The following is a 53,691-nucleotide window of genomic DNA, read 5'->3' on the forward strand; positions in this document are numbered from 1 at the left end:
GCCGCGTTTAGCCACTTCGCTACCCCTCCACATATGGAATTGATAAAGAAAAAACAGTGCCGGCAAGAGGACTTGAACCCCCAACCTACTGATTACAAGTCAGTTGCTCTACCAGTTGAGCTACACCGGCATATGGTGGAGGATGACGGGCTCGAACCGCCGACCCTCTGCTTGTAAGGCAGATGCTCTCCCAGCTGAGCTAATCCTCCACATCATGGTGACCCGTACGGGATTCGAACCCGTGTTACCGCCGTGAAAGGGCGGTGTCTTAACCGCTTGACCAACGGGCCAGTTTGTCAAGTTTGTTGTTTCCGTGAAGCTGACAAAAGTTATTATATACAGGTTGTCCCCCTTTTGTAAAGGGGATTTTTATTTTTTTTATTTTCTAACTATTTACTCCCTATTCGTTCAACAATTTGACTGAAATATAATTTCAATATTCAAATATAATATTGAAATTTCATATCATACTCAATATACTGAAAATGAAGAAATAAGGAGGTATGTCACATGCAGCCATCTCAACTGCGTTCTTTGACAACAGAATCAAGAAACCCCAACACAATGGGAATTTCTCAAGCAGATCCGCTTGAAATACTCCAGATGATCAATGAAGAAGATATGAAGGTCGCTCAAGCAGTCAACCTTGTACTTCCACATGTCAAAACAGCAAGTGACTTTGCTTATGAATCCATCTCAAATGGAGGCAGACTCATTTATTTAGGCGCCGGAACAAGCGGCAGAATTGGCGTAATGGATGCTGTCGAATGTCCCCCAACCTATAGCGTCTCACCTGATGTCATTGTTGGCATCATGGCAGGCGGAGACTCAGCTTTTTCTCAAGCTGCCGAAGATGTGGAAGACAGTGAAGAAGCCGGCAAACAGGATTTAGTACACATCCACCTGACATCAAAAGATACAGTCGTCGGTATTGCCGCAAGCGGCAGGACACCTTATATCATCGGCGCTTTAAACTATGCAAAGTCGATTGGAGCTAAAACAGTAGCACTCAGCTGCAATGAACAAGCAGAAATTAGCGAGCTTGCAGATTGCGCCATTGAGGTCATTGTAGGACCAGAAGCCATCACTGGGTCAACAAGAATGAAAGCAGCATCCACTCATAAAATGATTTTAAATATGCTTTCCACGTCTGTCATGATTAGACAAGGCAAAGTATATGAAAACCTGATGGTTGATGTAAAAGTCAGCAATCATAAATTAAAAGAACGCGCCATCACCATCATTCAACATGTGACAAACGCTTCCTACGAACAAGCCGTGAAGACTCTTGAAGCAGCAGACTTAGAAGTCAAAACGGCCATCGTCATGCTCCAAACAAACACAGACAAGAAAACAGCCAAAGATTTACTCAACAAAACGAATGGCCACATCGACAAAGCGATCTCACGTTATCAATCCTAAAGGAGGCAGAGCTCATGTCAGCAGGTGGACTTACCCTACTACACACAATCAAATCAAAGCTTCCCCAATCTGAAAAAATCATTGCAGACTATATCCTTGCCCATCCTGACAAAGTCATTAAAAGTACAGTACACGAAATCAGTCAGGCAGCCGGCGCAAGCAGCTCTGCAGTCATCCGCCTTTGTAAATCTCTCGGGCTGGATGGCTATCACGATTTAAAAATGCGGATCGCTGGAGACTTGATGCATGACGATAAACAAGGCTACAGAGATATCGAACAAGATGAACCGCTTCAATCCATTATTCAAAAAACAGCAGGAAACTCGATTCAATCGATTAAGGACACCGCTTCTATTTTAAATGCAGATGCTTTAGAAAAGGCTGTTCAATTACTGCTGCATGCAAACCAAATTCATTTTATCGGTGTTGGTGCATCTGGCATCGTCGCAGCTGATGCCCAGCAGAAATTTCTCAGAATTAACTATGCAGCGACAGCCTTCACTGACATGCACATTGCATCTACGGTCATTGCAAATGCGGGAGAGAATGACATTGTGTTTGGTATCTCCTTTTCAGGAGAAACGTTAGACATCATTCAAGCCCTTCAGCTTGCAAAAGACAACCAAGTGAAAACCATTGCTTTAACACATCCAGGTCATACAAGCGTTTCTGCTTTATGTGATGTTCACCTATCGACGTCCGGTTCCAATGAAGCACCTTTTCGCAGTGCTGCCACTTCCTCTAGAATGGCACAGCTCTACTTAATTGATGTCTTGTTCCTCAGTTTAGCTTCTCGTCAATATGAAGAGACAGCCCAATATATTGACAAGACAAGGCATGCCATCCGCTCCATGAAACGAAAATCAAAGGGGGATTCAACATGAGTCATCAAAAGAAATATCAGCAGTTGGCGAAAGACATTCTTTCACTCTGTGGTGGTTCTGAAAATATCTCTTCCCATACACATTGTATGACAAGGCTCCGAATTACACCGATGGACAATGAAAAAGTTCACGTCACAGCAATCAAAGAACTCGATGGCGTCATTGGCGTCGTCGAAGCAGAAACGCTTCAAATCATTTTAGGCACTGGCGTTGTCAACCAAGTATCAAGTGCGTTTGAAGAGCTGCTAAATGCCTCTGGCTCTTATGATTTAAACAACGAAGCACAAAAAAACAAGCAAGCCATTTCACAAAAGAACCGCACACCGTTCAAGCTGTTCTTACGTCGGATTGCCAGCATTTTCATTCCAATTATTCCGGCACTAGTTGCCTCAGGTCTGATTACCGGAATAACAAAAGCAATCGTGCAAGCAGGCTGGCTTGACGAAAAATCTCAAGCTGCGATTATTTTAACGGTTATCGGTTCTGGACTTTTCGCTTATCTCGGGATATTAGTCGGAACAAATGCCGCAAAGGAATTTGGAGGCTCTCCTGCATTAGGCGCATTAGCTGGTATCCTCATTATTAACCCAGCCTCCGCAGACATTATGTTATTTGGCACAAATATTCTACCAGGCAGAGGCGGACTCATCGGTGTTCTTCTAGCCGCCATCTTTATGGCACTTGTGGAAACCCGAATTAGACGCTTCGTCCCGCAATCACTTGATATCATCGTCACACCAACCATCACACTGCTCATTACAGGTATTTTCACGTACGTTGTCTTCATGCCAGTCGGCGGATTTATATCTGATGCCATCACCTCAGGACTGACTTATCTATTGAATATGGGCGGAATTTTCGCAGGATTTGTTCTTGGTGCTACCTTCCTCCCACTTGTTGTAACAGGACTTCACCAAGGGCTGACACCGATTCATATGGAACTCATCAATTCAATTGGAGATGACCCGCTTCTGCCAATTCTCGCTATGGGCGGTGCAGGACAGGTCGGCGCTGCATTCGCCATTTATATGAAAACAAAAAAGAAAAAGCTCAAAAGAGCCATCGCTGGCGGACTTCCTTCAGGGATGCTGGGCATTGGCGAACCACTCATTTTCGGTGTCACACTCCCGCTGGGACGACCATTTCTCACCGCTTGTCTTGGTGCAGGAATCGGCGGCGCATTTCAAGCCTACTTCCAAATTGCGACGAAAGCCATCGGGGTATCCGGTCTTCCATTAACCTTTATTGTTAACACACATCAAATGCTTCTTTACTTAATTGGACTATTTATCGCATATGTTGCTGGATTTTTCTTCACATACTTATTTGGATTTCATGATGATATGGCTGTTGAATTCGAGGATCACAATCAATAAGGAGGTTTAGACCTTGAAGAAATGTTTTCTTTTGATCACATGTCTGCTCATGCTCCTTGGGTTACCAGTACAAACATTTGCAACTAGCTCCCATCCTGTATCGTCTTTGTCTAAAACAGCACCTGAAGAATATCCCGTTTTAAAAAAAGCAAAACGACCGGAACAAGTAGGTGTTTCTTCCAGGCAGCTGAGGAAGGTTGATCAAATGATTCAAAATGACATCAAAGCAGGATTTCCAGGAGCCGCTCTCATCATTATCAAGGACGGAAGAATCGTCCATCAAAAAGCCTATGGCTACCGGCAAAAATACGATGGCACAACAGAGCTCAAATCGTATAAAAAAATGAAAAAGGATACACTATTCGATCTGGCATCCAATACAAAAATGTATGCGACCAACTATGCCCTGCAAAAGCTTGTCTACGAGAAAAAACTTGATGTCAACGAAAAAATACAGACCATCCTTCCAGATTTTCAGGATGAACCTGATGCAAAAGTAACCGGTAAAGACCAGCTCAGGGTAAAAGATCTTCTCACCCATTCTGCGGGTCTCCCTTCCAGTGTCTTATTTTATAGCAAAGAAACAGCTGGCTCTTTTTATTCTCAAGACAGAAAAACAACGATGAAATGGCTGCCAAAGATACCGCTGCAATACAAGCCAGGTACCCAGCACATTTATAGTGACATTGATTACATGCTGCTAGGCATGATCATCGAGAAGAAAACAGGCATGCCTCTTGATCAATATGTCGAGTCAACGATTTATCGGCCGCTAGGTCTCAAACATACAATGTTCAATCCGCTGCAAAAAGGGTTCAAGCCGAAGCATTTTGCAGCAACTGAACGTTTAGGCAATTCACGAGACGGTGTCATCGATTTTGAAAACATCCGACGGTACACCCTGCTAGGTGAAGTACACGACGAGAAAGCATATTACTCAATGGCAGGTATCTCCGGCCACGCTGGACTTTTCTCGAATACCTCAGATATGGCCGTGCTGCTTCAGCTGATGCTTAATAAAGGAGGCTATGGAAAAACAACCATCTTTGATCAGGCTTCTATCGATCTCTTTACAGCCTCATCTGATACGAACCCAACTTACGGGCTAGGCTGGCGAAAAAACGGTCATACTGACATGGAATGGATGTTTGGAAAATATGCAAGTAACGAAGCCTATGGGCATACTGGCTGGACCGGCACCATGACGTTGATTGATCCTAAACACAATTTAGGTGTCGTGTTGCTGACGAATAAGAAACATTCACCCGTTGTTTCACCAGAAACAAATCCTAATCAATTTGAAGGCGACCTGTTCCCAACTGGTACTTATGGAAGCATCATGACCGCAATCTACGAATCTTTTCAGTAAAAGGAGGAATTCGATGTTGAAAGCTCTCTTCCCCGCTGCACTGGTTTTAGCCCTGCTAACCTCTTCCATTCCAACGGAAAAGGTTAGCTCTGCCTCTCTGCCAACCGCTAAACAAATGGTTCAAGACATGTCACTGGATGAAAAGATAGGTCAAATGCTCATGCCGGACTTTCGCAACTGGCAAACAAAAGATGAATCCGCACCTACAGGCTTCACAAAGATGAATAACGAAGTATCTCACCTTGTAGAAAAATATCATCTAGGCGGTGTCATCTTATTTGCCGAGAATGTCGTTGATACAAAACAAACCGTGAAACTCACCCATGAATTTCAAAAAGCATCACCAAACATTCCTTTACTCATTTCCATTGATCAAGAAGGCGGAATCGTCACAAGGTTACAAAAGGGAACACATTTCCCAGGAAATATGTCGATTGGTGCCTCTAGAAGCAAAAAAAATGCATATGACACAGGAAAAATCATCGGAAAAGAATTAAACGCCTTAGGCATCAATACAAACTTCTCTCCTGTGCTTGATGTGAATAATAACCCAAACAACCCCGTCATTGGTGTCCGTTCCTTTAGCTCTGATCCTGCTCTTGTCTCTATACTTGGCCTTCAAACCATGAAAGGACTTCAAAAGGAAAAGACCATTTCCACACTAAAACATTTCCCGGGACATGGTGATACTGCCGTCGATAGTCACTACGGCTTGCCGCTCGTAGAGCATGACCTAGATCGTTTAAAAAAGGTTGAGCTGTATCCGTTCCAACAAGCGATCAATGCTGGTGCAGATATGGTCATGACCGCTCATGTGCAATTTCCTGCCATTGATGACACAACGTATCGAAGCAAAAAAGATGGCGAGGACATCATGGTTCCAGCAACCTTATCAAAAAAAGTCATCACACACTTATTAAAAGAAGAGATGGGCTTTCAAGGTGTTGTTGTGACAGACGCTCTAAATATGAAAGCGATTGCAGATAATTTCGGACAGGAAGAAGCCGTCGTGATGGCCATTAAAGCAGGCGTCGACATCGCTCTCATGCCAGCACCAGTCACCTCATTAAAAACAGAGAAAAACCTAGAGAATGTATTCAATGCTGTCAAACAAGCGATTTTAAAGAAAGAGATTCCGATGTCGCAGATCAACGAATCTGTCGAAAAAAATCTTCAATTGAAAATCAAACGCGGCATTATTTCCTCCAAAAAACCAATCAATCTTGAGAAAAAAATCAAAAAAGCCACTCAAGTCGTTGGGAAAAAGTCGCACCTTAAAGCAGAACAAAAAATGGCACGTGAAGGGATCACCCTGCTTAAAAACAACAAAAAAACCTTACCTTTCAAGCCTAAAAAGAATGACAAAATCGTGGTCATGGCACCTTACGAAGATCAGACAAAAGCAATGTCTGTCACAGTCGAATCTCTCATGAAACAAAAAAAGATCAAGTCTGTAAGCATCCAGTCATATGCTTTTGCGGATAAAACGTTCACCAAAGATACAGCCAAACTGATTCAAGAAGCTGACTATGTCATCACTGGCTCTTACGTTGTCCAAAATGATCCAGCAGTGAATGATGGCGTAATTGATGACAATGTCCAGGATCCGAAAAAATGGGCAACCGCCTTCCCTCGTGCTGTCATGAAAGAAGCAGCAGCACAAAACAAAAAAATGGTCATCATGAGTCTTAGAAATCCTTATGATGCGGCAAATTTTGAAGAAGCCGATGCCTTACTAGCTGTGTACGGTTTTAAAGGCTACTCAAACGGACAATTCAATCAGCCAAATATTCCTGCTGGACTAGAAGTGATATTTGGAGCTGCATCACCTAAAGGGAAACTGCCAGTTGATATCCCATCTGTCACTCATCCAAATCAAACCCTTTACCCATTCGGCTATGGCCTCAACTTGAAAGGGAAACAGATCAAATAGGAGGGATTCTCTTGAAGAAAACAGTCAGTTTCATACTCGCAAGCTTTCTCATGATGAGCACATTGACCGCTGCCTCTCCCGCAGAAGAACGAACAGTCACAAAAGGGAAAAAAGCATCAGTCAAAACAGGGATCGAAACACTACTCTCAAGCAATCTTTCATGGCTAAAAGGGAAAAGAGTTGGTCTCATTACAAACCCGACTGGCATCGATGCAAATATGAAAAGCAGTGTCGATCTCCTATTTGAACATCCAAATATCAAGCTCACTGCTTTATATGGACCTGAACACGGCGTACGCGGCGATGCACAAGCAGGAGAAGGCGTCGAATCCTATACCGATGAAAAAACAGGGCTTCCTGTTTACTCTCTTTATGGAAAAACAAGAAAACCAACTCCTGAAATGCTGAAAAATGTAGATGTCCTGCTGTTTGATATTCAAGACGTTGGTACTCGTTATTACACCTATATTTACACGATGGCCTATGCGATGGAAGCCGCTAAAGAAAACAACATTCCCTTTGTTGTCCTAGACCGCCCAAATCCCATTGGCGGACTAAAAGTAGAAGGACCTGTTTTAGAGCCTGAACACGCCTCATTTGTAGGGCTCTATCCCATCCCATTAAGACATGGAATGACTACTGGTGAGCTTGCAAAACTGTTTAACAAAGAGTTTCATATCAATGCTGATGTAACAGTCATCAAAATGAAAAATTGGAAGCGGTCCATGACATTCGATGATACAAAGCTGCCGTTCGTCCTTCCTTCTCCTAACATGCCAACAGTGGATAGTACCTTTGTATATCCTGCCACAGGATTAATTGAAGGCACAAATGTCTCTGAAGGCAGAGGAACGACAAAACCATTCGAGCTCATTGGTGCACCATATATCAATAGCAGCGAGCTGGCAGATCATTTAAATAAGCTAAAACTAAAAGGCGTTCAATTTAGACCTGTGTCATTCACCCCCACATTTTCTAAACATGCCGGTACACTATCTCATGGTGTGCAGTTATATGTCACAGACCGCTCATCCTTCGAAGCGGTGAAAACGGGGTTATCCATCATCAAAGAAATACATGATTTATACCCTAATGACTTTGAGTTCCTTCAAACAGGCAGCTTTGACAAACTCATCGGGAATGGCTGGATGAAAGAAGAAATCAATAAAGGAACTTCCGTCAAACATATGATGAAACGCTATCATCACGACCTCAAAACATTCGAAAAGAAACGAAAAAAATATCTCATCTATTAAATCACAGAAAAAACCTCCATCTATCAAAGGATGGAGGTTTTTTCATGAGAAAGATTTGGTCACAGCAGGTGCTTTCAGCTCAAAACGATTGAGTAAGAAACCAAACAAGGCAGCAAGCACTTGCTGAAACAGCATGCCAATCACCACAGGAACAGCGACAGCAGGCGGGAAAAAGCTAATGGCAAGCACAGCCCCCGCACTAATGTTTCTCATACCGCCCGTATACACGATAGCCACAATCTCTCCTTGAGTACATTTCATCGTCTTTCCAATCAACCATGCAAACGCATATCCGCTCATCGCAATGAGAAACACAGTCGCTGCCTTGCTAAAAAATGCGGCATCCAGTTCACGCAAGTATGGCGCAACAACAGAGCTGTTGATCGACACCACTACAAACAAGCCTATTTTTGAAAAAGGTGACAGTGTCTGACTAATCATTTTTGTCACAGCAGGCTTTGCATATTGACGAACGAGCATCCCTAAAATAGATGGAAGCACCACCATCCCAAACAGCCCTTTCATGATCGCGACCATGTCCATATGAACCTGTGTACCGGCCAAAAGTGACAAACTGGCTGGCACAATCAATGGCGAAAGCAATGTATCAATTAAAATAATGGATAACGTTAACCCAACATTCCCCTTATACATTGCCGCCCATATTAAACTAGAAACTCCTGTGGGAATCACCATTGCAAGTGTCAAACCGGTGATCGTCATAGCATCACCCGCAAATATGAGATGTCCCGCTGACCAAGCATAAAGAGGCATCAACACGTGCAAAATCATAAACGATAAAATCAAAGGCAATGGGTGCATCACTGTATGCTTTAAAGCCGAAAAAGTAGAAGACAAACTCCCTGCAAAGGTCATAACAGCAAAAACCCATGGCACCAAAAACGTAAAATCCTTTAAATAGGCCGCCAATAAAACACCGAGTAACACACTAAAAGGTGTAATGAGCGGCATCATCCGGCCGAGTACTTGATTCAAACGCACAAGCATGCCGGCCACCTCCATCCCTTCACTTTCTTACCTTTTCTATTGTAACAGACAGAAAGGCCTTTTTAAGAACCACTCACCTGTTTCATAAGCTTTTGACTTGATGTATCCATTCCAACTACGTCCACCTGGACGCCATTTGCTTGATACCTTTCCTTTATACGTTCTATCGCTGATACACCTGATTCATCCCATATACGTGCTTCAGACAAATCAATCACAACAGATTGGAGTTCTTTCCCCTGATGGAAAGCTTGGATCAAGTCAGTGACAGAAGCAAAGAAAATTTGTCCTTTAACTCGATATTCCCAAGTACCTGCCTGGCTTTCTTTAGACGTAATATGAAGCTTCGATATCTTTGCGACAAAGAATACCGCACTAAGCAGTACACCTGCAAAAACGCCTTTTGATAAATCATGAGTCAACACCACCGTCACGACCGTGACAACCATCACAATAGAATCTGTTTTCGGATTCTTTTTTAGCTGCTGAAAGGAACTCCAATCAAATGTGCCAATGGAAACCATGAACATCACAGCCACAAGAGCAGCCATCGGAATTTGAACCACGACATCACCTAGTACAAAAATCAGCACCATTAAAAAAGCACCCGCTACAAAGGTAGAAAGCCGGCCTCGTCCTCCTGCCTTCGTATTAATCACAGATTGGCCAATCATCGCACAACCAGCCATACCGCCAAAGAATCCCGCAACCACATTGGCAATCCCTTGACCTCTCGCTTCCTTGTTCTTATTACTAGACGTCTCTGTCATATCATCGACAATCTGTGCGGTTAAAAGAGACTCAAGTAAACCAACCATCGCAAGTGCTAAAGAATAAGGAAAAATGATAGCAAGTGTTTCCCAGCTAAACGGAACTTGAGGAATCAGAAAAACAGGCAAAGAACTAGGAAGCTCTCCCATATCTCCAACTGTTCTAACATCAATATGTCCAAATACAGCCAATATCGTCATTACAATAATGGCAATGAGTGGGGAAGGTATCACCTTTATCACCATAGGCAATAAATAAATGATCAGCAGGGCACCACCTGTCATCATATACATGGCTAATGATTCCCCAACGAAATGTGGAAGCTGAGCCATGAAGATCATAATAGCCAACGCATTGACAAAGCCAACCATGACGGACCTCGGAATAAATTTCATCAAACGAGATACTCGGCACAATCCGAACACAATTTGAATCAAACCCGTCAAAATCGTAGCTGCAAACAAATATTGCAACCCATGATCAGCAACCAAGTGAACCATGACGAGAGCCATAGCCCCTGTTGCAGCCGAAATCATGCCTGGGCGTCCACCAACAAACGAAATCACAATCGCAATACAAAACGATGCATACAACCCGACTTTCGGATCAACGCCCGCAATAATCGAAAACGCAATGGCTTCAGGAATTAAAGCCAGTGCGACTAATATACCCGCAAGAACGTCCTGACGTACATGTCCAAACCATTCTTGCTTTACAAATAAATCTTTCAAACCATCTACTCCTTTTTATATACATTCCGTACATGGAAAAAGAAGATCAACTATACCTGGAGATGAAGAAAGGAAAAACAAACGATACTTCACTTTCGGGGGAAAAGAGGAACGTACAGAGTCTTTTGATATAGAGGATAGCACTTTAGTAAGAATAAAAGAAAGAGACTGAAGAATCAAGATCAAAAAGAAGGAGATAAGTAAAAAAGCGATGCAACAATGCTGTGCAAGCCGTTTTATTCGCTTTCCTAAAGTCATCAGTCTACTGATCATCGAGCAGTTCAATATATATGTAAACAAACAAAAAAAGCCTTCTCATCATCGAGAAACCTTGTCATATCAACATATAGAGGAAAGCTTCCAAGCGGGCTCGAACCGCTGACCTCTTCCTTACCATGGAAGTGCTCTACCTACTGAGCTATGGAAGCATGGCTCCGCAGGTAGGACTCGAACCTACGACGAATAAAAAATGCTGGTGTATATTCTATAAAAATGGTGACCCGTACGGGATTCGAACCCGTGTTACCGCCGTGAAAGGGCGGTGTCTTAACCGCTTGACCAACGGGCCCTTTATTATGTAAATTGTGGCGGAGAGCAAGGGATTCGAACCCTTGAGACGGGGTTACCGCCTACACGATTTCCAATCGTGCTCCTTCGGCCACTCGGACAGCTCTCCAAATTGGCTCCGCAGGTAGGATTCGAACCTACGACCGATCGGTTAACAGCCGATAGCTCTACCACTGAGCTACTGCGGAATGAAGAAAGCCTGGCGATGTCCTACTCTCACAGGGGGAAACCCCCAACTATAAAGTAACTTCTTCCATTGGAAGGATATAAACAAAAAGCTTGGCGGCGTCCTACTCTCACAGGGGGAAACCCCCAACTACCATCGGCGCTGAAGAGCTTAACTTCCGTGTTCGGTATGGGAACGGGTGTGACCTCTTCGCCATCATCACCAGACAATTTAGTGACAAAAGATATTATACTATGTATTGAAAATAAATCAAGAGATATTTTAAAAATGTTCTCTCAAAACTAGATAACAATGTTCAAATAAGACATGTTTCATTATATCTATGCCAGAAAAATGTGTCAAGAATTTTTAAGTGTTTCATTCCTGTCTCATTAGCGACGGCTTTTATAATTTAACATATACTAATATAACAGTCAAGCCTTTCTTCCTTCCTTTTTGTTTTCTGTTTAGACATGACAGAAAGACCCCGACCTCTAATTGAAAGACCAAGGCCTCCTTGCTGCTGCGCTCTTTATGGGTTCATGACAGCTTATACTTCCGCATCCACTTGTAAAAGGTGCTTCTTGGCACGCCTGCTGACCTCGCTGCTTCTGACACATGGCCCTTCGTTTTGTGAAGTGCGTCTATCACTGTTTGCTTTTGAATGCGTTCCCTAAGCGTGAGTTCTTTTGGATTCTCGGTATACTCTGGTAGATGCAGCTTCTGCTTTTTCTGATCCATCGCCTCTAATACCGCCGCATATTGCGATTCACCAATCCATCCTCCTTTAGGAAACAGTACCCTTATATGTTCAAACAGATTAAAAAGCTCTCGTATGTTTCCTGGCCAATGGTACGCTTCAAGCTTACGAAAAAATGATTCAGGAAATGCTGCATTCCATTGGTGTTTCTTTTGGTAGTAACGATATAAATCAACAATGTCTTCTTTTCTTTCCCTAAGCGGCGGGATGTTGATTGGATAGACATGAAGACGGTAATACAAATCTTCTCGTATTTTATCTTCCTTCAACAGTTCGTTCATATTCCGGTGTGTCGCTGTAATGATTCTAATATCCAAAGGGATTTCGTGTGTCCCGCCGAGCGGTACGACTTTCCTTTCTTCAATGACCCTAAGAAGCGCCACTTGCATCGCATAAGGGATTTCTCCAATTTCGTCTAAAAAGAGCGTTCCTTTTTGCGCCTGTTCAAACTTCCCCTTTGCTCCATGACGTTTTGCCCCTGTAAAAGCCCCTTCAGCATAACCAAATAGTTCGCTTTCTAACAGGCTTTCAGGTATGGCTCCACAATTAACGGCAATAAACGGTCCTTCATGTCTTTCACTAGCTAAGTGAATCGCTCGAGCGGCCAGTTCTTTCCCTGTACCTGTTTCTCCCCAAATATAGACATTTGCATCTGTTTGTGCTGCTCGTTTTATTTTGCTGAGCGTCTGTTGAAATACCGTACTTGTTCCAGATTCCCCGGGAAATTGAGCAAAAGAAACGGTTATATTGCTCTTCGCTGCTTCTTCAAACGAAAAAGACATCCCAAGCATCTTTCCGTCCTGCTCTGACTGAATGATCTGCTTGTCTCGTGTAACAAATGTATCGTCCATGAGCAGCTCAACATCCATTCCGTACCAGTCTGAAAATCGGTCTCTAATCGGCTTACTTGCCAAAACAATCTGCTTTTTCTCATTACAGACAACATACGGCTCGTCCGCTTCTACCTGCTGGAGACAATGACTGATCAGCTCCATCTCTTTTCTTTTTTGCTGGACCTGAATTTCTCTCTCTATGGCATATGCAACTGTTGAAGCCATTCCAAGCATAAAAGGATGCCTTTGATCCGCCATACAGGAGATATCAATGACTCCTATGATCGTGCCGTCTGCATCACGAATAGGGGCCGCTGAACAACTCCAATGGTGGGAAGCGACTGAAAAATGCTCAGTTCCGTTGATCGCTACAGCTTCCCCAATGACCAGTGCCGTTCCAATAGCGTTCGTCCCCACATCGGCTTCGGTCCAGCGCGCGCCCTCCATAAAATTTATTTTTTTCGCTTCTACCAGCGTCCTTTGGCTTCCTGTCAGACTTAGCACATAACCATCTGCATCGATGAGTAAAGCCATCATGTCAGATTCTTTTAATTGCTGACTGATTTTATTTAAGTAAGGAAGAGCGGCATTTAGAAATAGTGAGTACTTCTTTTTTTGAACACTGAATAATTCCTTTTCTAAAAACGACTGTCCTTTATCTAAATACGGGTTCACATTTGCCTGTTTACATCTGTGCCATGACTCCATCACTCTCTTATCCAGACGAGATCTATCAAGCAAACCTTCATGAACAAAACGTTTCCAAGTATTTAAATAACAAGGCGTCGGATTCATTCCATCCTCTCCTCTGGGGGCTTTTTATCCATTATAGATAATTATAAAAGCGCTTTCAATTATTGGCTGACCCAGGAAGTCAATCGGATAGAAGGTTTCTCTATCAGCAGTGCACCGCTCGTCCATTTGTTTGCAGCAAGGCTTCGTGTATCGCCTCAGAGAGTGTCGGATGTGCCGCAATAAACTGCTCTAATGTATCAGCTGTCAACTCTGTATGCATCATCACCGCCGCTTGTCCAATCAGTTCTGTGGCATTCGGTCCGATGATGGATACACCTAAAATTTCTTGATATTGCGGTTCGACAATGACCTTTACTTGACCAGCTGGCTGATTTAAAATTAGTGCTTTTCCATTTGCAGAGAATGCAAATTTCCCTATCCGAATCTCCCCATATTGTTTTCTAGCATTCTCTTCATTTAAACCGACACTAGCGATTTCTGGAGACGTGTAGATGCACCTTGGAATCACGTGTTCATTGACCTTTACATCTTCCCCTGATGCATGTGATGCCGCAATCGTTCCTTCATGAAAAGCAGCATGAGCAAGCTGAACGCCGCCTGTCACATCACCGCACGCATAGATATGCGGGAGATTGGTTTGCATATGCTCATTCACGCAGATGCCGTTCCTGTCAAATTCAATGCCGATCTGCTCAAGATTCAGCTCTTCCAGCCTCGGCTTTCTGCCAATGGCGACTAAACAATGATCGGACTGGATTTCACAGCGCTCCCCATGATCCTTCTCAACGGCCACTTTTTTTGAGCTTGCATCAAGCTGTTTGACTGCTGCTGATGTCAAAATCTCTACACCTGCTTTTTGAAGCTGATCGTGAAGACAGTTAGCTGTATCGTGATCTTCTTCAGGTAAAATGTGTGCTGCCTGTTCCACCATGACAACCTTTGATCCCATTCTGCTAAAGATGCTTGCAAACTCACAGCCGATCACCCCTCCACCAATGATACAAAGCGAATCTGGTATTGAAGGGAGCGTCATGGCATCCTTACTATCAATGATCCACTCTCTATCAAATGGGGCGAAAGGTAAAGCAGCAGGTTCTGATCCCGTAGCAATAATGAATTGTTTGGCTTGAATGATTTCAGATTTCCCTTCACTTTCTATCAATAGCTCATGAGCTGAAAGAAATGATGCTTTCCCATTTAACACGCTGATTTTGTTTTTATTCATCAAATAACGAACGCCATCAGTCAGCTGCTTGACGACTGACCGCTTCCGCTTTTGAACGGCATCCCAATGAATAACAGGCTCCTTTTCTGAAAGCTCAATTCCAAAATGTCCAGCTGATTTCACATGCTCGTACATATCGGCGCTTTGCAAAAGTGCTTTCGTTGGAATACAGCCTTCATTCAGGCAGGTACCTCCTAACTGGCCTTGGTCGATTAATACAACCTCTCTGCCAAAACGGGCGGCTGTTATTGCCGCCACATATCCTGCTGGCCCGCCTCCTATAATGACAAGCGTCATTCAATTCACCTTCTTCCTATAAAAGAATGGATACTGGTTTTTCTAAATATGCTTTGACAGTTGATAAAAATTCGGATGCCGGCGCCCCGTCCAGCACACGGTGGTCAAATGTCAGACTGAGTGGCAGGATCGTCCCTTTACATAATTCATTCCCATGATAAACAGGCATTTGATCCGCTTTGCCAACGCCAAGAATACCTGCTTCCGGCGGATTCAAAATCGGTGTAAAATGTTCCACACCATAGGCGCCTAGGTTAGTGATTGTAAAGGTAGAGCCTTCAATTTCATCGTGGAGAAGTTTGCCTTCACGTGCTTTTTTGCCATACGATTTGATGCTCTTCGCCAGCTCAATAAGTGAAAGTTTTTCCGCGTGCCGAATAACAGGCACTGCCAGACCGTGATCTAAAGCAGCAGCGATTCCAAGATGAACATACTCAAAAGTTTCGACTCTATCATGTTGATATTGACTGTTCATTGCAGGATGCTCTAGCAGGGAAAGAACCACTGCTTTGGCTACAAAATCGGTCATGGTTAATTTCATATCGTGTCGTGCTGCGGCTGTTTCGTTCAACTCAGACTGTAATGCTGTCAGCTTTGTCACATCCGCTTTCATCGTTATTGTTAATTGTGCACTTGTTTGCAGGCTCTCAATCATTCGCGAGGCAATGGTTTTCCGCATCATGCTGACTGGCTGATGCTTTGGTTCATTTTGTTGGTTTTCTTTTTCATCAGGAAGTGCCCGAAGCACATCCGCTTTCGTGATTCTCCCATCTGGACCTGTTCCCACTAGTGTATGAATATCCAGATTAGCGCTTTGAGCAATCTTACGTGCCACTGGGGAGATTTTCTTTCTCTCTTTCTTTTGTTTTGGCGGCAGGTCTTTTTCTTTCTTTTCCTCGACCTGTTCATTTCCTTCTCCGATATAGCAGATGACCGTGCCAGGCGGCACACCTTCTCCCTCAGGCACTTTTATATCCAATATGGTTCCTTCTGCAGGTGATTCGATCTCCATTTCAATTTTTTCAGAGTTGATGCTTGCAATGCTTTCCCCTTTATTTACGGTTTCTCCGACCTCTTTATTCCAGACAGATACCGTTCCTTCTTTCATTGACATGCCCAATTTCGGCATCACAACCTCGACAGCCATCTCCCTCTCTCCTTTCTTTAGTTCAAGATCTTGTCATGACTCTTTCCAACCATCTCTAATACGGTGTTCACAACCTTATCAGGTGTCGGCAAATAGATATCTTCAAGCGGTGGTGAAAACGGAACCGGTGTATGAGGAGCCGTCACTTTTTTGATTGGAGCGTCAAGTAAATCGAATCCTTTATCCGCAACCAGAGAAGAAATATCTGCGGCAATTCCGCACCTTGGATTTGCTTCATCTACAATGACAAGCCGATTTGTTTTTTCTACTGAAGTTAGAATGGCTTCTTCATCGAGCGGCGACAAGCTTCTTGGATCAATGACCTCTGCTTCAATTCCACGTGTAGCTAATTGCTCTGCCGCTTCGAGTGCTGTATGAACTTGTTTGCCTACCGCAAAAATGGTCACATCTGAGCCTTCTCTTTTCACCTCTGCTTTACCAAGCGGCAGCGTGTAGTATCGCTCTGGAACATCTCCTGTGATATTGTAAAGCGTTTTATCTTCAAAAAAGATGACAGGGTCCAGATCCTCGATGGCTGCCAGCAGCAATCCTTTGGCATCGTATGGTGAAGAAGGCACCACTACTTTCAATCCAGGGATGCTTGTAAATAGCGCATACAAGCTTTGCGAATGCTGAGCAGCTGCTCTAAAACCCGCCCCATGTGTCGTTCTGATCGTGATCGGTACCTCTGCTTTTCCGCCAAACATGTATCGGAATTTTGCTCCTTGATTCAGCACTTGGTCCAGACAGGTGCCGATAAAATCATTAAACATGAGTTCTGCAATTGGTCTTAGCCCTGTGGAAGCTGCTGCCATGGCCGCACCTACATAGCCAGCTTCACTAATCGGTGTGTCAAGAACTCGCTCACGTCCAAACTCCTGAACGATTCCTTTCGTTACACCAAGCACACCGCCCCATGCTTCATCATCCTGTAAGTGATCGACATGAGCACCTCCAGCAACATCTTCTCCCATTAAAATGACATCCTCGTCTCTTCTCATGGCAAGTTTAATCGCTTCATTTAATGCACTAGACATGCTGATTTCTCTTGTCATTTTCCTCTCCCCCTTTGATTTATTGATACGAAACATACACGTCGGTCAATAATTCGGTCTGATCTGGATATTCACTTTCTTCACTGAATGTAACGGCTTCATCTATCGCTTCTGCTACAGCCGCTTCAATCTTTGATAGCTCCCCATTCGTCAGCAGCTGCTGCTTGATTAATTCATTTTTAAAAAGAGCGATCGCATCTCTCTCTTCTTGGTGTTCTGTTTTTTCTTGATTGGTTTTGTAACGCTGGGCGTCTCCTTCGAAATGGCCATAATTCCGATATGTCATGCATTCAATCAATGTTGGACCTTCTCCATTTTTTGCTCGTTCAATTGCTTGTTCTGCGGCTTGATAAACGGCCATCACATCTTTTCCATCTACTTGAATCCCAGGAATGTCATAACCGGCCGCTCGATCCACGATTGATTTGCAGCTTGAAGCATAAGAAAATGGTGTCGCTTCCCCGTATCCATTGTTTTCTGCAATGAAAATGACGGGCAGTTTCCAGATGGCCGCGAGATTGATTCCTTCGTGGAAAGTCCCTTGATTGTTTGCACCATCTCCAAAAAAGCAAACGCTTACATTTTCTGTCTTTTTATATTTGGCTGTGAGGGCTGCCCCGCACGCAAGAGGAAAGCCGCCTCCAACAATTCCGTTGGCACCGAGCATTCCTTTATCAAAATCTGCAATGTGCATGGATCCGCCTTTGCCTTTACAGAGACCTGTGGCTTTCCCATAGATTTCTGCCATCATTCCTTTTAGATCACAGCCTTTCGCTATACAGTGGCCGTGGCCCCGGTGTGTACTTGTAATACTGTCTTTTTCATTCAGATGAGCACAGACTCCTACGGCAACAGCTTCTTCGCCAGCATAAAGATGGACAAACCCCGGCAAAATTCCTTTTGTAAAAAGCGTGTGCACCCGGTCTTCAAATTGGCGGATTTCCTGCATCTTTTGATACATCCATACGGCTTTTTCTTTACTCAATGCCATTTCCATTTAGTAAAACCTCCTATCCTTTTTTGCTTGCACTTCTATACAAGCAAAAATCGTGCCAACATGAAGACACATGAACACTTAGGTTTTGACCGAATCACACTGATGAAAAAAGAGACAAAATGAGACATGCGTCTCTTTTTGTCTCAATATGTCCACACATCAATTGGAACAAAAAAAAGCATCCCCGTAGAGGAATGCTTATCACAATGAATCGATTGTGCGCAGCCACTTTAATTTTCCTTTGCAGACGCCGCATACATAACGAGAGGTATCAAACCGTCTTTTCCTTATAAAAGACCGGCCGCATCCTGTGCAAATATATTCATGGCGTTTCCCCGCACGGCGCTTATTTTGTACGGTCTTTAGCGGTGTACAAAAACGCGGGGCTCCTACTTGCTTTAATAACGCTTTAAAATCACGGTCGCGATGCTGATAGCCCTTTCCTTCAAGATGCAGATGATAATGACACAGCTCATGCTTGATGATCCCGATTAGTTCTTCTCGTCCATGCTCCTCTAGATACCGACGGTTCAGTTCAATATTGTGAGTACCAAGTAAATATCGCCCGCCTGTCGTTTTTAACCGGTCATTAAAAACAGCCTGATGGCGGAATGTCTTGCCAAAGAACTGCTGGGAAATGTGCTCTGTTAACTGCTGTAATTCTCTCTCGTTCAATCAAGATCGTTCCTTTCTATAAAAACCTCGAACGGGACAATTTCCCCTAAGCATACATTGAAGGTACATCCACTGTTTCGATCAAAGGAGGAATGGGCGATGCCCAACTGGCTGAAAAATCAGATGCAGAAGGCATTTTATGAGAAAAATCATTATCAAATCAAATTGCTGAATCAATGCTGGTACTTCTATAGAAAAAAACATTCAGTCACATCAAGGCACACCCCATCCTAAGGTGCGCCTCGTTTTTTTGTTTACTCTGGTTTCAGCATGGTGAGGGCAACGCGGCCTTTTGCCTGGTCAACGGAGTCCACCCATACGGTCACAATGTCACCAACTGATACAACATCAAGCGGATGCTTCACAAAACGGTTGCTTAGCTTGGAAATATGCACAAGCCCATCCTGCTTTACGCCAATATCAACGAATGCACCGAAGTCTACAACGTTTCTCACCGTTCCTTGCAGCTCCATTCCTTGCTTCAAGTCTTCCAATTTCAACACATCTGTTTTGAGCAGCGGTTTTGGCACTTCATCCCGCGGATCACGCTCAGGTCTAGTCAGCTGATCAATGATATCTCGAAGTGTAATGGTCCCAATGTCAAGCTGCTGGGCTGCTTCGTCCAGTTTAACTTCAGCAATCTTCTCTTTTAACTGCTCTGTGCCAAGATCGTCTGGCGTCATGTTGATCATGCGTAAAAACTGTTTTGTTTCTTTATAGCTCTCAGGGTGAATACCTGTACGATCAAGCGGGTCTTGTCCATCTGTAATGCGAAGGAAACCGATACACTGCTCATATGTCTTAGCACCGAGCCTTGGAATATCCTTCAATTCTTTTCTGCTTGTGAATCTCCCAATCTCTTCGCGACGCTTGATGATATTCCCTGCAACGGCTTTTGAAAGGCCTGATACGTATTGCAGCAGCGCCTGTGAGGCTGTATTGACGTTCACACCGACTTGGTTGACGACTGTCTCAACAACGAAGGTTAACGAGCTGTTTAATTGCTTTTGACTCACGTCATGCTGGTATTGGCCCACACCGACAGACTTCGGATCAATTTTCACGAGCTCTGCTAAAGGATCTTGTAATCTTCTAGCGATTGAGATGGCGCTTCGTTCTTCGACTTGCAGATCTGGAAACTCTTCTCGTGCCAGCGCTGATGCGGAGTAAACACTTGCTCCTGCTTCATTCACGATCAAATAGGACACCGGCTGATCCAGCTCTTGAATCAAGTCTGCAATGAATTGTTCTGTCTCTCTTGAAGCTGTTCCGTTTCCAATCGCAATGACTTCGATGTTTGATGATTGAATGATCTCTTTCACTTTTTGTTTCGCTTCCGCTTTTTTCTGCACGGGCGGATGCGGATAAATGACGCCAATATGGTGGACTTTGCCTGTATCATCCACGACAGCTAATTTACAGCCTGTCCGAAATGCAGGGTCGACTCCAAGTACACGTTTCCCTTTCATCGGCGGCTGCAGCAGCAGTTTTCTTAAGTTTTCAGCAAAAATATGAATCGCTTGTTCCTCTGCTTTTTCTGTCAGCTCTTTTCGTATTTCTCGTTCGATGGAAGGCTGAATGAGGCGTTTATACGCATCATCGATTGCCGCTTCAATAAACGGTCTCGCAGTTGTCTGTTTGCCTTTTAGAACTTGTTTGTCGAGATAGAAGCGAATATTTTCAGCAGGTGGTTCGATGGCTGCCTTTAAAATGCCCTCTTTCTCCCCGCGGTTGACTGCTAGTACACGGTGAGGGACAATCTTTTTGATTGGCTCTTGATAATCGTAATACATTTCATAGACGTTTTTCTCATCGCTTTCGACGTCTTTTCCTGATGTGACCAGACTGCCCTTTTGGTACGTTTCACTGCGAATCCATTTTCTCATATCGGGATCATCTGCGAGCTGTTCAGCAATGATGTGCTGCGCACCCTCAAGTGCCTCTTCTACATTTGTTACTTCTTTTTCTTCGTTAATAAAAGCAGCTGCCTTCTTCTCGACCTGATCGCTTGGCAGCGTGAGTAAATATTCCGCCAGCGGCTCCAGCCCTTTTGCTTTGGCTACATTCGCCTTTGTTTTGCGCTTTTGTTTGAATGGCCTGTATAAATCTTCGACCTCTTGCAGTTTATGAGCCTGCTCAATTTTCTGTTTTAATTCATCGGTTAGTTTGTCTTGTTCAGCAATTAAGCGAATGACTTCTTCTTTTCGGTTCGTGACATTTTGGATATATGTATAGCGCTCTGAAATGGTTTGAATTTGCACCTCATCCAGTGAGCCTGTCTGCTCTTTCCGATAACGGGCAATAAACGGGACGGTGTTGCCATCCTCTAAGAGCTTGATCACACTTTCAATTTGTTTTGTTGAAAGCTTTAATTCTGTCGCAATTTGTTTCAATAAAAAGTCAGATGTCTTCATACTTTGCATCCTCTCACTGTGTCTTCTCTTTTAGTGTATCAAAAAAACCGGCAAAACAGAAAAAAGGTCAGCTATTTTACGTGAGCTGACCAAGTACATAGGTGAGATCGTCCTTTTTGTCTTGTGTGTATGTTTCAAGCTGTTTGGCGATGTCTTCAACTGAATGTCCATGCTTTAAACACATGCGCATGTTTGGCACATTCAGTCCGTCTGAATACATAATGAATATCGATCCTTTTTCGTAGGAATAGGTGTATGTTTTATATTTTCTAGGTTTCCCTGATAAGTATCCTGATGTCGGAAGTGGATAAATATAGTCGCCAGAAGGTGCATTCAAGATAAACCGAATATTGCCAACCGAACAATAGGTAAATTGCTGCTGGGAAAAATTCACCTTTAATATGGCCACAGTGGCCCCGCGTTTATTTTTCATAGCCTGATTGCATCTGTCGATGAGGGCCGCCACATCCTCATGTCCATATTCTTCGACAATTTCGCTGACTAAAGAAGATGATTCATTGGCGTACTGGCCGCTGCCTAATCCGTCTGCTACAGCACAAATTAGTTCTTCATCATCTGCTTTAATAAAAAAACTGTCCCCGCAGCATGGTTTTCCTTCTTTATTCGATTGATAGATAATGGCGTTTACATGCTCATGCTGTTCAATCTGTTTCATTACCCTAGCTCCATAGACGCATCTTCTGATAATGCATCTCGCAGTTTTTTCACTGCCTTCCGCTGAAGTCTCGATACATGCATTTGAGATATGCCAAGTAAATCGCCTGTCTCTTTCTGACTCTTATTTTGCAAGTAAGTCAGATTGATAATCTCTTTTTCTCTATCCGACAGCACATGAAGCACACTCTCAAGCATCATTTTTTGATTCACACGTTCGTAGCCCTCTTCCTGTGAGCCGACAACGTCTAAAATCGTCACAGTACTTCCTTCAGAATCAGCCTCTACGCCTTGGTCAACAGACAGCGCTTGATAGCTTTTGCCCATCTCCATGGTTTCAAGTACTTCTTCTTCTGTTACATCTAAGTATTCTGCAATTTCTTGGACTTTAGGTGATTTCTGTGTCTCTGTTGTCAAATGATCAACTGCCATTTTGATTCTTGGTCCAAGCTCTTTAATCCGCCTTGGTACATGGACACTCCATGTCTTATCTCGTAAAAAGCGTTTGATTTCCCCGATGATGGTTGGAATGGCAAAGGCTTCAAATGATTTACCGACGAGCGGGTCGTATCGTTTAATGGCGCCAAGTAAACCTATCATTCCAACTTGTCTAAGGTCCTCATGAAAGCTTTTTCCTTTAGAATATTTTTTCGCCAGCATATCAACCAAGTTTGTATAGCATTCGACCAGCGTGAGCTGCGCCTGCTCGTCTTGATTGGTTTGATAACTTTGGATGAGGCGGTCTACTTCATCTTTAGTTAGTTTCATAGTTTTGGATGGTTGTGTCATGGTCAACTCGCTCCCTGTTTAAAAACTTTGTCATCGCCACGGTAACTCCGGAGTTTGCTTGCACCTCGACTTCATCCATCAATGTTTGCATTAAGTATAAACCAAGACCTCCTTCTGCCAATTGATCCACCGTATGAGCAGATGTGTACGGTCCCAGGTCTTCCTGTTTTTGCTTAAAGTCAAAGCTACCGCCTTTGTCAGCGACAATGATTTCTAGACGATCCTCGTAGACAAGAAAGCGAACAGCCACCTCTCCATCTTCGCCGTCTTCACCTTTGTAGGCATGCTGAACTGCATTTGTACAGGCTTCACTGACGGCTATTTTTAAGTCTTCAATTTCTTCATAGACATATCCCATCCGGCTCGCTACGCCTGACAGAGTCAAACGAATGATGCCTACATATTCTGGTTTTGCCGGTATTTTCATCTCGATTCGATCTACTGATTCGTTCATTGTACCCCACCCTCTGACTTTGCAGAAATGTCAATGATGTCCTTTAATCCAGTGATTTCAAACAACCTTACAAGCCGTTCTGACAAGTTCTCAAGCTTTAATGTGCCACCTGCTTTTTGAGCCGCTTTAAACAGCCCAACGAATACACCTAAACCTGTACTATCCATATACGTAACATCCTTTAGACAGATTTCAAGATGCTCTCCCGCCTCAGCTTTAGGCATGAGCGTTTCTCTTAGCTCAGGAGCGGAGTACACATCAATTTCACCGCTGACACTGATTTTCGTTTTTTGATCTATTTGATGCTCTTTTACAGACATATTCATTATGCATTCACCTCGAAATTCTTGTTTCCTAAAGTTTTATATACCCGCATGTTCACTTTCTAAACCTTTCTTTTGAGAACAAGTAAAGTAAAGTCATCGTGCAACTGAAAATCCTGCAGTTTGAGTAAGCTGGCGTAGATGGCATCCACCATTTCTTGAGCTGAGTAGGATAGGTGCTCTGATATGAGTGTTTTGATGTCCTCCCTCTCTAAGAAACCATCCTCTGACTTGGATTCTGTGACCCCATCAGAGAATAAGATCACCATGTCTCCTGCATCCAAATGCTTCTCGTACTGTCTGTAGTCAAATTCTGGTGCGATCCCAAGGACAAGCCCTTTTGCGTCTAAATCGTAAAATGTGTTCTCTTTTTTGCAATAGAAAAAGCCCGGCTCATGACCAGCCGATGCGTATTTAAACTCATGCGTTTCTTTATTATAGCTGCCATAGAACATCGTGACAAACATACTTGGGTCTACGTTTTGCTCGACTACACGATTCAGGGTTTTCAGCACCTTTGTTGGGCCGCTCCCTGACTCTGGCAAGGAATCCATCGCATATTTAATCATCGACATACAGAGCGCAGCCGGGATTCCCTTTCCAATGACATCTGCGATCGCGATATTGATTGTATCGTGATCCGTTACAAAGTGGTAATAATCTCCACTCATCTGTTTTGCCGGTACACTAATTGCACCAATATCAAAGGTATCTCCTTCTGGAATTTTCGTTTCCAGAAGGGTTTGCTGAACATTTGCAGCAATTTCAATTTCAGATTTTATTTCTTGCTGGATGCCTCTGAGTGTTAAATGTTCTTGGTAGGCAAGTCCGTACCCAATCATGACTTCAATTAAGAAGTCTAGTGAATGAAAAACATCTTCCGGCAAATCAGGGTAAAGCTCCTGAATCACTTTTCGGTGAACACTCACTATTTCTTCAGGAGGTATTTGATGCTCAATGGTTTTACGGCTAAATTTTTGAGCTTGATAAAGCGATGTTTCAGTTAAATCACTGATATAACGACTGAGCAGCTGATGGTACCGCTGCTCCATTACCTCCTTAAAATCCATGGTTTCCCTCCTAGCGAAGCCACTTAACAGCTTGTATCTCCGTTCCTTGTTCTGGTGCAGAATCTAATTTAAATTCATCCATCAGCCGTCTGACGCCCGGAAGACCTGCTCCGAGTCCGCCTGATGTTGAAAATCCGTCTTCCATTACTTTACGTATATCCATGATACCCGGCCCCTCATCGGCTGCGATGACTTTGAGTCCACGCTTTCCGCGCTCCATCACTTCTTCTATACAAATCTGACCTTTACCAGCGTATAAATAGATGTTTCGAGCTAATTCTGAAATGGCCGTCGTAATTCTTGCTTGGTCAACTGTTCCAAATCCAAGTTCTTTTGCAACATTGCGCCCCAATTGTCTTGCTGCGACTATGTCCCATTCCGTCAATATTCTTACACAGGATTGGTCTTTCATATCTATTCCCCCAATTCCCGCTTCAGTGTCTCAAGCCCTTGTTCAAGATCTAGTGCTGTCTGAATTTCTTCAAGCGATATTCCAAGTTCAATCAGCGTCACAGCGACTGCCGGCTGTATTCCTGTTAATACAACTTTCGCCCCCATGAGCTTGGACATCGTGATCACATCACCTAATACCTTTGCAATAAAGGAATCAATCATGTCAACGGATGTGAGGTCAATGACAACACCGTTTGCTCCTGTTTCATGAATTTTATTCAGCAAGTCTTCTTGAAAGTGGAGAGCTGTTTGATCATCAAGCTCCCACTGTATCGAAATCAGAAGACAGTTATATAGTTTTAAGATTGGAATCTTCGGGTGATTTCTCACTGGGTTATCCCTCCAATGAAACAATTTTTCGATTTGTCATTTCCAAAGCAGTTTGAATTCCTTTTTGAAGGGTATTCTTTGTTGTAACTTGAGATAAATCAATTCCAAGGTTCACAATGGTTTGGGCTATTTCTGGACGAATACCGACAAGCAAGCACTTCGCACCTACTAATCTCACAGCCTCTGATGCTTGAATGATATGATGCGCTACCATTGTGTCAACGACAGGTACACCCGTAATATCAATTAAGACGACTTGTGAGCGATGTTTGACGACACCGTTGAGCAGATTCTCCATAATTTTTTTAGCACGTTCTGTGTCAATTGTTCCAACAAGCGGCATGACGGTAATGTGCTCAAATACTGGGATCAGCGGGGCAGAAAGTTCCTGCAGCGCGATTTTTTGAAGGTTGACTGTTTTCTCCCATGAGATGGAATACTGGTTTAAGATCTCGTTATGAATAGGTGTGATGAATCGATCAATTTGCCAGATGAGGTCATGACTTTCTTCTGTTGTATCTTTGTCATCGTTCATTTTGTGATATAAATGTGAACGGATTTCTGTTAGACCATTTGCCAGTAACTTAAGTGATATACCCATTTGAACAATTTTTAAAGCAAAAGTTTGCACTTTTTCTTCAAAATCTTCAGCATACCCTTCTGAAAGAGATGTAATGATTAATTGAACATATTCCGAACAGATGGTTTCATACATATTGTCGTTCAGCATCATGTCCGTTTCTTTTTCTCCGAGTCGTCTAAAAATGTCCGTCCACTCTTTTTGTAATTCCTCTCGATGCTCTCTTGCAAAAGCTAACACGATATGATTCGACATGTTTTACCCCCTACGTACATAAACAGCACTTCTTTTAGTCTTTCTTCATTATAACGTTAATAAAAATTGAACACAAAAAAAGTTGCTCCCAAGAGAGCAACCAAGTATCACCATATTAAAAATCAATAAGAGCCAAACTAACTTGTAAGGCTTCATCAACCTTCTCCATCATCTCATCATCAAGATGTGTGATTTTATCTGTCAATCTTTGTTTATCGATTGTACGAATCTGCTCCAAGAGAATGACAGAATCTCGTTCAAAGCCGTAGCGCTTTGCATCAATTTCGACGTGAGTCGGTAATTTCGCTTTTTGTATTTGGGCTGTTATGGCTGCAACGATAGCAGTCGGGCTGAAGCGATTTCCAATGTCATTTTGAATCACCAATACTGGGCGAACCCCGCCCTGCTCGGAGCCAACAACAGGAGATAAATCAGCAAAGTAAACATCACCGCGTTTAACAATCAAATGTTTAACCCCCGCTGACTAATCGCTCAACTGTATTCTCAGCCTCAAATTCTGCGTATTGTGCCTCTGAAGAGATATTCAGATTAATTTTCGCCATCTCCATGTAGCCGCGTCTCATCGATTCACGATTTTGTCGAATATTGCGTTCACGAATATACGTTTTTGTCGCTCGGTAGATCAATTCATTTCTTGTTACCTTATCCTGCTCTGCTACTCGTTCGATTTCAGACATCAAAGCCTCCGGTAGTCGAATCTTCATTTCGTTTGTTGCGCTGGATTCAGACAAAAAACATACACCTCCACAAAACTTACGGATACCGTTTCGATCCATTCCAAGACTAATCATACCATTATTCAATGCGCAAGCAAAGCTGTTTTTTCATGATTTCTTATTAGAACATGAAGCGGCTGTTCACCCGTAAATCAAAGATGATAATGGAGTTCCTCTTTCACATTATACGCTTTTTTCCGAAAATCATACGGTATTTCCAAAATCTCTAAAAAAGGGAGAATGTTTACCCCTTCTTTGTAGAATAAAAAGGAACGATGTCAGTTTGACGATCGTTCCTGTGAAAGCTGTTTAGAAAAAGCTTGCCCCGCCTTGAAGAAGCGGATTCCGCACATGCACCCTTTTGCCGTCCTCTATATAAACTCTTGGGACGCGGTGGCCAATGGAGCAAGTGACTTCATAGTTAATGGTTTCAAGCCTTTTGGCAATTTCATCGACTGATACCATTTCTTCACCTTGTCCACCAATCAAAACGACCGGCTCCCCTGCCGGAAGGTTCTCTTTCAGTTCAACCATGAATTGATCCATACATATCCTTCCGGCAATCTTCCGGCGCTTACCGCCAACAAGTACTTCCGTTCCTGCCAGCTTCCGGATCCACCCGTCTGCATAGCCGACTGGTACCGTACCGATCCATGTATCTTGATTAGCTGTATACGTCGCCCCATAGCTGACACTCTCACCCTTTTGAATGAGCTTCACATGGGCGAGTTTTGTATGAAGAGACATGGCTTCTTCCAGCTTGAAAGGAAGTTCATCTTTGATTTCCTCTGATGGTGACAGCCCGTACATACTGATGCCGAAGCGAACCATATTAAACAACACTTCTTTAAACCTCAAACCTGCTGCACTATTGGCACAATGAACGAGCAGCTTTTCCGTATGAAGCGGCTGAAGCAGGGTTTGAAAGGTGTCGACTTGCCGCTCAAAATAGTTCTCATCCTTTTCATCTGCTGTCGCAAAGTGAGTAAATACACCTTCCAGCTGTAAATAAGAATGCTCGCTGACAAGCTTCTTTACTTCATTCACTTCCTCTAACGTTTTCACACCTAAACGGTTCATTCCGCTGTCTATTTTTAAATGAAAACGAATGGGTTGTCCCATCTGCCCTTTCATCATATCGACGACTTCCCTCAGCCAGCTGGTGGAGTAAGCGGTCATGACCACATTGTATCGAACGGCGGTTTTGACATACTCCGGCGGCACAGCGCCGAGTACAAGAATCGGTGCTTTAATGCCTTGATTTCTTAAAGAAATGGCCTCATCTAAAAAGGCTACAGCTAACAAGTCTGCACCTGCTTTGAGGGCAGCTCTTGCCACTTCTATATCTCCATGTCCATATGCATTGGCTTTCACAACAGCCATCAATTGAACATTTTGACCGATATGATCTTTCATATGTGAAACATTGTGCTTGATTGCTGTTAAATTAATTTCTGCCCATGTGTCTCTATAAAAGGCATTTGTGTCCATCAGTCACACTTCCCTATTGAATGATTCAATCCCCTCATATGATACTAAAAATCAAGAATAATGTGAAACAAATCAAAGAAAATCAGCCCTTGCACAGGGCTGATATGTTGTTTTTTAAGGCTCTCGCCTATTTAGCTGACTGGCCTTCTACACTCTTTGCAACCATCAACAGCTCTTCCTTCGATAGATCACTTGAGGAAATTAAATAGTCAACTCCGTCAGATGTCCATGAGAGGGATTGATCTGTCAGAACCCCTACTGTCATGCCAAGATCGACCGGCTCGCCGTTCATCGTGACAGGCGTAGATGCTTCAGCTACTCTCGCTTTTTCCTGGATGAGTGTGAAGGATTTCTTGCCGCCGTAAGTAATCACATAACGCTTCCCAGCATCTGTCGTCATTTCTTTTTCTTCCATCTTCTTCACGCCTTCTGGCATATCAACTGGTGTTTTCACCGCAAAGCTGTCAGATGGGTCTGCACTTGTGGCAACATCCATTTGAGAGAGTGTCATGTTTTTCTTCTCATCAAATGCATCTTTGTCAAAGGATTTATTGAATTCAAAGTGAGAGAATTCCACTTTCACCATTGGCTTTTTGTCGCTATCCAGCACTTTCACACTGGCAGGCGCCATTGTTTTCTTATGAAAGGTAATCTCTTGGGTAGGCAGCATTTGGTTGTGCTGATAATTGGTCTTCGTTTCGAACACATACTTTGACTCTTTCGCTTTGAACTGAGCTGCACTGTCATTTTTAATGTCCTTCACAAGTGATTCGAATAAATAGACCTGACTGCTATTATTCGGCCAATCACTATGGAAACGGAAGCTCTTGTTCAATGAAGGTGTCAGCACAAACACACCATTGCCATTTCTTAAAATGACTTGACTCTGATCCTTTTTCGGATTTTCTAAATAGACACGGTAAAGCTCCGGCTTTTTGTACCAAATTTCTACCTGGTACTCCTGCGGGTCATTTCCTGTCTCAATGGTCATTTTTGCTTTGGCTTTGTATGATGTCATTTCCTCTGCCTTTTTGTTTAAATCTCCAACGATATCCTTCTGAGATTTTTGACCGCATGCGGAGAGAATCAGTACAAAAAGGATTCCCGTTACAAGCAAAACAAAGCTTTTTCTCACCCTTTTCAACCCCTTCGTTAATTGTGTTAAAAGGAAGAAACCGCTTGTTTGACTTTAACAGTACGCCTCAAGAGTTAACTGCGTACCGCGAACCATCAAAGCCTGTTAGCAACTCGCCCTTCCTTATCGCACTACCCAATATATGAAGGGGGGACAAACAATATGCAGACTAGCTTGACAACCTTTCAATTAAAACTTGTGCAGCAGCATATTCCTTTGTATGGGTTATCGACACATGGACCTGATCGCCCTCTGCTTTCTCGCTTTTGATGATGGGTTTCCCCTTATCGTCTTTTTGAATGTCTATGTCATGAAAGCTTAAATGCTGACCGATTCCCGTTCCGTATGCTTTAGCGAAGGCTTCCTTTGCCGCAAAGCGTCCTGCCAAAAATTCCAGCTGTCTTTTTTCACTGAGTGTAAGAAAGACGTCCTGTTCACTTAAAGTCAAAATTCGTTCCGGTAAACGGGGCTGTCTGCTGAGCACCCGCGAAAGACGGTCGATCTCTACAATATCAATGCCTATTCCTTTGATCATGAGGTACCTCCTATGATACTCGTACTAATTTGAGTGTTCGCTTCATAAACGTGTTACTATAAACTTACCATTATCTAGTCAAAAGGGGTTTGTTATGTTTATTCGAACGGAGAGCTTTCAACAATTTATTAGATCGTATCCAATCGTAACAGCGATCCTTGCTTTACAAATCGGCCTGTGGCTTATTTTTGCGGTTCCTATCCCTATTATACAGCTTGGACAGGATCATCTCGTCGGTTTCAATTATGGTGTAGCAGCTGGGGAATGGTGGCGTCTCGTCACACCTATTTTTCTGCACGGGAGTCTCACGCATATTTTATTCAATTCCATGTCCCTTTTCTTGTTCGCCCCAGCGCTTGAACATTTGCTTGGGAAGGTTCGATTTCTAATCATTTATCTCGGTGCAGGATTCATTGGCAATCTCGGAACCTATTGGGTGGAGCCTTTAGAGTATGTACATGTTGGCGCTTCTGGTGCGATCTTCGGTTTGTTTGGGGTTTATCTATACCTTGCCCTGTTTAAACCGCACATGATGGACCGCGGGAATTCACAAGTGATTTTAACGATTCTTGCTGTTTCTGTCATCATGACGTTCGTCAATTCGAACATCAATATCATGGCTCACTTATTTGGATTGATCGGCGGTATGATTCTAGCACCGATTACGCTGCTTTTCCATTCGAAAAAAAGACGCTATTAATCTCATAAAAAATGTCGATCACTCCTCAAGCAGGAGCTGATCGACATTTTTCGTTTAAGACGGTTGATTTTTTTCATACGAATACCAATCAAATACACGTGCCGCATCTTCTTCCTCAAGGTGATGCACACCAAAGGAATCAAGCAGCGCAGAGGATTTCACAAAGGTGTGAATACTGGCGACCCGGCCTTTCTTTTGGAAAAAAGATTGCGTCATCGTATAGTTTTGCATTCGTTTTCTCAAGACAATGCCAGTGGTCTTGCCAATGCCTCTTGATGTCATTTGAATCAATGAATCTTTGATTGTATATCCTGATTGTTTATAAGCTAAATAGCCAAAGAATAGAGCAAGCGGTAACGGAATGAGTCCCAAATATCCCCATGGCGGAAAGCGTACCGACAGGATGATACCTACAAGTAACGGCACAAAGCCATATGAGATCAGGTAGCGCTTGAGCGAACGTTTTGGCACTTTTTTCAGCTCTGTTTCTGGTGCTACATGATAATGATCGGTGAATTGTGACAGCAATTCATTTATTTTTTTCTTCCGAATGAGCGGAAATAAGACGGAAGAGGTTTCTTTCTCTGTAATCGAACCTCCCGCACTAACAAGCATCACCGTCGCAAAACCAAAAGGCTCACGGATCATATTCTCTTTGATTTTCACTGCTTGAATTCTCGCAAGTGGAATGGTCATTTGATGTCTCTCGATGAGCCCTCTTGTAATGATGATGTCATTCCCTTTTCGTTTTGCAGCAAAATTCGCATACTGAAGTGCTGTTACCCCGACACTCAGGATCCACGCGATCAATACGGCAAGAAATATCAAAATCGCATAGATTTCAACGCTCGCATGACTTAAAAAAGAGAACTGCTTGAAGAACCCGTCCAAAGGAAGAATTTCATCTATTTGCGTGTAGATGGCGAGACACCCGGATATAATGACTCCGATACCGCTTGAAGTGGTCGCAGCCAAAAGCAATTCTGGCACACCCATACGATAGGAGACATTGATTTCTTCCTGCACAGGTTTTTGCACAGTCAAATGGCCAGGCAGATCACCCGCTTCATCCGTCATTTCTTCTTCCTGCAAGCTTTTCTTCCGGTTGAAAATCGACTGCTTTAATTGTTCCGCTTCTGCTTTTGTAATCGCGGTCAGGCTCACTTCTGGACCATCCGTTCCGCCTGCCGTTTCGATTTGGACCCGTACTAAACCGAAAATCCGCTGAAAAATGCCTTCACTTGTATTAACCGTTTGAATTCGTTCTAACGAGATATATTTTTTCTTTTTCGTAATCACACCCGATTCCACACGAAATTCATCGTCTTCCATCCGGTAAGTGAATCGTCTCCATTCTAAAATGGTAAAAACGGCTTTCCATAAAAGAAGCACACCAAGAATGATAAATGCATAAAAGCGAATGCTCGAATTCGAGTTCACAAAAATCAACACGAAAAAAGGGATAATGAAGTTTTTGATCATGGATACAGCATCTGATATAAAATCAATGAACATCGAGATGGGATGTACACGTTTTGGTTCAGACATCATCTTCTGTCACCCTTGCTAAACGAGATATGTAATCACGAAGCTCATCTGCCTCTTCTAATTCTAGCGCCGGTATATCATGAACTGTGGCAGCAGTCGAAATTTGAACAGATGCCAAACGGTAGCGCCTTAAAAGCGGCCCTTGAGATGTATCAACATGCTGAACACGAACCATCGGCACAATTACACGTGTGACGCGAATGAGTCCATGCTGTATTTCAATTTCATTTTCGAATACTTCGTAGCGCCAGATGTGATGGCGGATTTTTGGTATGAGCCAAATGCCAAATATGACCTGTAAGACCCATAAACCAGAAAGGATCGCTCCAATCCAATATGGCCATTGAAAATAGTAGCTAGCAACAAATACCCCAATGATGATGAGTAAAAAAATCAATGAGATAATTCCATTTTGAAGACGCCATACCTTTAAACCATTTAAACTAATTTGACGTTGCGGCTGTTTTCTCACATTCTTCCCCCATTCTCATACTTTTCTATCAATATATTACGTAACAAAGCCTAAAAAGTTTCAATTTCAGCCTGTTAAAAAAAGCGAACCCTGCAAAGGATTCGCTCTTGTATGTTAGTTGTTATAAGATTTCTTTTGACGACGATCGTTAGAAGAACGATTGCGGTCATTTGAAGAACGCTTTTTATCACCATAAGATGAACGGGTGTTCTTGCCTTTTCCACGGTAGCCTCCGCCACCGCCGCCGTCTCTGCGTTTAGAAGAACTGCGGTTGTTACGATGACGTTTAGAAATCATCGGTGCTTCATCTGTTAAACGAACAGGCGTTGCATCCGGCTCTTTTGTCATCATTTTGATCGCAGCTGCAACCACTGTCACAGAATCATGATCTTCCAACAATTCAGCAGCAGCTGTCATATAGAAGTTCAAGTTGTTTTCACTGATGATCGTGCGTAGACGGTCAACTGTTACTTGCTGTTGTCCTTCAATCGCCTCATCTAGTGTAGGTTCTTTCATACGATCCATTTTACGTTTAGTCGTTTGCTCAATCGCACGAAGCATATCTTTTTCACGTGGTGTGATGAATGTCATCGCCATACCTGTACGTCCAGCACGTCCTGTACGTCCAATACGGTGCACGTAGCTTTCTGGATCTTGCGGTACGTCAAAGTTATACACGTGTGTGACGCCTGAGATATCAAGTCCACGTGCTGCAACGTCTGTTGCGACAAGCACATCGATTGAACCCTCTTTGAATTTACGAAGCGCAACCATACGTTTTGCTTGAGTCAGGTCACCATGAATTCCTTCAGCTGTATAACCTCTAAGGTTAAGTGCTTCAGTCAATTCGTCCACACGGCGTTTCGTACGGCCGAAGACAATTGAAAGCTCAGGTGATTGAATGTCAAGAAGACGAGTCAATGTATCAAACTTTTTACGTTCGTGAATATCCAAATAGAACTGTTGGATGTTAGATACAGTCATTTCTTTCGCTTTTACTTTTACGTGTTCTGGGTTTGTCATGAAACGCTCTGCAATGCGCTTAATTGGTGCAGGCATTGTCGCAGAGAATAAAAGTGTTTGGTGTTCACTTGGTACATTTGAAAGGATCGCTTCAATGTCTTCGATGAAACCCATGTTTAGCATTTCGTCTGCTTCATCTAGCACAACTGTTTCAACGTTTTGAAGACGCATTGTACGACGGTTAATGTGATCGAGTAAACGTCCTGGAGTCCCTACGATGATATGAGGATTTTTCTTGAGCGAACGGATTTGACGGCCGATATCTTGTCCACCGTAAATAGGAAGTACGCGTGCACGCTTGTCTTGGCCGATTTTATATAGCTCTTCAGATACTTGAATCGCTAATTCTCTTGTTGGCGCAATGATAATCGCTTGGATATTTGGAGACGCTGGGTCAATTTTTTCTACAAGAGGAATACCAAATGCTGCAGTTTTTCCTGTTCCTGTTTGTGCTTGTCCGATGACATCTTTATTTTGAAGACCGAGAGGAATCGTTTCTGCTTGAATCGGTGTTGCTTCTTCGAATCCCATGCGGTTAATAGCCTTCATGAGACTTTCGCTTAATTGAAAATCTTGAAACGTTATAGTCAATTTATTCAAACTCCTTCTAATTGCTGTTTCAGTAATCTCGTGAATGATCATTAAAAACTGCCCTTTTCTGAAAGGACAGGTCCATTATATACAAAGCCCGAATTACCCTACCTTATATCTTACCATTACACTATTTGTTTTTCAACAAGACAGAAATGGATATATCTACTGCTCTACAATGACAGATTCACCTTCACTTTGATCTCCGTCCATCCATTTCCACTTTTCAAACAGTTGAATTTTTCCGTTATCCAGCTGCTTTGGAGTAGAATTGCAAGTCCCGCTTCTCATGCTGCCGTCCTTGCTTACATGGTGATATCTAAAATGAAGTGTTCCATCCTCATTCACAGTTCCTACAAGTACGCCAGATATAATACTGCCGCCTTGATATGTGCCCGTTAATATATTCCCGTCCTGACGATATTGAAATATGGTTCCTGCTGATACTTCTCCGTTACTCGAATTAGACTGCGGGACAAAGGTTTTTCCGTCATATTGAAACAACCGAATCAACCACCTTTTCTTTCCTATTGTACCATATGCCTGTCACTCATTCGACAAAAATGATGCAAATTTTAACAAGTGGGATTCAATTTATATTAGTTTAGCCACATTTTAGCTTTTCTATAGATTAAATTGCTTTTTTTAGAAAATGTTCTACTTTCTCAAACAATTGCTGGGCACATGGCTCATGACAAACATGATGTTTACAATCGGGCAAATAAAACATTTCTTTCTGGCGAGACGGGACTTTATGATAAATAAATTCTGCACTTGAAGCAGGCACAATCCCGTCGCTTTCACCTTGAACAATTAACACAGGCAGATGAAGCTTCTCAAGCGAATTCTTCGTTTGCTTTACCAGCTTCACAAATTCTATCGCAGCTGACAGCGGCGTGCTTGTGAGCTTATGGCGATATCGATCATATAAAGGGTTTGTATCAATGATCCCTGACAGGGACTCCTTTACCATCTGCCTTGTGTCTTGCATTATTTGTTTTGGGTTCACATATTTAGCCGCAGCACTTAATAGGACGAGACGGGCAACTGGGTACTTCGCGGCTAAATAAGAAGCAATCATTCCGCCCATAGAAAAGCCGATCAAATACATGGTGTCACAAGTTCGATAAAGGGATAGAAGTTCGAGTTCAGCTGTCGCTATCCATTCTTGATAAAGAATGCCTTTTAACTGAAGCTCCTCTCCATGCCCCGGAAGCGTAACAGACTGCACATTCCAATCTGCCGCCTGTTTTAAATATTGCGCCAGCGGTTCTACTTCATAAGGGGCACCAGTAAAACCGTGGATACATAAACAGCCAATCATTCTGTCACCTTCTCACTTTTATAGTGCAGTAATGACTTCTTCCAATTTCATACCGCGTGAGGCTTTGACAAGCACAACATCGTCAGGCCCTGCCACTTCAGCTAGTTTTTTCTTCAGGTCCTCTTTGTCCATAAAGGAGAAGACGTGCTCAGCCCCGAATGATTTTTTCGCTCCTTCAGCAATGAATGCACCTAGACGGCCATACGTCATGACATGATCAATAAATTCTGGCTTGATGTAACGGCCTAATTCATAATGATACGTTTCTTCTTCGCTGCCCATTTCGAGCATATCTCCAAGTACAAGAATACGATTGGCGAAGCCGTCCATATCTCCCACAAGATCAATGGCTGCTTTCATAGAAGTAGGACTTGCATTATATGCATCATTGATGACAGTGATTCCTTTGTCTGTTTTAATCAGCTCAAGACGCATCCCCGTCAACTTCGTTTGCATCAGTCCCTGGGCAATTTGTCTTTCATTCAGCCCAAAATGCTGGCCTATAGCAATAGCAGCAAGTGCATTCTTCACATTATGTTTCCCTAATACAGGAATGAGAAAACCTTGGGCATACCCTTCGACCTGAAATTCTGTTCCCTCTGCAAGCTGGTTGATGTGCGTTACCTTGATATCACAGTCCTCTGCTTCTCCAAAGGTTTTCACACGCTGAGAAAGTGAACTTGCTCTTTCGCGAAGCAAAGGCTCATCACCTAAGTAATAAAAGATGCCGTCTTCTTTTAACCCTTTTACGATCTCACATTTTGCATCAGCAATGGCTTCTCTTGATCCTAAATCTTGCATATGAGATTCCCCGATATTTGTGATGACCGCTGCATCCGGCTCAGCGAGATCTGATAAAAATTCGATTTCGCCTTTTGCACTCATGCCCATCTCCAAAACCGCAATATCGGTTCCTTCAGGCATTGCAAGAATGGTGAGCGGAAGACCGATATGATTATTAAAGTTACCGTTTGTTTTATGAACTCGATACGCTGTTTGCAAGACGGAATGAATCATATCTTTCGTTGTGGTTTTCCCATTACTTCCTGTAATACCGACAACACGAGGGTTTTCTTCTTTTAAGTATGATTTCGCCAGCTGTTGAAGGGCAGCTAGTGTATCCTCTACAAGAATTACCGGAACGCCTTCTGGCGGATTGGCTTCTTTTTGATTCCAAAGAACAGCTGATGCTCCAAGCTCCACTGCTTTCGAAGCAAATGTGTGACCATTAAAATGTTCTCCGATAAGCGGGATAAACAGGGCGTCGTTTGATACTTTTCGTGTATCTGTTGTCACTCCGTGAATCTGTTCTTCGCCAAAAGCTTGATTAGATAGGGTTCCACCAGCCATTTGGGCGATTTGTTTCACTGTACGTTTGATCATGATTTTTCGCCTCTCTTTCTCATTTCACGTTTGAAGGAAAAGAGACACTACCTAAGGATAGTGTCTGCTTGCTGCTCACATTAAAAAGTTGTTTTAATGGTTTGTTTTTCTTGATGGCGTTCAATTGCAAGTGACACCAGCTTTTCAATTAACTCTGGATACTCTACACCAGTGTGCTTCCAAAGTAATGGGAACATACTAAATGGTGTGAATCCAGGCATTGTATTCACTTCATTGATCAACACTTCACCTTTTTCTGTAAGGAAGAAGTCTGCACGTACGAGACCAGATCCATCGAGGGCTTTAAATGCCTTAATCGCCATGTCATGAATCGTTTTATATTCATCCTCTGACACACTCGCCGGAATGATCAAATCTGTATCGCCATCTTCATATTTTGCTTTGTAATCATAAAAATCTGTTTTAGGCGCAATCTCACCAACGACAGAGCATTTCGGCTCATCATTGCCTAATACACCAATCTCGATTTCTCTTCCAACGACGCCTTCTTCTACGACCACACGACGATCATATTGGAAAGCGAGGTCAAATGCAGTCTGCAGTTCTTCTTTGCTGCGGCATTTGCTAATTCCAACACTTGATCCCATGTTGGCAGGTTTCACAAAGCATGGATAGCCCAGTACTTTTTCAACCTGTTCTAAGCTGTCTCGTGTCGCTTTCTCGTAGTCTTTTTTATTGAAAGAAAGGTGCTTTGCTTGTGCAAGTCCTGCTTGTGCAAAAACATCTTTCATCATGACTTTATCCATACCCGCGGCAGACGCGAGAACGCCGTTGCCGACATACGGGATATTTAACAGTTCAAGTAATCCTTGCATTGTGCCATCTTCTCCATTTGGTCCGTGCAGCAACGGGAAGACAACATCAATTTTCTCATCAGCCGATGCAGGCTGTGGAAACATGCTTTCATTTAAAGAAGTTGGTAAAAACGTCTTTGCGTTCTGTTCAAATTGAAGCATTTTGACGTTTGATACTGGTTCAGTGAGTTTTTCTCCTCTTAACCATTCACCCTCTTCTGTAATATAAATTGGATGTATATCGAACTTCTCAGTGTTAAGTGCTTTTGTAACTGCAAGGGCTGTTTGCAGTGATACATTATGTTCGGCTGACTTTCCGCCGTAAATCAATCCTAAACTTATTTTCAATGGATACTCCCCCCACTAAAATTCATCTTTACTATCTTATCACTTTCAAGCAAAAATGCTCTAATTAATTTTTGTTGTTACGTAATTGAAATGATTTGTAAAGGTTGTAAGCGCCTCCCGAGCATTTGTATGTCATTCGCCTTTATTTTATATTAAAATGACATTGAAAAGGAGTTGTGACAAATTGAAAAAAATCACAAGTACTGAACAATTCAATGAAATGATTCAATCAGACAAAGAAGTCATCGTTAAATTCTTTGCAACATGGTGTCCTGACTGTACAAGAATGGACATGTTCATTCCAGACATCCTAGAAGCTTATGCTCACCATGAATGGTTTGAAATAAATAAAGATGATTTCCCTGAATTAGCTGAAACGTATCAGGTAATGGGCATTCCAAGCCTGTTAATTTTCAAAAATGGTGAAAAAACAGGTCATTTACACAGTGCAAATGCAAAATCGCCTGAAGAAGTGACAGAATTTCTTCAAGAGCACGTTTCTTAATTGATGAAACGAAGGACATCAGCAAACTCTTGCTGATGTCTTTTTTTCTTTTTAAATCTCTTCATAAGACGAGCTGCACAGCCAAAACGTTTCAAATTGATGTTTCACTTACGACAAGTCACGACAACATTATTTCCTGGGAAAGAATGCAGCGTCGAACCAGCTTGGAATATGTCGGTTACGTGAATTTTCTGAATTGAATCTTTACTTCTGACATTTGTCTTTGTATAATGGAATTGCTAATTGAAAATGATTATCAATTTCATCTATGTGAAATCCTATAGACGTCCATTCTTATTAAGGAGCGATGAGTCACATGTCTAAGAAGAAAATTAAAACCTACCAGCAATTGATTGAAGAGAACAAAAAGGCCATCATGCGCGATCCTCAAATGATGGAAAGTATATACGAAACCATCGACAAAAAACACCAGAAGCAGCTTGCAGCTGCTGGGCGTGAATCATAACTATGAGAGAGGAGCAGTCATCACTGACTGCTCTTTTGTCTGCTTCAACAAAATAAAAAAGCCGATAAAATCTGTTATTCGATTTTATCGGCTTTTGTTTTAATGTGATTTCGCTACACGGTCCTGCTTCATACCTAAATAAATGAGCATATATGTGAGATAACCCATTGTCATCGTTAAACCACCGAAGAAAAATTGAGAAAAGACTGGTTCCTCAAATGTCGTGACGGCAGCAAGAACGATCCAGCTCGCATATAAATAGACCATGAACCATTTCATATTTCTTTTAAGTGTATACAGAAAGAAAAGACCCGCTAACGAAAAAATCCCCAGCGCTAGTCTGAAATAAACAAGATGATCAAATTGGAAGGCAAAAGACACAAACGAAAACGACAGCAGCAGCAAAATTGGTAAAGCCGTAATGAAATTTTTCACGATAGTGCCACCTCCATGACTCTTTCTTATTATAAGACAAAATCAGCAGGTTATCGTGAAATACAGACTCGTTTTCACAAAGATGTCACGAATTTTTCTTGTTATTTGACACAATTTTAACACATTTACATCACGTTTCCAAAAAAGAATCCAAGCCGATCCAATAAAGAAAACAAAATGCGCCCCTACTATAAATAGAGAAAACAAAATGCTCATCCCATGAAAAGGCGGCGGTGCTTGAAAGCTGTACTGAGTAAAGTCCGTATTCGCGAAAAGGAGGATTTTCCCCCACTGATTTTCTAAGAGAGACATGATCGGCACAAGTGATTTCGCCGCATATAAAACAAAAAACGAGGTCACAAGGGCAACAAGACTGTTTCTAAACAAACTGGAACACATAAAAGCAAAGCTTGCCATCATGATCACTTCCACCCACTGAGATCCAATGACGGCAAACGTATGCTGAAATAATTGCCCTGTTCTTTCATCAAAATCAGTACCGAAGAAAATAAGACCAAATAGAAAAGCCAAAACATAATAAAAAACAAACAAATAAATGACTGTCAGCACAAGTGTGATGTATTTTGACAGAAAAATGTGCAGTCTTGTTTTTGGCCGGATCAATAGAAACTTGATCGTCCTTTTCTGAAACTCTGTTGAGATCAAGGTCGCGCCAATAACAACAGCAAGCACCTGCAAAATAAACACGACGTTCGTGGAATAAGCAAAATAGTTCGCGACTGTGTCTTGTCCGCCAAAGCTTGATATGACTCGTTTTAAGGTTAGAGCCATGGCCAGTTGAAATACAACGATCAATAAAAGAGCAATGAGTGTGATCTTTTTCTTCATGATTTTCTTATGCTCATTCTTGATGAGGTTAAGCATCTGTCGTCCCGCCTTCCGTCCATTTCATAAATGCCTCTTCAATTGACTGCTTTTGAGGCATCAATTCAAGTACATCAAACCCCGCCAGCACAAGCTGTTTGTTCAGCTCTGGCACACGTTCTTTGTTCAGTTGAAGCAGTACACGCGCTCCATTTCGTTCATATGTATAGTCGTGTGCGTCAAGCCATGAGACGGCCTTTTCTACTGGCTGAACATTCATCAGCACCTGCTCTTTCCCCTCCATATCCCGGAGATGAGTACTAGCTTTGATCTGTCCCTTTTGAATGATAATCATGCGGTCACATAGCTCCTCTACCTCATGCAATAAATGCGTCGCAAATAACACCGAGGTTCCTTCTTCCTTTACAAGCATTTGTAAGTGCTCCCGGAATTCCTTCATTCCTGCAGGGTCCAGTCCATTTGTCGGTTCGTCTAAAATGAGCAGGCTCGGCCGATGCAAAATAGCTTGTGCAATCCCAAGCCTTTGTTTCATCCCTAGTGAATACGTCTTGACCTTCTGATGAATGGCATCCTCCAGACGAACTCTTTCCACCACTTCCTGAATGCGTTCCTCCGTCACGCCATCGTGCATCGCTGCATACATTTCAAGGTTTTCAAAGCCTGTTAAATACGAATAAAATTCTGGGTTTTCTATGATCGCACCAACAGATGACATCGCTTTAAGAAAATCGTCATCTTGTGAATATCCATTGATCATGATGTTGCCATTGTTTTTTTTCATCAAGCCAACGATCAATCGAATCAAAGTTGTTTTTCCAGACCCATTGGGACCAAGTAATCCGACAATTTCTCCTTGCCCAATGTCTATAGAAATATCCTGCAAGATCATTTTCCGGCCAATTAGTTTATCGACTTTCTCTACTTTTAAAACAGCAGACTGCAAAGTGGTTCCTCCTTCTGATGTAAAGCCTGTGGCGGCAGTTATGACCGCTCATCCTGTAAAAAGTATATCACGCGAGACAAATCAATCCATGAAAAAAAGGACTGATCCAGTCAGCCCTTCTTGCTTATTACAGTGATAAGTTAGGTGTCGGCGCTTCTTTTTCGTGCTTCTTTTCAGTTTCAGAAACAATCACCGCACATGCTGCGTCACCTGTAATATTAACTACGGTTCTTGCCATATCTAATAAGCGGTCTATGCCAAGAATCAGCGCTATTCCCTCAACAGGAAGATTCACGGAATTTAACACCATGGCCAGCATGATGAGCCCTACCCCTGGGACACCTGCTGTACCGATACTTGCTAAAACAGCTGTTAAGACAACCGTCAGCATTTGAACAAGCGTCAGTTCAACCCCATACACTTGAGCGATAAAAATGGTCGCAACACCTTGCATAATGGCTGTGCCATCCATATTAATGGTTGCACCCAGCGGCTGCACAAAGCTTGAAATCGGCTCTGGCACCTTTAAACGCTTTTGCGCTGTTTCCATTGATACCGGCAGCACTGCGTTACTGCTTGATGTACTAAATGCAACAACCATCGCTGGGGAAAATCCCTTAAAGAATGCCATTGGATTTCGTTTAGCTAAGATAGCAATGGTTGATCCATATGTCAGGAAGAAATGCAGGATAAGCGCAATTAACACGACCGAGAAGTAAAGTCCCATCGCTTTCATGGCATCCAGCCCCTGACTGCCGATTGCCGTTGCAATCAAACCGAATGTCCCGTACGGTGCAAATTTCATCACAACACCGACAAGATACATCATTAATTCATTTCCTTGTTCAAACAGTTTCAGCAAGCCTTCCGTTTTTTTACCAAGCATGGCTATGCCAAGACCTAAAAATACACAGAAGACGATAATTTGAAGCATGTCTCCTTCAACTAACGATTGGACTGGATTGGTTGGAATGATGTTGAGTAGTGTGTCTGCCATTGATGGGGCTTCCTCTGCGGAATAATCAGCCGCTTTTGTATCAAAATTGCCGAAGGCTCCCGGCTTGATCAATAAGGCTAATGAGATGCCAATGATGATGGCAAAAGTTGTAGTGAGCAGGAAATAAGTAATGGTTTTTGCGCCGATTCTGCCTAGCTTCTTCGGATCACCAAGGCCTGCTACACCGAGCGTGATCGAAAAGAATACAATGGGCACAACCAGCATTTTAATCAGGTTTAAGAAGATTTGACCTAGAGGTGTAAATAAATAAGGGTCTAACACTTTGAATACATCTGGAGCAAAAAGGTTGAGCAGCAATCCTGTGATTGCACCTACAAACAAGGCAATAATAATTTTCGTCGCCAGCTTCAATAAAATCTCCCCTTCCTCGTCAAAAAGCCCACGAGAGAGTCTTCTCGTGGGCCTGCGTGTCCATACATGTACCACTGTCTACTCTCTTCACGCTGATGAGGTTAGCTGACGGGTTAGGACGAAGAGATGTCCTTTTTTCTCAGATAAGAAAAATTCACCCCAAAAATTTGGGTCCCCCATTCCTTTAGAAGGATTAAGCGTGTGGTAATATGATATTTTCATACCATTTATACCTTATTTTTAGAAAATTGTAAACAGGTTCATATGAACTTTTTAATTACTTTCTTCCCTATTTGTCACTTCAAGAATATCTAAAATAAACACAAAGATTGGGATACCGATAATAAGTCCCCAAATGCCAATATAGTGTTCAGAGAAGATCAGCACAATAAACGTGAAGAAAATAGGGAGCTCTGTTTTAGCTGACATGAGCTTCGGATTCAAGAAGTATGCTTCAATGGCATGGATAATGACAATCACCAGCACAATATACAGGACATACATTCCGCCTCCGAGTGTATACGCAATGATGCTGAGTGGAATAAGAGAGATCACTACACCCGCTACTGGGATTAAGCCTAGCAAAAAGACCATGACCGCTAATCCAAATAACTGCGGGAAACCCATAATGCCTAACGCGATGGTCGTTAGCACACAATTAACGGTTGCAATAATAAACTGAGCTTCAAGTACTTTTCCAAACGTTCGGGAAAATTTACGTCCAAAGAAGGCAATTTCATGATAGAACACGGAGATTTTACTCGTTTTGAACTTGTTCATGAATTGAATGAGGCGTTCTTTTTCGAACAGGAAGAACATGCTTAATATTAAGGACATAATGACCTGGATACTGAATGTGCTGAAATCGGTTATGTATGTATAGAGGAAATTAAACCCTTTCTCAAAGAAAGCTGATATTTTGAAATCTCCGAATACGTTCGTGATGACGTCAAAGAAGGGTAAATCTTGTGGATGATCTGCAATTTTCTTTCCTAAATGAAATAGCTGCTCTACCTGTTTGGCGATGATTGGCACAAAAACGAATCCGCCAAATGTCAATCCGCCAGCCAGAAGAATATACAAAATGGTAATGACCGATTTCTGTCCTATTTTCAGGAAGCGATTTAAAAAGCCTCTAATGACCTCTTCCAACCGATTCATCAAAAAGGTGAAAATGAAGGTCAAAAGAATTAAATTCATCATTCCTCTTAATAGATATAATGCTGTGGCTAATACTACAAATACTGAAAACCGCTTAACACCGGGTTTTTCGAACAATTTTAAAAATGCCGTCATTACGTTACACACCTGCCAGGACTAAAGTCTATTTTTCATCGTATCTGATATACATTATATCGGATCTTTCTGTAAATTATATAATAAAAGGTCAAAGAGGTCTTACGATTTGTATTAATTTTATTGTTTTTTCTTTTTTACACAAAAAAACCGAACCCATGTAGAACATAAGGTTTCGGTTTTTGGTTGTTTTTATACTAAACAGCCTGCTTCATATTCCGCATTTCCTGAAGTGCTGTTTTGCTCTTCGCTTCGTCAAATTCACCTTCACTCTTCGCGACAACAATTGTTGCAATTCCATTTCCAATGAGGTTTGTAATCGCTCTTCCTTCACTCATGAAGCGGTCAACCCCAAGCAGCAGTGCTAGACCCTCTAACGGAATGACCTGTAGTGCCGCAAGAGTAGATGCAAGCACGATAAATCCGCTTCCTGTCACCCCAGCTGCTCCCTTTGATGTAAGCATCAGAACAAGGATAATAGTGATCTGCTGACCGATCGACAAGTCTACACCAAACACTTGTGCCAAGAAGACGACGGCCATTGATAAATAGATTGAAGTTCCGTCTAGGTTAAAGGAATAACCTGTTGGAATGACAAGACCAACAACAGACTTAGAGCACCCGTAGCGTTCCATTTTATCCATCATTCTTGGCAGCACGGATTCTGAAGAACTTGTGCCAAGAACAATCAAAATTTCATCCTTGATAAACCTTAAATAACCTAGCAGGCTGAAGCCATACATTTTACAAATGATGTTCAGCACAACGAAGATGAACAGGAACATCGTCATATAAACGGAGAGCATCAGACTTGCCAGCGGTCTAATTGATGCTAAACCAAAGTGTCCGATCGTATAAGCCATTGCCCCAAACGCACCGAGCGGCGCAGCACGCATGATATATCCAATGATTTTAAAGAAAACAAGTGACAGCTTATCAAGCCATTCGATGATGCCTTTCCCCTTCTCGCCAAGAGCAGCGAGCGCAACACCGAATAAAATAGAGAAGAATAAGACCTGTAAAATATCACCCTTTGCGAAAGCATCAACCATGTTAGATGGCACGATGTGTGTAACAAATTCCATCCAGTCGATACCCTGTCCGCCATTTTGGGTATATTGTGAGACATCCCCTTTTTCAAGCTTGCTATAGTCAAGACCTGCACCTGGCTTCATGATATTCACAACAAAAAGACCGATGACCAGAGCAAGTGTCGTGACGACTTCAAAATAAATAAATGCTTTTCCCCCAACTTTTCCAACCTTTTTCATATCCCCCATCTTGGCAATACCAAGAACAATGGTTAAGAAAATAATTGGTGCAATGACCATTTTAACGGCATTGATAAAGGTGTCACCAAGCGGCTTCATTTCTTTTCCGACGTTTGGCCAAACCATCCCGACAATGATCCCGATGATGACAGCTGCAATCACCTGAAATGTCAGGTTCTTCAAAAGCCTTTTCATAAAAAATCAACTCCCTCACCCTTTGATGTAAACGCTTAACTGTTATCTGTAGATAAATGATAGCGATTTCATCAAAGGCTGTGAAGCTTATGGACATATCGTACATTTTGGTCTTTTTGGTCTCTTAGTCAGAATGTACGATATATTTATTCACAGGACGTCCAATCCCCCCATATTGCATATCTAATTTCAGCTCGCCTTCTTTGACGAGGAAGTCTAAATACCGGCGTGCCGTGACACGGGCTATGCCAAGTGCATTAGCAACTTCCTCTGCAGACTGGGCGCCTTCCTGCAAGCCCATATAAGCTTTAATTTCGTTCATCGTATGCACATTCAGCCCTTTAGGAAGCCAAGTATCTTCCTGCTTAACAGCAGGCTTTCGTATGATATCATCGAGCATCTCCTGAGAAAATTCTGCTGCGGTTTGGATTTTTGATTTAAACGCCTTATAGCTTTCAAGTGATTCTTTCATTCGTTCAAATTTGAATGGTTTAATAATATAATCCCGCGCACCATTTTGAAGCATGATGCCGATGGTCTCTTTGTCCTTCGCTGCTGAAATGACAATCACATCCACTTTCATCTTCTGTTTTCTGATGTCTTGTAGCGTTTTGACGCCATCCTTTTTTGGCATATATACATCAAGTACCACGAGGTCTGGACGAATCTCTTTGATCAGCTGGATGCCCTGCTCCCCATTTCCAGCGACAGCTGCTACTTGAAAGCCAGGAACACTCATAATGAACTCTTTATTCACTTCTTGCACCATCGGGTCATCTTCAATTAACAGCACCTTAATCTGAGTCATCTGTCTCTCTCCTCTATGGTCATTGGGAATTCGATTGAGAAGGTGGTACCAATGCCGATGCTTGATGTGACCTCTACACTTCCCATCCCTTTGTCGATAATCGTTTTTACAATATACAGGCCATAGCCTGTTCCGCCCTCTTTGCCATGTGTGAAGCCTTTATCGAAAATAGAAGGAATCATTTCTTCTTCGATCCCGGAGCCATTGTCTTCAATTAAAATCGCGAGGACATCCTCCGTTTGATCGATACTAATGGAAATGACTTTTGTGTCTCTTTCTACAGTATCATACGAAGCAAAGGCGTTCTCAATGAGATTTCCGAGCAGCTTCGTCATATCATGCTGATCAAGCCGTTCAGGGAAATCACGCAGACAGCTATGTTCATCTACTTCGACCATGATGCCAAGCTCCTTGCCCCTTCTGATTTTGCTCATCAATAACCCTGAGACAGCATCATGCTCTATGACGCGGTGAAGAAAGTCCGTCACATGTTCCTGCTCCTCTGTCGTTTGAAAGGCCAGATCGAGCGCCTGATCGGCTTTACCCAGCTGAATCAGACCGGCAATCGTATGAAGCTTATTCATATGCTCATGGTTTTGCACCCGCAAACCGTCCACAAAGTTCTTAACCCCTGTGAGCTCCTCCGCCAATTTTGCCGCTTCCGTCCGGTCCTGAAAAATGGCAACTGCTCCGATGATCTTCTTTTTCATCACAATCGGAATCCGGCTGCTCATGATCCGCTTTCCGCTCATATGAATTTCTTCATTGTAGACGGGTTCTGCGCGATCGATAATTTCAGGAAGTCTTGTATCAGACAGCACATCCCAAATATTCCGGCCCACGACATCACCCGTCACGCCAAAAATCTGCTTCGCCTTCTCATTAAAAATGGTAATCATGTGCTGATTATCAATGGCGATAACCCCTTCATTAATAGAGTGAAAGGTTGCAGTGCGTTCCTCTAGCATTCTCACAATCTCATGCGGCTCCAGCTTAAACATTTGCTGTTTAATATGACGGGCGAGCAAAAATGAACCCACAAGCCCAAAGCTGAGCGTCAAGAGGAGAATCATGAGGATATCGCGCTTCATTTCTCCTAATATATCTGCCATACTTGGCAGAGTTCTTCCTACAAGCACAACCCCTGTTTGATTAAATTGATCATCCTTGACTGGATAAAAAGCTCTGATGGCTGTTCCAAGCTCTCCCTCTGCTTCTGAGAAATAAATATGCTCTGCAAAAGCCGGCTCTTCATCAGTTCCTTCTGAGCGCTGGCCAATCCTCGTTTTCACTGGATGCGTTAATCTCACATGATCCATATCCATCACGACAATGTAGTCAGCGTCTTGAATAATCCGAATCTCTTCGATCGCATGCTGTAATCGATCACGTTCCTTTGTCTGATCAGCTAACGCCTGCTTCACCTCATTCATTTCAGCCACAGTTCTCGCCGTGTTCATGAGTCTTTTTCGAAGCTCCCGTTCCTCTGTTTGCTGAATTCCCCCAACAAGGACAATTCCTCCGATTAAAAGGGCGAAAATGACAACGAAATATGTGAGGATGGTAAGCTTCCATCTAATAGATAATTGTTGTAATTTCAATCGATTTCTCATCATTTTTTCACCTGTATCTTTACGAATTCTTCCTCTGTCAAGTATGCTTGACATAAGGGGGATCTGACGCATGAAGAATTTACTCGCTTATACACTTTTGCTTATGATCGGTTTTGTAACCGCTTTATACTTTGGTTTTTATCATATGATGCCAAAATCAGCGACAACCTTTGATGATGAACAGACAGGACTGAAGGACCAGCTTGTGTTCAAATTCAGCCATGTCGTGGCAGACAATACACCTAAAGGACTTGCCGCAAAGAAATTTGCTGAGCTCGTGCACGAAAAATCCGATGGAAAGATCAGCATTCAAATTTTCTCCAACGGAAGCCTTTATTCTGATATTGAAGAAATTAATGCACTCAAAGAGAATCAAGTTCAATTTATCGCTCCGTCTACCTCGAAGCTCGGCATGCTGTCTCCTGAGTGGCTGGCACTTGATCTTCCCTTTGCTTTTTCAAATTACAATGCGGTTCAAGAAGGCCTGCACGGTGCAATTGGACAAAGGTTGTTTGGCACGCTGCAAAAAGATGGATTAAAGGGAATGGCTTATTGGACAAATGGCTTTAAGCAAATTACCTCTAATAAAGGACCCATCAAACAGCCGGCTGATTTAAAAAACCAGTCTCTCCGCATTATGCAAAGCGACATGATTGAAAAACAATTCAAACTCCTTGGCGCAAAGCCCTATCAGGAATCATTTAATTCAACGTTTCAGCTATTAGAAACCAAAAAAGTAGACGGTGAAGAAAATACCATTTCAAATATTTATTCAAAAAAATTCTATCATATACAAGACTATATGACGATCAGCAATCACGGGTATTTAGGCTATGTGGTCTTAACAGATCAATCCTTCTTTGACCGCCAGACACCCGAAACGAAACGAATTTTACTTGAAGCCATGGAAGAAACAACGGCTTGGAATGAAAAGCATGCAGAACAGATGAACAAAGATCAGCTGGAGGACATTAAACGTGAATCGCCGATTGCCATTCATGAATTGACGCCAGCAGAAAGACAAAAATGGATGAAAGCCCTTGATCCTTTGTATGATGAAGCCGAAAAAACGATCGGCTCCACCCTCATCAAACAGATCCGCGAACTGCGTGCACGTTATGAACACTCACCTATTCATGCTTTTCAGGAAGAGGATGAGAGCAAATAAAAAATCCCTTTGATAAGGGATTTTTTTATGCGCCGGACTCACTCTGTTCTTGCTGCGTGAGCTCTTCTAATCTTGTTAAAATTCTTCGTTTTCGGTATTGCATCATGCCTGTTTCGGCAATTCCTTTTAATTGTGAGCGGTTCGAAACGGCACCAAACAAAATCCCAGCAATGGGCACAAGCTGAAACAGTTTCTTCCAGCCGAACGAATCCCGGTAATTATAGACGACCTCACGCCACCCTTGGATTTGAGAAATCATGTTTTCATGCTTCCCTTCGGATGCATGATAGCTTTTCAGCTCTTTTAGAATCGATTTCTTTCCAACGACATCAGCAGAGTTCAGCTGCAAGCATTTAATGATGAAGACCCGCTCCTCTTTGTTTTTAGGATCATAGCCATAGGTGACGGCAATATCCTGCAATGTTTTCAGAGAGAGGCCCAGTACCGCAGGAATATCAGCAGCTAGCGTAAACATTCCGCCGACACCAGTTGTCGCCCCTTGTACCGTCGCGAGATTCGTTCTGTTTTTCCCCATATGTTCACTAATGGCATCCATCAATTCGATTGGGGCCTTTCCAATATCCTCTATACGCTGGATGGATTCGCCCTCACACTTCTTTTGAAATTGATGAATGATGCCTTTTTCCGACGTCAAATAGGCACCGCCAGACTGAATGTAATGACCCATTTCATCTAGCAGCACACCGATTTTTTTCTGAATAAAAGCAGGCGTCAGCTTGTCCAGCATTTGAAATGGAAGGCGGCTGAGTTTCTCCCAAAACCATACCTTTTGCTGGTCTTTCTCCCATTTTTCAATCTCCTTTAATTGTGCTTTTAGCCACTCTCTTTCCTCCATGCATATGCCTCCTTAGATGTCGCTGAAGTATTTGTCTGTTATTATACACAATCCTTGTCCATCATACGTATAGAACATTGAAGCGGTTCCGAAAGGTTTTAATCTTTTTCAAAACGGTTATTGCTTAATAAACAAACAAAAGAGGAGTGGTCAACATGTTAGGATTTCTAATTTCATTAGTTGTGGCGATTGTCATCGGTCTCATTGGGAGTGCACTCGCTGGGGGCAGTGTACCAGGAGGATGGATCGGTTCAATGATTGCCGGGTTTGTAGGCGCTTGGATTGGTCATGGATTACTGGGAACGTGGGGTCCTAGTCTGGCAGGCTTTGCGATCATTCCAGCAATCTTAGGAGCAGCGATCTTTGTCATTATTTTAAGCCTGATCTTCCGCAGTGTGGGATCAAGGGTATCTTAAAAAACAAATAACAGAGGAAGCAGTAGGGACACCGTCTAAGAGGCGGTGTTTTTTATGTTGCTCGTTGACAAGGTATCTATTTTTTTCACTTACATATGATAAACAAACCTATTAGTTCAGATAGTTGACTTTTCATGAATATGGGCATATGATGATTAAAAATTGCATCAAGGAAACTTTTTGTGCCCAAGCAAAACTTTGTAGAATCTAGGTGATGACATATGACAAACAAATACATCGAGGCACAGGCACACATGTCAGCGGCAGCTGAGCGTGCACTTGAAGGTAAGGTCAAAGGATTTAGAAGGCTTCTTCCTTTTCTAGGCCCTGCTTTTATCGCTGCCATTGCATATATTGACCCAGGAAATTTTGCCACCAACATTGCGGCTGGCTCTAAATATGGATATCTCCTTTTATGGGTCATTCTCATATCAAATCTCATGGCTTTGCTCATTCAATCATTGTCCGCAAAGCTTGGAATAGCGACAGGTAAAAACTTACCTGAAATCGCACGTGAAGAGTTTCCAAAACCCGTCTCCATCGGTTTATGGATTCAGGGCGAACTCGTCATTATTGCCACAGATTTAGCCGAGTTTATCGGGGCTGCACTTGGTTTATACTTGCTTTTTCGGATCCCGCTGCTTGAAGCATCCATTATTGCAGCTATCGGATCATTTGCGATTTTAGAATTGCAAAGACGGGGATATCGCGCATTAGAAGCCGGCATCACTGGCATGCTGTTCGTTGTCGTGATCGCTTTCGCTGTGCAAACCTTTGTCGCCAAGCCTGATATGGCAAGTGTCGCAGGCGGGCTTTTCATTCCAAAATTTGATGGCGCAGATAGTGTACTGCTTGCAGCCGGAATTTTAGGTGCCACTGTGATGCCGCACGCGATCTATTTACATTCAGCATTAACCCAAAGGAGAGTCGTCGGCAGAACGGAAAAGGAGAAAAAACAGATTTTCCGCTTTGAGTTTTTAGATATCCTTATTGCGATGCTAGTCGCTGGAGCCATCAATGCCAGTATGTTGATTGTGGCAGCCGCTTTATTTTATAAAAATGGTCTCTTTGTTGAAGATCTGGATGTTGCGTTCCAGCATTTTAGCACACTCGCAGGTCCTGTATCAGCTATCTTATTTGGTGTAGGACTGCTTGTAGCCGGACTATCAAGCTCTTCTGTCGGTACATTGTCAGGCGATATCATTATGCAGGGTTTTATTCAATACCGGATTCCGCTGTATGTCCGCCGGCTGATTACTATGATTCCCCCTATTGTGATCATTGCATCTGGGGTGAATCCGACATCTGCACTTGTGATGAGCCAGGTGGTCTTATCCTTTGGTATTGCCTTTGCTTTAATTCCGCTCATCTTATTTACAAGTAAAAAACGAATTATGGGCGAATTAACGAATGCCCGCTGGGTAACAGGAATATCTTGGGTGATAGCAGCTCTTGTTGTCGCACTCAATCTCTTTTTAATTGTGGATACGTTTATGTAAAAGACAGTAGTGATGCTGTCTTTTTCTTTTCATATGGTTATGGTAAAATTCCCCTGAGAGGATGTGGGCACATGTTTTTTTATCAGGATCAAGAGATAGCTATGCGGCTGCTTGAGCCAAGAGACGCAAGAAGTCTATATTTGCTCATCCAGCGGTCAAGAGAGCATTTACGTGAATGGATGCTTTGGGTGGATTCAACGAAAACAGAAGAAGACAGCATGGCGTTCATTCAAGGCGCAATGCAGCAAGCCTTGCAGAACAACGGTTTTCAAGCGGGCATCTGGTCACATGGAGAGCTTGTCGGGATCATCGGCACCCACCAAATTCATTGGATCGACAGGACTGTTTCAATTGGCTATTGGCTCGGAGAAGGCTATCAAGGAAAAGGCATCATGACAAGAGCGTGCAAAGCAGTCATTCATTATTTATTTGAAGATTGTGGACTGCACCGCATTGAAATCAGGGCTGCTGTCGATAACCTGAAGAGCAGACGCATCGCAGAGCGTTTATCCTTTTCGCTTGAAGGCATTTTGAGACAATGTGAATGGCTGGGCGACCGCTTTACGGATCATTGTGTATACGCCCTTTTGCAGCCTGAATATATGAAAGAAAAAACGCATTCTATGAATCAGCCCACGTAATTGTGTCGATTGCATGAATTATTTTACAAAGTGAAGCTTTGTAGTATCGGTTGCGATCAGCATCTGATAAAATAGAAGGAAAAATCGAGGTATGAAGTATGTCTCTTATTATTTTATTTTACTTATGGATTGTCCCTTTATTATTTGGCATTTTCTTCTCATTCTTAACAAAGAAAGCCACATACAAACGCCGCTTTGTCCCATCATATAGCATGGCAGGACTCAGCATCGTTTTTCTCATTCTGGCACTTGTCTTTTCAGCCAGCCATTTTCTATTCATTTGCGGTATGTTCCTATTTGCCACAACCCTTGTCGGCACAGGCATTCCTTTATTTTTAGCCTTTGCAAAAACACAATCATAAACAAAAACCACCTTTTCGCAATGGAAAGGTGGTTTCTTTTTTATTGATTTGGCATTCTGTAAGTCACAGTGGCATCTTGATTGGCTTCAATCGTTTTCACAATGTCTTGAAGGACCTCTGCTGCACGATCGTTTGAGTCATACTTACCGAGCGTCTTGACCCAAGTATCGCTTCCTGCGATCATCCCTTCAATCTTTTTGCCGGCTACAGTGACTTCGTGGACATGAACGAAACTTTGCTGGTTTTGTGTGAAAATCCATAGCATGGTTTTGGCTCCTTTTTATTGGTTTATTTTAACATATTAATTTCTGACTGGAATGAAATGGCTT

General features: G+C 42.7%; 53 protein-coding genes, 7 tRNA genes, 1 rRNA gene, 1 pseudogene and 1 riboswitch. Of the genes and pseudogenes, 15 read left to right on the forward strand and 47 right to left on the reverse strand.

Going from position 1 to position 53,691, the window contains the following annotated elements; genetic code table 11:
* Nucleotides 1–57: 57 nt before the first annotated feature.
* From BA81_RS17230 to BA81_RS17240, 3 genes are all read right to left on the reverse strand, one after another.
* A tRNA-Thr gene (locus BA81_RS17230) sits at nt 58–130 on the reverse strand.
* A 3-nt stretch (nt 131–133) separates the two neighbouring features.
* Nucleotides 134–209 (reverse strand) — tRNA-Val (locus BA81_RS17235).
* A gap of 6 nt (nt 210–215) precedes the next feature.
* Nucleotides 216–290: transfer RNA gene (locus tag BA81_RS17240), tRNA-Glu, on the reverse strand.
* Between the two features lie 220 nt (nt 291–510).
* Between BA81_RS17240 and murQ the strand changes: the two genes are divergently transcribed.
* Genes murQ through BA81_RS17270 form a run of 6 tightly spaced genes read left to right on the forward strand, consistent with a single transcriptional unit; the run spans nt 511 to nt 8,240 of the window.
* Nucleotides 511–1,422 (forward strand): N-acetylmuramic acid 6-phosphate etherase, encoded by a 912-nt coding sequence (gene murQ, locus BA81_RS17245; RefSeq protein WP_034283918.1) that lies wholly within the window; start codon nt 511–513, stop codon nt 1,420–1,422.
* Nucleotides 1,423–1,436: 14 nt separating this feature from the next.
* Nucleotides 1,437–2,306, forward strand: coding sequence for a MurR/RpiR family transcriptional regulator (locus tag BA81_RS17250; protein WP_034283920.1), 870 nt, complete (start codon nt 1,437–1,439; stop codon nt 2,304–2,306).
* The gene (locus BA81_RS17255) at nt 2,303–3,682 is read left to right on the forward strand and encodes a PTS transporter subunit EIIC (RefSeq protein ID WP_034283921.1); all 1,380 of its coding nucleotides are present in this window, start codon (nt 2,303–2,305) and stop codon (nt 3,680–3,682) included. Before BA81_RS17250 ends, BA81_RS17255 begins: the two co-directional genes overlap by 4 nt.
* Before the next feature lie 13 nt (nt 3,683–3,695).
* Nucleotides 3,696–5,051 (forward strand): penicillin binding protein PBP4B, encoded by a 1,356-nt coding sequence (pbp4b, locus tag BA81_RS17260; RefSeq protein ID WP_034283923.1) that lies wholly within the window; start codon nt 3,696–3,698, stop codon nt 5,049–5,051.
* A 13-nt stretch (nt 5,052–5,064) separates the two neighbouring features.
* Nucleotides 5,065–6,984, forward strand: coding sequence for a glycoside hydrolase family 3 protein (locus BA81_RS17265; RefSeq protein WP_034283924.1), 1,920 nt, complete (start codon nt 5,065–5,067; stop codon nt 6,982–6,984).
* Between the two features lie 11 nt (nt 6,985–6,995).
* Nucleotides 6,996–8,240, forward strand: a complete 1,245-nt coding sequence (locus BA81_RS17270; protein WP_034283926.1) for an exo-beta-N-acetylmuramidase NamZ family protein — start codon at nt 6,996–6,998, stop codon at nt 8,238–8,240.
* A 42-nt stretch (nt 8,241–8,282) separates the two neighbouring features.
* On the opposite strand, the gene BA81_RS17275 is transcribed toward BA81_RS17270, so the two are convergent.
* The 13 genes from BA81_RS17275 to BA81_RS17335 all read right to left on the reverse strand — a co-directional run bounded on the left by BA81_RS17275 (nt 8,283) and on the right by BA81_RS17335 (nt 19,228).
* Entirely contained in the window at nt 8,283–9,248 is a 966-nt protein-coding gene (locus BA81_RS17275; RefSeq protein WP_034283929.1) for a bile acid:sodium symporter family protein, read from the reverse strand.
* Nucleotides 9,249–9,310: 62 nt separating this feature from the next.
* Nucleotides 9,311–10,750, reverse strand: a complete 1,440-nt coding sequence (locus tag BA81_RS17280; protein ID WP_034283931.1) for a SulP family inorganic anion transporter — start codon at nt 10,748–10,750, stop codon at nt 9,311–9,313.
* A 355-nt stretch (nt 10,751–11,105) separates the two neighbouring features.
* Nucleotides 11,106–11,178, reverse strand: a tRNA-Thr gene (locus BA81_RS17285).
* Nucleotides 11,179–11,243: 65 nt separating this feature from the next.
* A tRNA-Glu gene (locus tag BA81_RS17290) sits at nt 11,244–11,318 on the reverse strand.
* 17 nt (nt 11,319–11,335) lie between these two features.
* Nucleotides 11,336–11,426: transfer RNA gene (locus BA81_RS17295), tRNA-Ser, on the reverse strand.
* Between the two features lie 4 nt (nt 11,427–11,430).
* A tRNA-Asn gene (locus tag BA81_RS17300) sits at nt 11,431–11,505 on the reverse strand.
* An 89-nt stretch (nt 11,506–11,594) separates the two neighbouring features.
* Nucleotides 11,595–11,710 (reverse strand): 5S ribosomal RNA (gene rrf, locus BA81_RS17305).
* A gap of 313 nt (nt 11,711–12,023) precedes the next feature.
* Entirely contained in the window at nt 12,024–13,871 is a 1,848-nt protein-coding gene (locus BA81_RS17310; protein WP_024427386.1) for a sigma-54-dependent Fis family transcriptional regulator, read from the reverse strand.
* Nucleotides 13,872–13,974: 103 nt separating this feature from the next.
* Nucleotides 13,975–15,354, reverse strand: coding sequence for a dihydrolipoyl dehydrogenase (gene lpdA, locus BA81_RS17315; RefSeq protein ID WP_034283934.1), 1,380 nt, complete (start codon nt 15,352–15,354; stop codon nt 13,975–13,977).
* A gap of 16 nt (nt 15,355–15,370) precedes the next feature.
* Nucleotides 15,371–16,501 (reverse strand): dihydrolipoamide acetyltransferase family protein, encoded by a 1,131-nt coding sequence (locus BA81_RS17320; RefSeq protein ID WP_034283936.1) that lies wholly within the window; start codon nt 16,499–16,501, stop codon nt 15,371–15,373.
* Nucleotides 16,502–16,518: 17 nt separating this feature from the next.
* Complete coding sequence (locus tag BA81_RS17325; RefSeq protein WP_034283938.1) at nt 16,519–17,556, reverse strand: alpha-ketoacid dehydrogenase subunit beta; 1,038 nt, start codon at nt 17,554–17,556, stop codon at nt 16,519–16,521.
* Nucleotides 17,557–17,575: 19 nt separating this feature from the next.
* The gene (locus BA81_RS17330; protein ID WP_034283940.1) at nt 17,576–18,553 is read right to left on the reverse strand and encodes a thiamine pyrophosphate-dependent dehydrogenase E1 component subunit alpha; all 978 of its coding nucleotides are present in this window, start codon (nt 18,551–18,553) and stop codon (nt 17,576–17,578) included.
* 201 nt (nt 18,554–18,754) lie between these two features.
* Nucleotides 18,755–19,228, reverse strand: a complete 474-nt coding sequence (locus BA81_RS17335) for a SprT family protein (protein ID WP_024427381.1) — start codon at nt 19,226–19,228, stop codon at nt 18,755–18,757.
* 99 nt (nt 19,229–19,327) lie between these two features.
* Between BA81_RS17335 and cmpA the strand changes: the two genes are divergently transcribed.
* The gene (gene cmpA / locus BA81_RS19620; RefSeq protein ID WP_008346893.1) at nt 19,328–19,462 is read left to right on the forward strand and encodes a cortex morphogenetic protein CmpA; all 135 of its coding nucleotides are present in this window, start codon (nt 19,328–19,330) and stop codon (nt 19,460–19,462) included.
* A gap of 20 nt (nt 19,463–19,482) precedes the next feature.
* Here the strand turns inward: cmpA and BA81_RS17340 are convergent, their stop codons facing one another.
* The 14 genes from BA81_RS17340 to acpS all read right to left on the reverse strand — a co-directional run bounded on the left by BA81_RS17340 (nt 19,483) and on the right by acpS (nt 30,469).
* The gene (locus BA81_RS17340) at nt 19,483–21,642 is read right to left on the reverse strand and encodes a Tex family protein (protein ID WP_034283943.1); all 2,160 of its coding nucleotides are present in this window, start codon (nt 21,640–21,642) and stop codon (nt 19,483–19,485) included.
* 76 nt (nt 21,643–21,718) lie between these two features.
* Nucleotides 21,719–22,318, reverse strand: a complete 600-nt coding sequence (locus BA81_RS17345; RefSeq protein ID WP_034283944.1) for a PP2C family serine/threonine-protein phosphatase — start codon at nt 22,316–22,318, stop codon at nt 21,719–21,721.
* The gene (gene sigB / locus BA81_RS17350; RefSeq protein ID WP_024427378.1) at nt 22,318–23,106 is read right to left on the reverse strand and encodes an RNA polymerase sigma factor SigB; all 789 of its coding nucleotides are present in this window, start codon (nt 23,104–23,106) and stop codon (nt 22,318–22,320) included. The genes BA81_RS17345 and sigB overlap by 1 nt, the downstream gene beginning before the upstream one ends.
* Nucleotides 23,072–23,560 carry an anti-sigma B factor RsbW gene (gene rsbW / locus BA81_RS17355; RefSeq protein ID WP_034283945.1) on the reverse strand — a complete coding sequence of 163 codons (489 nt, stop codon included), beginning with the start codon at nt 23,558–23,560 and terminating at the stop codon, nt 23,072–23,074. Before rsbW ends, sigB begins: the two co-directional genes overlap by 35 nt.
* A complete protein-coding gene (locus BA81_RS17360) occupies nt 23,557–23,886 on the reverse strand; it encodes an anti-sigma factor antagonist (protein ID WP_024425392.1) in 330 nt (109 codons plus the stop codon). Before BA81_RS17360 ends, rsbW begins: the two co-directional genes overlap by 4 nt.
* Nucleotides 23,887–23,945: 59 nt before the next feature.
* Entirely contained in the window at nt 23,946–24,953 is a 1,008-nt protein-coding gene (locus tag BA81_RS17365; protein ID WP_034283946.1) for a PP2C family protein-serine/threonine phosphatase, read from the reverse strand.
* Nucleotides 24,954–24,963: 10 nt separating this feature from the next.
* Nucleotides 24,964–25,365, reverse strand: a complete 402-nt coding sequence (locus BA81_RS17370) for an anti-sigma regulatory factor (protein WP_024427376.1) — start codon at nt 25,363–25,365, stop codon at nt 24,964–24,966.
* A 2-nt stretch (nt 25,366–25,367) separates the two neighbouring features.
* Nucleotides 25,368–25,736 carry an RsbT antagonist protein RsbS gene (gene rsbS, locus BA81_RS17375; RefSeq protein WP_003214235.1) on the reverse strand — a complete coding sequence of 123 codons (369 nt, stop codon included), beginning with the start codon at nt 25,734–25,736 and terminating at the stop codon, nt 25,368–25,370.
* 4 nt (nt 25,737–25,740) lie between these two features.
* The gene (locus BA81_RS17380; protein WP_034283948.1) at nt 25,741–26,571 is read right to left on the reverse strand and encodes an RsbT co-antagonist protein RsbRA; all 831 of its coding nucleotides are present in this window, start codon (nt 26,569–26,571) and stop codon (nt 25,741–25,743) included.
* Nucleotides 26,572–26,686: 115 nt separating this feature from the next.
* Nucleotides 26,687–27,037: a type II toxin-antitoxin system endoribonuclease NdoA gene (gene ndoA / locus BA81_RS17385; RefSeq protein ID WP_024425388.1), complete on the reverse strand. Its 351-nt coding sequence runs from the start codon at nt 27,035–27,037 to the stop codon at nt 26,687–26,689.
* A gap of 4 nt (nt 27,038–27,041) precedes the next feature.
* Nucleotides 27,042–27,323 carry a hypothetical protein gene (locus BA81_RS17390; protein WP_003214273.1) on the reverse strand — a complete coding sequence of 94 codons (282 nt, stop codon included), beginning with the start codon at nt 27,321–27,323 and terminating at the stop codon, nt 27,042–27,044.
* A 294-nt stretch (nt 27,324–27,617) separates the two neighbouring features.
* Nucleotides 27,618–28,799: an alanine racemase gene (gene alr, locus BA81_RS17395; protein ID WP_034283949.1), complete on the reverse strand. Its 1,182-nt coding sequence runs from the start codon at nt 28,797–28,799 to the stop codon at nt 27,618–27,620.
* A 127-nt stretch (nt 28,800–28,926) separates the two neighbouring features.
* Complete coding sequence (locus tag BA81_RS17400) at nt 28,927–29,943, reverse strand: outer membrane lipoprotein-sorting protein (RefSeq protein WP_098677666.1); 1,017 nt, start codon at nt 29,941–29,943, stop codon at nt 28,927–28,929.
* 160 nt (nt 29,944–30,103) lie between these two features.
* Nucleotides 30,104–30,469, reverse strand: a complete 366-nt coding sequence (gene acpS, locus BA81_RS17405; RefSeq protein WP_034283952.1) for a holo-ACP synthase — start codon at nt 30,467–30,469, stop codon at nt 30,104–30,106.
* 94 nt (nt 30,470–30,563) lie between these two features.
* Here acpS and BA81_RS17410 point away from each other — a divergent pair, with 94 nt between their 5' ends.
* A complete protein-coding gene (locus tag BA81_RS17410) occupies nt 30,564–31,169 on the forward strand; it encodes a rhomboid family intramembrane serine protease (RefSeq protein WP_034283954.1) in 606 nt (201 codons plus the stop codon).
* 54 nt (nt 31,170–31,223) lie between these two features.
* Here BA81_RS17410 and BA81_RS17415 read toward each other — a convergent pair whose 3' ends face one another.
* The 7 genes from BA81_RS17415 to BA81_RS17445 form a co-directional block, all read right to left on the reverse strand.
* Nucleotides 31,224–32,720 (reverse strand): PH domain-containing protein, encoded by a 1,497-nt coding sequence (locus BA81_RS17415; protein ID WP_034283955.1) that lies wholly within the window; start codon nt 32,718–32,720, stop codon nt 31,224–31,226.
* Nucleotides 32,710–33,189: a PH domain-containing protein gene (locus BA81_RS17420; RefSeq protein ID WP_024425383.1), complete on the reverse strand. Its 480-nt coding sequence runs from the start codon at nt 33,187–33,189 to the stop codon at nt 32,710–32,712. Before BA81_RS17420 ends, BA81_RS17415 begins: the two co-directional genes overlap by 11 nt.
* 114 nt (nt 33,190–33,303) lie before the next feature.
* On the reverse strand, nt 33,304–34,803 hold the full coding sequence (gene cshA / locus BA81_RS17425) for a degradosome RNA helicase CshA (RefSeq protein WP_034283956.1): 1,500 nt from the start codon (nt 34,801–34,803) through the stop codon (nt 33,304–33,306).
* Between the two features lie 165 nt (nt 34,804–34,968).
* A complete protein-coding gene (locus tag BA81_RS17430; RefSeq protein WP_034283957.1) occupies nt 34,969–35,307 on the reverse strand; it encodes an avidin-fold protein in 339 nt (112 codons plus the stop codon).
* A 127-nt stretch (nt 35,308–35,434) separates the two neighbouring features.
* Nucleotides 35,435–36,127, reverse strand: a complete 693-nt coding sequence (locus BA81_RS17435; RefSeq protein WP_034283958.1) for an alpha/beta hydrolase — start codon at nt 36,125–36,127, stop codon at nt 35,435–35,437.
* Nucleotides 36,128–36,145: 18 nt separating this feature from the next.
* On the reverse strand, nt 36,146–37,510 hold the full coding sequence (locus BA81_RS17440) for a UDP-N-acetylmuramoyl-tripeptide--D-alanyl-D-alanine ligase (RefSeq protein ID WP_034283960.1): 1,365 nt from the start codon (nt 37,508–37,510) through the stop codon (nt 36,146–36,148).
* 80 nt (nt 37,511–37,590) lie between these two features.
* Entirely contained in the window at nt 37,591–38,673 is a 1,083-nt protein-coding gene (locus BA81_RS17445; protein WP_034283962.1) for a D-alanine--D-alanine ligase, read from the reverse strand.
* A gap of 184 nt (nt 38,674–38,857) precedes the next feature.
* Here BA81_RS17445 and BA81_RS17450 point away from each other — a divergent pair, with 184 nt between their 5' ends.
* The gene (locus BA81_RS17450; protein WP_034283964.1) at nt 38,858–39,178 is read left to right on the forward strand and encodes a thioredoxin family protein; all 321 of its coding nucleotides are present in this window, start codon (nt 38,858–38,860) and stop codon (nt 39,176–39,178) included.
* 316 nt (nt 39,179–39,494) lie between these two features.
* Nucleotides 39,495–39,644, forward strand: coding sequence for a Fur-regulated basic protein FbpB (gene fbpB / locus BA81_RS19485; protein ID WP_065215285.1), 150 nt, complete (start codon nt 39,495–39,497; stop codon nt 39,642–39,644).
* A 99-nt stretch (nt 39,645–39,743) separates the two neighbouring features.
* On the opposite strand, the gene BA81_RS17455 is transcribed toward fbpB, so the two are convergent.
* The 8 genes and pseudogenes from BA81_RS17455 to BA81_RS17490 all read right to left on the reverse strand — a co-directional run bounded on the left by BA81_RS17455 (nt 39,744) and on the right by BA81_RS17490 (nt 48,423).
* A complete protein-coding gene (locus BA81_RS17455) occupies nt 39,744–40,079 on the reverse strand; it encodes a hypothetical protein (RefSeq protein ID WP_017366657.1) in 336 nt (111 codons plus the stop codon).
* A 120-nt stretch (nt 40,080–40,199) separates the two neighbouring features.
* Nucleotides 40,200–40,964, reverse strand: a pseudogene (locus tag BA81_RS17460) (ABC transporter permease); the annotation flags it as partial.
* Nucleotides 40,957–41,868 carry an ABC transporter ATP-binding protein gene (locus BA81_RS17465; protein WP_034283965.1) on the reverse strand — a complete coding sequence of 304 codons (912 nt, stop codon included), beginning with the start codon at nt 41,866–41,868 and terminating at the stop codon, nt 40,957–40,959. The gene BA81_RS17465 and the pseudogene BA81_RS17460, both read right to left, overlap by 8 nt.
* Nucleotides 41,869–41,995: 127 nt before the next feature.
* On the reverse strand, nt 41,996–43,237 hold the full coding sequence (locus BA81_RS17470) for a dicarboxylate/amino acid:cation symporter (protein WP_034283966.1): 1,242 nt from the start codon (nt 43,235–43,237) through the stop codon (nt 41,996–41,998).
* A 76-nt stretch (nt 43,238–43,313) separates the two neighbouring features.
* Nucleotides 43,314–43,447: riboswitch (cyclic di-AMP (ydaO/yuaA leader) on the reverse strand.
* 63 nt (nt 43,448–43,510) lie between these two features.
* On the reverse strand, nt 43,511–44,533 hold the full coding sequence (locus BA81_RS17475) for an AI-2E family transporter (protein ID WP_024425375.1): 1,023 nt from the start codon (nt 44,531–44,533) through the stop codon (nt 43,511–43,513).
* Nucleotides 44,534–44,730: 197 nt separating this feature from the next.
* A complete protein-coding gene (gene dctP, locus BA81_RS17480) occupies nt 44,731–45,999 on the reverse strand; it encodes a C4-dicarboxylate transporter DctP (protein WP_034283967.1) in 1,269 nt (422 codons plus the stop codon).
* A 124-nt stretch (nt 46,000–46,123) separates the two neighbouring features.
* Nucleotides 46,124–46,807: a response regulator gene (locus BA81_RS17485; protein ID WP_034283970.1), complete on the reverse strand. Its 684-nt coding sequence runs from the start codon at nt 46,805–46,807 to the stop codon at nt 46,124–46,126.
* A complete protein-coding gene (locus tag BA81_RS17490; RefSeq protein WP_034283985.1) occupies nt 46,804–48,423 on the reverse strand; it encodes an ATP-binding protein in 1,620 nt (539 codons plus the stop codon). The genes BA81_RS17485 and BA81_RS17490 overlap by 4 nt, the downstream gene beginning before the upstream one ends.
* 67 nt (nt 48,424–48,490) lie before the next feature.
* Here BA81_RS17490 and BA81_RS17495 point away from each other — a divergent pair, with 67 nt between their 5' ends.
* Nucleotides 48,491–49,588, forward strand: a complete 1,098-nt coding sequence (locus BA81_RS17495; protein ID WP_034283972.1) for a TRAP transporter substrate-binding protein — start codon at nt 48,491–48,493, stop codon at nt 49,586–49,588.
* A gap of 25 nt (nt 49,589–49,613) precedes the next feature.
* Here the strand turns inward: BA81_RS17495 and BA81_RS17500 are convergent, their stop codons facing one another.
* Nucleotides 49,614–50,444, reverse strand: coding sequence for an EcsC family protein (locus BA81_RS17500; RefSeq protein WP_034283975.1), 831 nt, complete (start codon nt 50,442–50,444; stop codon nt 49,614–49,616).
* Between the two features lie 155 nt (nt 50,445–50,599).
* Here BA81_RS17500 and BA81_RS17505 point away from each other — a divergent pair, with 155 nt between their 5' ends.
* The 4 genes from BA81_RS17505 (at nt 50,600) to BA81_RS17520 (ending at nt 53,362) form a co-directional block, all read left to right on the forward strand.
* Nucleotides 50,600–50,860, forward strand: coding sequence for a GlsB/YeaQ/YmgE family stress response membrane protein (locus BA81_RS17505; RefSeq protein ID WP_024427360.1), 261 nt, complete (start codon nt 50,600–50,602; stop codon nt 50,858–50,860).
* A 221-nt stretch (nt 50,861–51,081) separates the two neighbouring features.
* Entirely contained in the window at nt 51,082–52,359 is a 1,278-nt protein-coding gene (locus tag BA81_RS17510) for an Nramp family divalent metal transporter (RefSeq protein WP_034283976.1), read from the forward strand.
* A 71-nt stretch (nt 52,360–52,430) separates the two neighbouring features.
* Nucleotides 52,431–53,000 (forward strand): GNAT family N-acetyltransferase, encoded by a 570-nt coding sequence (locus BA81_RS17515; RefSeq protein ID WP_034283978.1) that lies wholly within the window; start codon nt 52,431–52,433, stop codon nt 52,998–53,000.
* A gap of 98 nt (nt 53,001–53,098) precedes the next feature.
* Entirely contained in the window at nt 53,099–53,362 is a 264-nt protein-coding gene (locus BA81_RS17520) for a hypothetical protein (RefSeq protein ID WP_034283979.1), read from the forward strand.
* Between the two features lie 40 nt (nt 53,363–53,402).
* Here BA81_RS17520 and BA81_RS17525 read toward each other — a convergent pair whose 3' ends face one another.
* Entirely contained in the window at nt 53,403–53,627 is a 225-nt protein-coding gene (locus BA81_RS17525; RefSeq protein ID WP_034283982.1) for a hypothetical protein, read from the reverse strand.
* Nucleotides 53,628–53,691 lie beyond the last annotated feature (64 nt).

It is taken from the genome of Bacillus safensis FO-36b (assembly GCF_000691165.1).
Lineage (GTDB): Bacteria > Bacillota > Bacilli > Bacillales > Bacillaceae > Bacillus > Bacillus safensis.

What these genes read in the sequence shown, in the direction of transcription:
- BA81_RS17490 (WP_034283985.1), bottom strand. Translation starts at nt 48,423, where the DNA reads ATGATGAGAAATCGATTGAAATTACAACAATTATCTATTAGATGGAAG.
- BA81_RS17325 (WP_034283938.1), bottom strand. Translation starts at nt 17,556, where the DNA reads ATGACAAGAGAAATCAGCATGTCTAGTGCATTAAATGAAGCGATTAAA.
- BA81_RS17440 (WP_034283960.1), bottom strand. Translation starts at nt 37,510, where the DNA reads ATGATCAAACGTACAGTGAAACAAATCGCCCAAATGGCTGGTGGAACC.
- BA81_RS17360 (WP_024425392.1), bottom strand. Translation starts at nt 23,886, where the DNA reads ATGAATATGTCTGTAAAAGAGCATCAAATAGATCAAAAAACGAAAATC.
- BA81_RS17320 (WP_034283936.1), bottom strand. Translation starts at nt 16,501, where the DNA reads ATGGCTGTCGAGGTTGTGATGCCGAAATTGGGCATGTCAATGAAAGAA.
- BA81_RS17505 (WP_024427360.1), top strand. Translation starts at nt 50,600, where the DNA reads ATGTTAGGATTTCTAATTTCATTAGTTGTGGCGATTGTCATCGGTCTC.
- alr (WP_034283949.1), bottom strand. Translation starts at nt 28,799, where the DNA reads ATGGACACAAATGCCTTTTATAGAGACACATGGGCAGAAATTAATTTA.
- BA81_RS17365 (WP_034283946.1), bottom strand. Translation starts at nt 24,953, where the DNA reads ATGGATTTTAAGGAGGTAATGGAGCAGCGGTACCATCAGCTGCTCAGT.
- BA81_RS17510 (WP_034283976.1), top strand. Translation starts at nt 51,082, where the DNA reads ATGACAAACAAATACATCGAGGCACAGGCACACATGTCAGCGGCAGCT.
- BA81_RS17310 (WP_024427386.1), bottom strand. Translation starts at nt 13,871, where the DNA reads ATGAATCCGACGCCTTGTTATTTAAATACTTGGAAACGTTTTGTTCAT.
- BA81_RS17525 (WP_034283982.1), bottom strand. Translation starts at nt 53,627, where the DNA reads ATGCTATGGATTTTCACACAAAACCAGCAAAGTTTCGTTCATGTCCAC.
- fbpB (WP_065215285.1), top strand. Translation starts at nt 39,495, where the DNA reads ATGTCTAAGAAGAAAATTAAAACCTACCAGCAATTGATTGAAGAGAAC.
- BA81_RS17265 (WP_034283924.1), top strand. Translation starts at nt 5,065, where the DNA reads ATGTTGAAAGCTCTCTTCCCCGCTGCACTGGTTTTAGCCCTGCTAACC.
- sigB (WP_024427378.1), bottom strand. Translation starts at nt 23,106, where the DNA reads ATGACACAACCATCCAAAACTATGAAACTAACTAAAGATGAAGTAGAC.
- BA81_RS17340 (WP_034283943.1), bottom strand. Translation starts at nt 21,642, where the DNA reads ATGAAGACATCTGACTTTTTATTGAAACAAATTGCGACAGAATTAAAG.
- cmpA (WP_008346893.1), top strand. Translation starts at nt 19,328, where the DNA reads ATGCCCAACTGGCTGAAAAATCAGATGCAGAAGGCATTTTATGAGAAA.
- BA81_RS17410 (WP_034283954.1), top strand. Translation starts at nt 30,564, where the DNA reads ATGTTTATTCGAACGGAGAGCTTTCAACAATTTATTAGATCGTATCCA.
- BA81_RS17500 (WP_034283975.1), bottom strand. Translation starts at nt 50,444, where the DNA reads ATGGAGGAAAGAGAGTGGCTAAAAGCACAATTAAAGGAGATTGAAAAA.
- BA81_RS17255 (WP_034283921.1), top strand. Translation starts at nt 2,303, where the DNA reads ATGAGTCATCAAAAGAAATATCAGCAGTTGGCGAAAGACATTCTTTCA.
- BA81_RS17275 (WP_034283929.1), bottom strand. Translation starts at nt 9,248, where the DNA reads ATGCTTGTGCGTTTGAATCAAGTACTCGGCCGGATGATGCCGCTCATT.
- acpS (WP_034283952.1), bottom strand. Translation starts at nt 30,469, where the DNA reads ATGATCAAAGGAATAGGCATTGATATTGTAGAGATCGACCGTCTTTCG.
- BA81_RS17415 (WP_034283955.1), bottom strand. Translation starts at nt 32,720, where the DNA reads ATGATGTCTGAACCAAAACGTGTACATCCCATCTCGATGTTCATTGAT.
- lpdA (WP_034283934.1), bottom strand. Translation starts at nt 15,354, where the DNA reads ATGACGCTTGTCATTATAGGAGGCGGGCCAGCAGGATATGTGGCGGCA.
- BA81_RS17495 (WP_034283972.1), top strand. Translation starts at nt 48,491, where the DNA reads ATGAAGAATTTACTCGCTTATACACTTTTGCTTATGATCGGTTTTGTA.
- BA81_RS17515 (WP_034283978.1), top strand. Translation starts at nt 52,431, where the DNA reads ATGTTTTTTTATCAGGATCAAGAGATAGCTATGCGGCTGCTTGAGCCA.
- BA81_RS17475 (WP_024425375.1), bottom strand. Translation starts at nt 44,533, where the DNA reads ATGACGGCATTTTTAAAATTGTTCGAAAAACCCGGTGTTAAGCGGTTT.
- BA81_RS17380 (WP_034283948.1), bottom strand. Translation starts at nt 26,571, where the DNA reads ATGTCGAATCATATCGTGTTAGCTTTTGCAAGAGAGCATCGAGAGGAA.
- BA81_RS17485 (WP_034283970.1), bottom strand. Translation starts at nt 46,807, where the DNA reads ATGACTCAGATTAAGGTGCTGTTAATTGAAGATGACCCGATGGTGCAA.
- BA81_RS17435 (WP_034283958.1), bottom strand. Translation starts at nt 36,127, where the DNA reads ATGATTGGCTGTTTATGTATCCACGGTTTTACTGGTGCCCCTTATGAA.
- BA81_RS17330 (WP_034283940.1), bottom strand. Translation starts at nt 18,553, where the DNA reads ATGGAAATGGCATTGAGTAAAGAAAAAGCCGTATGGATGTATCAAAAG.
- rsbW (WP_034283945.1), bottom strand. Translation starts at nt 23,560, where the DNA reads ATGAACGAATCAGTAGATCGAATCGAGATGAAAATACCGGCAAAACCA.
- BA81_RS17370 (WP_024427376.1), bottom strand. Translation starts at nt 25,365, where the DNA reads ATGAAAGACCAATCCTGTGTAAGAATATTGACGGAATGGGACATAGTC.
- dctP (WP_034283967.1), bottom strand. Translation starts at nt 45,999, where the DNA reads ATGAAAAGGCTTTTGAAGAACCTGACATTTCAGGTGATTGCAGCTGTC.
- BA81_RS17345 (WP_034283944.1), bottom strand. Translation starts at nt 22,318, where the DNA reads ATGAAACAGATTGAACAGCATGAGCATGTAAACGCCATTATCTATCAA.
- murQ (WP_034283918.1), top strand. Translation starts at nt 511, where the DNA reads ATGCAGCCATCTCAACTGCGTTCTTTGACAACAGAATCAAGAAACCCC.
- BA81_RS17250 (WP_034283920.1), top strand. Translation starts at nt 1,437, where the DNA reads ATGTCAGCAGGTGGACTTACCCTACTACACACAATCAAATCAAAGCTT.
- BA81_RS17520 (WP_034283979.1), top strand. Translation starts at nt 53,099, where the DNA reads ATGTCTCTTATTATTTTATTTTACTTATGGATTGTCCCTTTATTATTT.